The following is a 57,671-nucleotide window of genomic DNA, read 5'->3' as shown; positions in this document are numbered from 1 at the left end:
TGGTGGATTTCTCAAACGACGAGGAGTTCAACGTGAATGCCGCCGGTCTGGTGAGAACAGCGCGCAAATTGGCGGATGGGCATGTTTATATACCGGAATCTGTGTGGAGCAGCAGTTGAAAAGGCGAACCTCAAAAGGTATACTACGGTATACATAAAGAGGATGTTCCGATGGATGACTATTCTGAATGCCTTGGTATCGCGCGTCAGGAACTCAGGCTGGCGCATTCGGCTCTGCGGAGGGATATTGCGGACTACCCGACACCGATTGCCGGGTGTGATGAGCAATTCAACCATTTGCTGGATCAGCGCGAACGTGTTCGCAACGCGCTAGAAGCGCTCGACACACGTCATTTTGTGCCGACGCCAAGAAAACTGAGCACCGAGTAGGGTATAGAGAGTCGATGAAAGTTCACATTCTGGATGATTGGTTTGATACTCTGCAGGGCTTGCCCTGTTTTGATAAGCTATCTCTCCATGACGTGAAGGTCTGGACAGACCATGTCGAAGATACCAGCGAATTGGCTGAACGCTTGCAGGAGGCTGAGGCGCTGGTGTTGTTTCGCGAACGCACCAAGATCACCCGCGACTTAATTGAGAAACTCCCAAACCTGAAATTGATCAGTCAGCGCAGCGTGTATCCGCATGTTGATGTGAAGGCATGCTCGGATAACGGTGTGCTGCTATGTTCGAACATGCACGGCGGCACACCCTCATATGCCGCAGCTGAACTGACATGGGCGCTGATCATGGCCGGGATGCGCGATTTGCCTGCGCAGATGGCCTCGGTCAAAGCTGGGCGTTGGCAGGCCGGAGTTGGCAAGACCCTGAGGGGGCGGCAGCTGGGGCTCTATGGATATGGTCGCATCGCCCGTGCCGTTGCCGGCTATGCCGAGGCTTTCGGCATGAATGTGGTCTGGTGGTCCTCGGACGAAGGCCGGGCACGGGCGCAGGCAGACGGCGTGCAGGTCGCAGCAAGCCGCGAAGCGTTCTTTGCCAATAGTGATGTTGTGTCGGTCCATGTTCGTCTGAAGCCAAACACAAACGGCATCATCACAGCGTCGGATTTCTCGCAGATGCAACTGGGAGCGTTGTTTGTGAACACCTCCCGGGCCGGGCTAATCGCTCCGGGTGCTTTGTTGGACGCGTTGAACGCCGGTCGCCCGGGCAAGGCCGCAATTGATGTCTTTGATACCGAGCCGCTCAGCGACCCGAATGACCCTTTGCTATCGCACCCAAACCTTATTGCGACACCGCATATCGGCTTTGTGACCGAGGACGAATTCGACCTGCAATTCGCGGATATCTTCGATCAGGTGAACGCCTATGCTGACGGCGCTCCCATTCACATGATCAACCCCGAGGTTTGGACCAGCGCAGGATAAGATTGGCCGCTATGGGCGCGCCGATGATCACCAGCACGATCCTTGTGAGATGGTGGGTGATCACAAAGCCCAGATCCGCGCCCGAGACGATCGCCAGCACTGTCATCTCGGCCTGTCCGCCGGGGGCAAATGCCAAGAAAGCCTCGACCGGTTGGCCAAAGCCCAAAGTGGTGACAACGGCGGTGAAAGCGGCGGCAAGGATGGCAAGGACGATGACATAGGCGAAGCCTGCTGCAACCACCCGGCGGAGTTCGACCCACGTGACGCCCACGAACTTCACGCCGATCCCGCAACCGATAAAGAACTGCGCTGCAAGGATGGCCTCACGCGGTGGTCGGGTATGAATGAAATCCCCCAGAGATAGGGCTGCTGTCAGGATCATTGGGCCGAGAATAGATGCCCCGAACAGGCCGATCCGCTCACCGCCTTTCCAGCCTATAAGGGCGGCCAGCACCATCAACGCCAGTTCATGTATTGGGAGGTCGCGCGCAGGCTCTCCGATCGGATTGGTGAGTTGGGCATCGTAAAACACCGTTAGAAACAGCGGGGCCAGAGTAACGATAATCAGTACGCGCGTACCGTGGATCAGCGAAAGTGTACGCGGGTTGGCGCCTGCTTCGGCTCCAAAGATGATCATGTCCTGCAATCCGCCCGGCATGGCGGCGTAAAATGCGGTCGTGGTGTCAAACCCCCAGATCCTGCGAAAGAAGGGCACGCCCACCAGTGCGATCAGCAGGATGAAGAACGGGACCAGTGCAATAGATGCGGCCATTTTCGGCAGCTCGGCGAAAAGGGCAGGGGTAATCGAAGCCCCAACTGCAACGCCGAGTATGGTGCGCGCTGCAACCGAGACCTGACCAAAACCTTCCATAGGGGCATGCGCCAGGGCAGCGATCAGACACGCGCTCATCGGGCCGAAAAGAAAGGGCAGCGGCAGGTTCAACGACCAAAATACTCCGGTGCCCAGTAGTGCAAGGACCAGTGTTACGGCCCACTTTGTCAGGAGAGAAGGTGTTTTGTTTTGGGCGGGCAAGGCGCGGCTTCCGACAATATTGACTCGCTATGTATCCAAATGTATACAACTGGACGCAAGAAGACAAGTGAGCGTTCGATGACCATTCAAGACGACCCATTACAGCCTGGTCCACAAGGCAATTCAGCGTATCAACGCCTGCTGGACGAGATTCGGGATGGCACACTTTTGCCTGGCGAACGCCTGCGCGAGATTGAGTTGTCGGAACGACTAGGCGTCAGCCGTACTCCCGTGCGCGAGGCTATCCGGCAGTTGGAGGCCGACGGGCTAGTCACTCATGTGCCACGACAGGGCGCAACCGTACGCAGCCTCGATTACGCCGAAGTAATGGAGCTCTATGAAATGCGCGCGGTGCTCGAGGGAACTGCAGCCCGTTTAGCAGCACGTGCTGCATCGGATGTCGAATTGGACGAGTTGGGCGTTTTGAATGATCGCTTGGCTGAGGCTGGCACCGGTTCGGAAGCGGCTCGGATCAACCGGATTTTCCACGCCACACTTTTGGACGCAGCAAAGAACCGGTTTCTTGCCAAGTCTATGCTGTCTTTGCAAAAAGCGCTGTTGATCCTTGGGCCATCGCAATTGCTGGACGGTGATCGGGCCGAGACAGCAGTGGCAGAGCATAAGCGCGTCATGGCTGCCTTAAAGGCCCGCGATGGCGCAGCGGCTGAAACAGAAATGCGTGCGCATATTCAGGCCGCACAACGGATGCGTATTCGGGCGTTGCAAGAGCGCGACCGGACAACCGACGAAAATCAATAGGTAGACAGGATATGGCCACCCAAAAGGAAGCTTATGATATCGCTGTGATCGGCGGCGGGAATGCTGCCCTCTGCGCGGCGATGACTGCTGCCGAGGCAGGCGCCCGTGTTCTGATCCTCGAGACGGCACCAAAACCCTATCGTGGGGGAAACTCACGCCATACGCGCAATTTTCGTTGTATGCATGGCGCTCCTCTGGGCCCGCTGATCGAAGAATACAGTGAAGATGAGTATCTTGAAGATCTGCTCAAGGTCACTGGCGGCAAAACCGACGAACATCTTGCTCGCCTCGCGATCCGAACCTCCGAAGAATGTCTGCCGTGGATGGAAGAACATGGCGTGCGGTTCCAACCCTCTCTGTCCGGGACATTGTCACTGGCGCGGACCAACGCCTTTTTTATGGGGGGCGGGAAGTCTCTGGTAAACGCCTATTACCGAACCGCTACTGGTTTGGGTGTCGATGTTCTGTACGAAGCTGCTGTCACGCATCTGGAGTTGAATGGTGATCGGATCGAGTGGGTCGATTACACCTATGAGGGCCAGTCGCATCGCATCACGCCCAAAGCGGTCATCGTTGCCTCGGGTGGGTTTCAGGCCGACACCGATTGGCTGACCCGTGCATGGGGTGAGCCTGCAAAGAACTTCCTGATCCGGGGCACACCCTATAACCGAGGCGTGGTTCTGTCCGATCTGTTGGATCAAGGTGTCGACAGCGTCGGCGATCCGACCCAGTGCCACGCCGTCGCCATTGACGGGCGCGCGCCGAAGTTTGACGGCGGTATCGTCACCCGCCTGGACTGCGTGCCGTTTTCAATTGTCGTGAACAAGAATGCCGAGCGGTTTTATGACGAGGGCGAAGACGTTTGGCCCAAGCGCTATGCGATCTGGGGGCGTCTTGTTGCGGCCCAGCCGGATCAAGTTGGCTATGTGATCATCGATGCGAAGTCGCTGAACCTGTTTATGCCCTCGGTCTTTCCACCGCTAAAGGCGGACACCTTGGAAGAACTGGCCGGAATGATGGATCTGCCTGCCGACAAGTTGAAAGCAACCGTTGCTGAATTCAACGAAGCATGCGGTGATACCAGTGGGTTTCATCCGACTGAGTTGGACGGGGTCACGACCTCGGGTCTGACGCCGCCCAAGACGAACTGGGCGCGTCCGATCACCGAGCCGCCCTTTTATGGCTACTCGCTGCGCACCGGCGTGACCTTCACCTATCTGGGTCTGAAGGTCGACGACACAGCGCAGTGCTCGACGTCCAGCGGCAAGATCAAAAACCTTTGGGCCGCTGGCGAAACCATGGCCGGGTCGATCTTGGGGCAAGGTTACTTGGCCGGGTTCGGCATGACTATCGGAACCGTTTTTGGACGCATCGCAGGACGTGAGGCCGCCGCTTATGCAAACTGAACTAATTCAAGAAGCCCGCCGTCAGGCCGAGATTTGCAATGCCTGCCGGTATTGCGAGGGCTACTGCTCAGTCTTTCCATCCCTGCATGCGGAACGCGCGTTTTCCGACGGAGACATAACGCAACTCGCCAACCTCTGCCACAACTGCCGAGGCTGCTACTATGCCTGTCAGTACACAGCTCCGCACGAGTTTGACCTGAACCTGCCGAAAGCTCTGGCCGAAGTGCGGCGGGACAGCTGGGAAAGCTTCGCCTGGCCGCAGCCTCTGGCGCGCCGGTTTCACACTCACGGCGGGGCTATTGCCTTGGCACTGGTAATTGGATTTGCCCTGTTGTTCTGGGCAATTCGCGCCATTGGATCAAGCGGAGGAGAGGGGTTCTATGCTGTCCTGTCCCACAATGCGATGGTCGCAATCTTTGCGCCGGCATTCCTGTTGCCGCTCTTCAGCGTGGCGATCAGCCTAAGGCGCTATTGGGCGGAAGTTGGCGGCAAACCACTCCAAATGTCTGACTTGATGGCTGCCTTCAAGCGTGCCGGCAAGATGCAGGATCTGGCTGCCGGGCATGGTGAGGGATGTAACTTTGAAGATGAAGATCGGTTCAGCCAGGGGCGCCGTCACATTCACCACGCTATCATGTATGGTTTCCTGCTGTGCTTTGCGTCGACCTCGGTGGCGACAGTTATGCACTACGGGTTCGGGTTGCACGCGCCTTACGGGTTCTGGTCCCTGCCAAAACTCTTCGGCGTTTCCGGAGGTATCCTGCTGACTGTGGGATGCGGAGCTATGGTTTTGCTCAAGCAAAAATCTGATCGAGAGCTTGGCGATCCGTCTGCTTGGGGTGGTGACATCGGTTTCATCCTGCTGCTCGGTTTTGTCGGCCTGAGCGGACTGGTCCTTTACGCCCTTGGTTCATCTGCTCTGATGCCCGCGTTACTTGCCATCCACCTTGGATCGGTTCTGACGTTCTTCCTGCTAATGCCCTACACCAAGATGGCTCATGGCTTCTATCGGCTTGCGGCTTTGATCAGAGACGCGCAGCGGAAGAGAGAGATGTCAGTTGGTGCCCAGTGAACAACCAATTCCAAAGGAGTAGAAGAAGTCGAACTTGAAGCGTATTTTGATGCCAATCTAAGCGTTGCTCCACTACTGAGAGTGGCGGTCAACGTCCGGGAATGGGGCGTTTGCTGAGATTGACAGCATCGGCATGAAATGCAGCTTTTTCCGCAGAACGCATTTCCAACTGTCGTAGATTTTCGCATTGCAGCGAACGGCAGGTTCGACGAGCCGTATCGCAGCATCGTTTGCCGACGGTCAATGACTGGTATGGGCCGTGACCAACACAACCACTCTAACTCGAGCAAAATTTGTAGGTGCTCCAATAGAGGAGGTAAGATGGCTCAAACGCAGGTAATTTGTTTGGCGTGATCGCAATTGTCGGTCTTCAGTTCATTCGAAGACGCGGAAATCCGCCGCCCGAATGTCGCAAATTCTAACAAGATGTACGCTCTGACCGACAGTCTCACGCCTCCAAACTTGGTTTCTTCCGCAGATCATCAAGGTTCTAGACCAATCTGAAGGAGGAGACCCATATGCCTGGGAATGAAGATAACATACGGCAGCCCGGCTTACTGCTGGCGCTCGCGCCAATAGTGTTGACCCTGTGTGTGCTTGGGTTGCAACTATTCTATTTCGGTGACTTTACCCCGCACATCCCGTTGTCATTCGGGATCGCGATAACCGGCATCGTTGGCCTCATGTTGGGTCGCAAATGGCCCAGTATCGAAGAGGGCGTGTTCCACGTTATCAATATCTCACTGCCTTCCGTTTCGATTCTGATCACAGTGGGAATGATCATCGGCGTTTGGATCGCAAGCGGAACTGTGCCAACGCTGATCTACTATGGTCTAAAGATTTTGTCGCCTGAGCTTTTCCTTGCCGCAGGAATGGTCCTTTGCTCAATTGTCTCTGTTTCACTGGGCACTTCGTGGGGAACGACGGGCACTGTCGGTTTGGCGCTGATGGGGATCGGTGCGGGATTTGGTATTCCAATGTATTGGACAGCGGGGGCGGTCGTCTCCGGAGCATTCTTTGGAGACAAGATCTCACCTCTATCGGACACGACGAACTTGGCACCAGCCGTAACAGGAACCAATTTGTTCGATCACATTCGGAACATGCTTCCAACCACTGTTCCTTCGATGCTGATTGCACTTGTGATTTACTTTGTCGTTGGCTTAACTTTGATCGACACGTCCCAGGTATCGTTTGACCGCGTTCATGCAATCACGACCGCACTGGATGACGCGTTCTGGATTTCGCCGATCATGCTGTTTCCAGCAGTTCTGGTCATCGTGCTGGCGGTCATGAAACAACCTCCGATCCCGTCACTGTTTGCAGGCGCCGTTGCGGGCGGCATCATGGCTATCTTCTGTCAGGGGGCTGGACTGCATGAGACGTTCACCTTTGCCAATAGCGGCTATTCGATCGATACTGGGGTTCCGGAGATCGATCCCCTGCTGAACCGCGGAGGCATTCAGTCGATGATGTGGACGATTTCACTGGTGCTGCTTGCTCTGGGGTTTGGTGGAGCGCTTGAACGCGTCGGTTGCCTTCAGGCGATCATCAAAGTTGTCATCTCGAAGGTGAAAACGTTTGCCGGCATTCAAACCTCGGCCATCCTGACCTCTGTCGCGACCAACACCGTTGCAGGTGACCCTTATCTGTCAATTGCACTTCCTGGACGGATGTATGCACCGGTCTATCGCGCGATGGGCTATTCCCCATTGAACCTGTCCCGGGCGGTCGAGGAAGGCGGAACGCTGGTGTCCCCTCTAATCCCGTGGAATGCAGGTGGCGCGTTTGTCATCACGGCGCTTGGTTTGGGTATCGCAGACGGCAACTTCGAAAACCTGCTGTATATTCCGCTTGCATTCGCTTGCTGGCTGTCACCGGTCATCGGTATCTTCTATGCCATGACAGGGCTTTTTTCGCCTAAAGCAAGCGAAGAAGAAGTCCGCTCCTGGGAGGAAAGCGGAGAACCTGTTGCACAGATGAGTGCCTAATCCTTCTGCACCAACACCAAATGAGGTGTTGGTGCCCTTCATCCGCCTTGGTCGATACTTGGAGGAGAGCGTATGGACCCGAGAAACTTTGTCCCAAAGGGCGCGGCCAGCTATCGCATAAACTATGATGGGTCGGCCAAGGAAATCTATTTTCTGCTGCTGCCAAAGCTGACCATGCTGGCTTTTAGCGCCGCCGTGGAACCTCTGAGGATCGCTAATCAGGTTACAAACAAAGAACTGTATAAATGGTTTCTGATTACTGAAGATGGAAATCCGGTCTCTTGTTCGAATGGTGTTGGAATTACGCCGGATTTTGCGTTGCACAATCTACCGCGATCTTCGCGGCTGTTTGTTTGCTCGGGAATTGAACCGGCAGAAAGTACGAACCCAAACGTCCTGTCGTGGATCCGCCGCCAAAGAACCTTTGGGTGTAATCTGGGTGGTATTTGCACAGGGGCTTTCGCCCTTGCCAGGGCAGGAGTTCTGTTAGGCAAAAGGTTCACATTGCATTGGGAAAACCATCCTGCTTTCATCGAACATTTTGATGACTTAGAGCCATCTTCAAACCTGTATGAGATCGACAATGAGCTTATGACATGTGGCGGCGGAAATGCCGCAACCGACATGATGTTGGACATGATCGAATCCGATTTCGGAAATGAACTGGCGGTCATCGTTTCGGACATGTGCATTCACTTTCGGTCCAACAATAGTAAAACGCTACAGAAATCAGCCTTTTCGGTCGCTTTGGGTAGTCGCAACCAGTACCTGATCAACGCCATGCAGATCATGCAAGAAAACCTGGAAGAGCCGTTAGATATCTCTGAAATAGCCGAAGCCGTGCAGGTATCTCGTCGCCAGTTAGAGCGTCTCTTCCAAAAGTATGTCGAAACTTCGCCTGTCCAGTTTTATATAGAGCTGCGCGTTTCGAGGGCCTACGCCTTGCTCAGCGAAACCGAGATGGCGGTCGCGGAAATCGCGGCAGCCACAGGCTTTAGCAGCGCGACGCAACTTACAGCACGATTCAAGAAACGCTACGGCGAAGCGCCCACTTCATTCAGAAGAGGGTGGTCTAAAAGACGTGAATAATTTGCGTCTTAACAGGCATAATCTGAACAATGCCGCGATGAAGATCGCACAAGATAAAACCGCGTCGGATGCGGCCTGGGAGGTGGGGTATCAAGGCTCTTCTCAATTCAGTCGCGAGTTCTAGCGGATGTACGGCCAGTCGCCTCGGCAATGGAGTCGAGCGAAGCAGGTGCCCAAACGATTGAATAAAGGAGTACACGGCACTCGATGCTTGTAGCGAGTGTCCGAAAAGTGCGCCGCGCCTGCAGCATTCTGGATTATGGTTAATTGGCTGTTATGAGCGGATGTTGCAGATTAGTTAAATCGCTGGCACATGCAGTTACTCTTCTTGACCGATTCACTTAATGTTGGGGGTCGGAAACTGCGGCGACTTTCAGAGATGTTGAGGACAGCGGTGGTGCTTTCTAATGACAAAGCACCTTACAGGACTAGACACAAATTATAACCGAATCAGACTGGCATCCGCGAAACGATACTTTTGTTTTGCAGGTCCTTTTCGATTGGTTCTCTTTAGAGAATTTGAGCCGTGTTCAAGAGGTCGCTGAAGGTTCATCCAAGTCCAACACTGCTGGGTCGATCATACGCTTGGCAGCACTCATTTCGACCGACTTCCGCATGGCCTTGCTTCGCCGCAGCAAGCGCCGGAAACTTGCTTCGTCAAGCATAAGCAAAGTCGAGGGCGCCAACGCTCGCGCGTTTACCCGACGGGGTCGTTTCATTAGCATGGCCAATTGCCCAAACATTTCGCCACGACCTAACCGTGTGGTATGTCTGCCGAACTCCACTTCGACTGCTCCAGAAGCGATGAAAAACACACTCCGGGTCAATTCATCTTTGGAAAGGATCGTGTCACCCGCGTTGGCGTAGTGGGTACGCAGCGCTCTACTGAGTTTTCGCAGTGAAGCTTTGTCGAGATCAGAGAATAGTGGAAACTGCCTGACCAGATCCCGCCCCTTCAGGGCAATGTCCAGTACAGGACGCCCTTCGGATAAAGCACGTCGTGCCGCCACTTCCTGCATCAACACTGAATAGAGCTCTTCGCCTACCAGGCCATCCTCGCGCATGACCGCGTATTCTCGCTCCTCCAGTCGCAATGCTGTCCTTCGGATGAACCGCCGCTCCAGCTTTTCCGCATAACCTGGATATTGGAGCCGTAATCCTTCAAGCGCTGTCTCAACCGCCTCGGATCGGCGCTCCAACAGGTCGTCTAGCAACTCCGCAACCCGGCGACCGTGGATCCGGCGTATGCGACCACGGACAAACCCATCGAGATCTCGAAGGATCAGACGTTGCATGAGCAGTCTTTCGAACCTGTCCGCTGTTATACGAGTGAGCGGAAACGAGATTCGTAGGCGGTTGCGCAGGAAAACGGCGATCCGAAAATACTTGCTATAGACGACAGATCGATTGGACGCGCGCTGATAGCCGATCCGACCACCGGTCCTTGCGCCTTCAATGAGCCGATCAGCATCGGACAGAATTTTTTCGCTGAGAACGGATGACATGGTACGCTCTCGCATTCGGGCCAATACTGAATCCCGCTCTGCACCAGCCAACGCAATAAGGCCAAGCGTGATCCGGTCGCGATCCAAGATCTCCTCGCTGTCCTCGGCGGCCTTTACAGCCTCGTCGAGGCGTTCGCTAAACTGTTTGGCTTCGTTTCTTACAATTTGGTGGGTCAGGTCGTAATTTTCTGCGGTGCGCGATATATCCTCGCGGACTGATTGCAAGGCGACCGCGACCACCTGGCGCGACAATGCCGTATCAAGCGGAGTGAGTTCGTCGAGCCCTAGCTTTGTGATCACCGTTCGCAAGGTTGTCCCTTGGACAATCAGTGTAAACAGCGTAAAGCCAGTGGCCAAAATACCGACCAGACGCTTGGTTTCGAGCGGTACTTGAGTGCTTTCAGTGACTGCTAGTGCCAATGCCAGAGTCACGGCGCCCCGCAGCCCACCCCAAAGCATTGCGGAGCGATAGGGGCGTTCCACAAATGGCGACAGACCGATTGTCGTGAGCAAGGGCAACAAGCCGAACAGAACCGCCGCCCGCGCCAGTGTTGCTGCAAGAACCACCACTGCCAACAGGCCAAAGTCAGACGGCTGCACCCCTTCCAAAAGTCGCGGTATCAACAATGCTGCAAGAATAAAGATCAGCGCTCCGGCCCAGTGCGCCAGGAGATCCCATACTTCTTGCAGATTTGTCCAAGCGAATGGGGACAAACGACCGGGGCCGGTGAGGTTGAGCGTTAGTCCTGTGACCACCACTGCGATAACACCCGAAGCCCCGACGCTTTGTTCCGCAACGATATAGGCGAGGTAGGGCAGCGCGACAGAAATTGAAATTTGCGCCTTCTCCCAACGGTCTACGAAAGCCATTATCCAAACCGCCATACGCGCCATAAGCCAACCAGTGAGTGCGCCACCGGCGATCAACAGCGGAAACTGCCCCACGGCTTCACTTAGTGATGGATCAGGTCTGCCGAGCATCACAAAGCTCATGAATAGCCCGAAAAGAGCAATCGCGGCAGCATCGTTCAGGAGGCTTTCACCCTCGATTATTCGCGACAACCTGCGTGGTGCGGAGATTGACCTAAAAATGCTGACAACCGCCGAGGGATCAGTTGTCGAAACGATAGCTCCAATCAACAGGCAGGCGACCAGCGGTAAAGCACTTACCCAACTGAGCGCATAGCCAATTGAGAGAGTAGCCACAATCACCGCGACAACGGCCATCATCAGGATGGGCATCCAGTCATCCAGCATCCTGCGCAGGTTCATGCCAAGTGTCGCCTGGAAGAGCAACGTTGGCAGGAAAACATAGAGGAAGACGTCTGACCGGATCGGCAAATCAATAATCGCCTGCGCTCCCGGGTTCAACGCATCCGTCAAGTCAGTATTGAGAAAGAACGTTGCGCCAAGTCCGATCACTATCCCCAGGACCGCTAGGATAACGCTGTAAGGCAGGCGCATACGTGCAGCCAATGGCTCCGCCACGCCGATTACAACAAAAAAAGAAGTGATGATGGTCGTAATGACGACAATGTCCATTACTACGTATTACCTGAGAACTCGAACTAATGAAATCTACTCTTAAACCCTGATCTACCATGTAGATTCGATTTGTGTACTCACACTTGGCAAGAGTTTGCAGTTGTATTGAATGTCAGGACCGAAGGGCCGCAGTGCCACATCAGCGCAGCTAGTGAACGGCTGGAAAGGGCCGATCCCGCATAAGCAATGTTCAAAAATCCATCGCTCGATCGAATGCAATTTTGCAGTGGATCAGAGTTGTATCGAAGACTGGAACCGAAACGTTGTCAGTATTGAGCAGCATACCCACTTCCGTGCATCCAAGGATCAGAGAGTCCGCTCCGGCTGTTACAACGCGTGAAGCGATCTCGACATAGGTGTTGCGGCTGGCCTCGGTCGTGATATCTTTGCAAAGCTCGTCATAGATGATCCGGTGCGTCTCAGCGCGGTCATCATCGTTTGGAACAAGCGGTTCCAACCCAGCCGCTCTTAGACGATCTGTGTAAAACTCCTGCTCCATAGTGAACGCTGTGGCCATTAGCCCAGGGCGTTGAAGTCCGGCAGCCTGTATTGCTTTGGCGGTGGCGTCAGCAATATGGATCAAGGGAATGCCGACACTTTCCATCATCTGATCGGCCAGCTTGCGCATGGTGTTTGTGGCCAGGATCAAAAGGTCCGCACCACCCCGCTCCAGCGCCTTAGCTTCGCGGTTTAGGATGTTTCTGGCGGCGTCCCACGCACCCTTGACCTGTAGCACTTCGATCTCTGCAAAGTCTAAAGACCTAATCAACAACTGTGGCGAATAGCCTTTTTCGTGGGGTCGCCATCTATCTCGCCGAGATAGTCCAGATCGTAATCCCGTGCGATGCATACTAGCTCGCGTGCAATACCCTGCATCACAACAGGCTCTTCCGTTTTGGCTTCGGCAAAACCCGGAAGCGTTCGCCAGACTGTATAGTCCGTGGTCTCAACTCCGTAAAATTTGTCGAATCCGTGATTCGTTGGATAGCGCCCCTCGGTCCAGTCAAGGTTCCACTTGCCGTACATAGCTGTGTTGTAGCCTACGACCTTCAGCATCTCTGCAATTGTGATTTCCCACTGAGTCAGACCGTAATCGCCACCCCCAACTGGGACGGTATGGTTGACCGTAACGTCCTGTCATGGGCACTGCGCAGGACGGTGTGCACTCGCTTCCCACGATGAAGTTCGTGAGTCGAAATCCTTCCGCAGCGAGGGCGTCCATCTCGGGGGTCGCCGCGACACGGATTATGCCGCCTCCTTGAGCCCAGGTTCGCCCCAGCCAAAATTATCTTGAAATATGAATATGATGTTGGGCCTATCTTGAGCTGAAACGACCGAGGCAAATAAAAAGGGATAAGGACATTAGGAATGTTCGCGACAACTTCTTTACTGCAAGGCCTCCGATCAAGGTCTCGGTTTCAAGACTGGCGAGCCAAGTCACCAGTCGTCAAGAACGTGCACTCGTAGGGGTGCTTTTTACCGCGTCTGAGCGTCAAAGTTATGGGCGAAGCTGCGGCCCGGGACTAGTCGAGCCTCACCTGGGATTTCTTAAGCTCACATAAGAAAAACCTTTGTTTTCCTTGACGAACAGCCGGGTCAGATGTTGCCATAGACTAGAATTCAGCTCGGCTGGGAGGTTCAAATGAAGTTTTTTCTTAAGACATCGACAGCAATAGTTTCCATAGCGTTCATAGCAAGCTCTTCAAATGCTGAAGACGCCGCACAAGGCGGGCAAGTTGGAGAGATGACCATATCAGTTGATGATATGCGTGAACCAGCGCCTACTGATTTTTCGCCATATGCAGGTCGAGATTTTCCTACGCGCCCGCTTTGGGGTGACACTCACCTGCACACGTCAAACTCGCTCGATGCGCGCGGATTTGGCGTAATTCTGAGCCCGGACGATGCCTATAGGTTTGCACGTGGTGACGAAGTCACAACATCGCATGGCCTCCGTGTGAAGCTGTCGCGTCCCCTCGACTGGCTTGTCGTATCTGATCATTCAGATGCCATGGGTGCCATGAATGAGATCGTGGCGGGGAACTCTACACTGATGCGTGACCCAACGCTTCGAGACTGGAACGAACGCCTCAACGCCGGTGGGGACGTTGCTCTGGGTGCAACCATGGAAGTTATTGAAACCTTTGCAGGCATCACCGGGGATGCTCTGCCGGAGGCTGTTTCAGATCGCAGGTTTGTACAATCAATATGGGATGAGTTCACGCAAACTGCGGATCATCACAACGCCCCTGGCACATTCACTGCGTTCATTGGATACGAATGGACGTCCACCGAAGCTGGCAACAACCTCCACCGCAATGTGATCTACCGGGATGATGCCATTCGCGCTCGGCAAATGCTGCCCTTCACAACCGCAGAAACCTTTAATCCGGAACGTTTGTGGGACTGGATGGAAACATATGAACAGGAGACTGGCGGCCGTGTACTGGCCCTTGCCCACAACGGCAACGTCTCTAACGGCCTGATGTTTCCGGTCGAGACAAACCCTGAAACGGGTGAGCCTTTGACAGAAGATTACGCGGAGCGGCGTGCCAAGTGGGAGCCGATGTATGAGATCACCCAAATCAAAGGTGACGGAGAAACGCATCCGTTTTTAAGCCCAAACGATGAGTTCGCAGACTATGAGACTTGGGATAAATCCAACCTCGGACCAACTCCTAAAGAAGACTGGATGCTCCAGTACGAGTATGCCCGAGAGGCTCTGAAGAACGGGCTGAAGCTTGAGGTTCAACTAGGCACAAATCCATACAAATTCGGAGTGGTAGGTTCGACAGACAGCCATACTGCTTTGGCAACGGCGGAAGAAGACAACTTCTTTGGCAAACACTCTGGCGTCGAACCGGAGCCCGGTCGTTGGCAGCACGTCGTTGGTGAGTTCGATACGACAAGAATTCTTGGATGGGAAATGGCAGCGTCTGGTTACGCCGCAGTCTGGGCAGAAGATAACACACGCGAAGCAATATTCGACGCAATGGAACGGAAGGAAGTCTATGGGACGACCGGCAGTCGCATTGCAGTTCGCTTCTTTGGTGGCTGGGACTTTACCGATGCTGATGCTAGGTCTCGTTTGCCCGCCGAAATAGGATATGAAAAAGGCGTTCCGATGGGAGGGGACCTCGCAGATGCAACAGAAGGCGCGGACGCCCCAACATTCTTGGTTGCTGCGCTGAAAGATCCGTTTTCCGGCAATCTCGACCGTGTTCAGATTGTGAAAGGTTGGTTAAATGCCAATGGCGAAGCTGAAGAGCGGGTCTATGACGTGGCTTGGTCGGGAGACCGAAAACTTGATGCGGACGGCAAGCTGCCAGCGGTGGGGAACACCGTGGATGTTGCAACGGGCACGTTTACCAATTCGATCGGTTCTCCAGAGCTGATCAGCGTTTGGACGGATCCTGAATTTGATCCGTCAGTCAGGGCTTTCTACTACGCACGTGTCCTAGAGATTCCCACTCCGAGGTGGACAATTTACGACGCCGTTCGGTTTGGAGACGAGGTGCCTGCCGAGGTGCCTACGTCTACGCAGGAACGTGCTTACACCTCGCCAATTTGGTATACTCCCAAAGGCTGAAATGTGACTAATCCTTGCGTCGTTGCTGTAAAAGCCCGGTAGCTCTTGTCGCTGCAACATCGGGCTAGTCGGTTTGTGCGAACGTCCACCTAGGGCTCTTTTATGCAATGGATAGTGGAGCGGTGGACCGGGCTTTCGCTGCGGTTCGGGGCTTTCAGACCATGCGCCAAGCGTGCTATCGGATCGACGGCGGGTGATCTGATCTAACGACCTGTTTCACTTCAGCACATTGCGGAGTTAGCTTCCAATACTATCAAAATTGAAAGGAACTGCCCTATGTCCCTGTTCTCAAAACTCTTCGGTGGCGCTGAAAAGACCGAACCGGAGCCGGTCTCGTACAAAGGGTTCGAGATATTCCCCGACCTGATGGCCGAGGGTGGCAAATACCGCCTGTTGGCCCGTATCGAAAAGATTATCGACGGAGATCGCAAGACCCACACGGTGATCCGGGCGGATGTTTTCGAAAGTCGGGACCAGGCCGAAAGCTTCAGCATCGCCAAGGCGAAGCAGGTTATAGACGAGCAGGGAGAACGCCTTTTCGGCTCAGGGAATTGGTAACTTGAAGACGGTTCTGTTACCATCTTTTGACCCTTAACCTTCGTAGCGTTAGCGCCTGTGTGGCGACCCGCTAGATCCAGTTGAAGGTTGGATCATGATTTCTTTTGCAGGCGCGCAGTATCGGAAGGACGGGATACTGTTCGCAGTGACCTTTTATGTTCGATAGGGTGTCTTCCAGCGCGACCTGGCAGAAATAATGTGCGAACGCGGCGTTGTAGCGGATCACACGAAGCAAACGCTGGGGTTCTCAGCACTCGCTTCAGCCGTCGCGACACTTGAAGGGGTCGAGGTCACAAACCTGATCCGCAAAGGTCAGCTCAAGCCCGAAATCTGTCTTTTCCAACAAATTGCTGAACTGGCTGCATAAGATAATAGAGATCGCCCAAACAGTTTGGCGCGTCCAAAACTTTGCAACAAAACCGTTTAACAATGATGTTGTTGGCGATCCCCGCGAGGTGCTCTGCCTATGCAATCATTCCCGCGGCAACCAAAGCTGCAACCTTAGCCGTTACCGCTCTATCCGTCAGACTGCGAATTTATGCAATGACCTCTTTGAAAACGCGGTCCGACTTGGCGATTAGGCTTGGATTGGTGGTCATTCAATCCAATAATCCGAAGCCTGTCGGGTCTTTGTTATCGTTTACTTCTGCGGTGTCCTCGAAGAATTTCATCAGGTGCCCTTATCGCGTATTGGGGTGACTTGGATTGTACCTGAAGCTGTCCAGAGGCCCTGCCTCAAGGGCTTGTTGAAGCCAGTGCACAGGTTCAGAACGCGTAGCGCATCCCGAATTCGGTGTAGTTTTGACTCAATGTAAGATCGGCTTTCCGGCTATCACGGATGACACGTTCTGCGTTGGGCAGATCGTTGGTTTTCGCGCGTTGTAGCGCGGTTTCCGGGTCAAATCCGTGCTTAATCCAGCGCTGCTGCAATCTGCTTTCAAGTTCTTCCAATGTGGGGCTGACAAAAACCGTTGCGGCGAAAACATCCTCCAACGTCCTCCACGGGTCGCTTTTCATCAAAAGGTAATTCCCTTCCACAACCACGATCGGAGTTTCTGGGTGAACCGCAATTGCATTGGCGATGGCCAGGTCCATTTGGCGGTCGAACATGGGATGAAAGGATTCATGTCGCGCAGATTGCAGCGCCCCAATTGCCGTGCAAAACCCAACAGCGTCGAAAGTTTCCGGTGCACCCTTTTTTGCCCGCAAGCCTCGGGTTTCCAAAACGCGATTGTCCAGATGGTAGCCATCCATGGGTACGAGCGTGGCCGAAGGAACCGTCGAGCTCTGTTGCGCGTTCAGCGATTGCACAACGGCTTCCGCTAAGGTCGACTTTCCGGATGCAGGGGGGCCAGCGATTGCAACAATCGTCCGAACCCCAGCCTGCCTCCGGGAGGAGATCAGATCGCAAACGTGCTTTGCATCCTGCTCGATCACGCTGCGTCCTCTTTTGGAGGTTCCTTGGCGCCGGTCATGAAGGCCACGGCGTCGGACATCGTATAGTCCTTGGGGTCGATCGTGCAGAGCCTTTTACCGAGCCGGTGTACATGGATGCGATCGGCGACTTCGAAGACATGCGGCATGTTGTGGCTGATCAGGATGATCGGAATGCCACGCGCCCTTACGTCCTGGATCAGCTCAAGCACCTTGCGGCTTTCCTTCACACCCAAAGCGGCCGTCGGTTCGTCCATGATGATGAATTTGGTCGCAAAGGCAGCTGCGCGCGCAACGGCCACACCTTGGCGTTGGCCTCCGGACAACGTCTCGACCGCCTGATTGATTGACTGCACGGTCATCAGCCCAAGCTCTGTCAGTTTTTCGCGGGCGAACTTCTCCATCGCAGACCGATCTAACTGACGCATGTATTTGCCCATGAATCCCTGTTTGCGGATCTCGCGTCCCATGAACATGTTGTCCGCAATCGACAGGGCAGGGGACATGGCAAGCTGCTGATAGACGATCTCGATCCCCATGTTCCGGGCGTCGATCGGCGAGGTGAAGTTGACCTTTTTGCCTTCGATCAGGATCTCGCCTTCGTCCGGGATCGTGGCTCCGCAGATCGCCTTGACGATGGACGACTTGCCTGCGCCGTTGTCACCGATCACTGCAAGTATTTCCCCCTGGCGCAGTTCAAAATCGGAATGGTCGATGGCGGTAACGTGGCCATAGCGCTTCACGATCCCGCGGCCTTGGACGACTGGCGTTGTGTCTGACATTAGCCCGATACCTTTCTGATCCACTGGTCGACTGCGACCGCTGCGATGATGAGAAGTCCGATAAGTAGGAAGGTCCACTGTGCGTCCGCGCCCAGAAGCCTGAGCCCCAGAGTAAAGACGCCGACGATGAGAGCCCCGAACAGGGACCCCAGAATGGAGCCACGCCCGCCGAACAGTGAGATACCGCCAATCACGACCGCAGTGATGCTTTCGATATTGGCCAATTGACCGGATGTAGGTGAAACCGACCCGATGCGCCCGATCAGGGCCCAGCCTGCAAAGGCACAGATCAATCCGGACAACATATAAACCGACATCAGCGTTCTGTGGACGTTCACACCGGATAGTTCGGCGGCTTCGGGATCATCCCCCACCGCATAGACATGACGGCCCCAGGCCGTGTGCTTAAGCGCGTAGGCCAGCACGAAAATCAGAACGAGCATGAATATAACACCAACCGTAAAGGTCGCGCCACCGACGCTGAATTTTGTGCCAAAGAATTGCAGGAACGGGGCGTTGGCCTCGATATCCTGACTGCGAATTGTTTCGTTTGCGGAATACAGGAAGTTTGTCGCGAGAACGATCTGCCACATGCCGAGCGTGACAATAAAGGGCGGCAGCTTTACGCGACTGACCAGCCATCCATTGAGAGCCCCGATCAGGGTCCCCATGGCCAGCCCGCACATCACGGCTATGGGCACGGGGATGCCGTAGCGGAACGTGAACTGACCCATAATGACGGAAGAAAACACCATAATCGCACCGACGCTTAGGTCGATGCCGGCGGTCAGAATGACAAGGCTTTGTGCCGCGGCCACGATGCCGACGATCTGCACCTGCTGCAGGATCAGCGTCATCGCAAAGGGTGAGAAGAACTTTGAGCCCAGCAGAAGGCCGAAAATTACGATCGCGCCAACCAGAACGATCAAGGGCACAAAGGATGGATTGACGTGGAGAAGATGCTGCAACTTCCCCAGAACACCACGCCGGTGATCTTCAAACTCCGCAACGGTTTCTGACGCGTTGGCGGCGGTTTCGAATTCCTGGGCGTTTTGGTTTGCTTCAGACATATCTCCCCCTTTTCGTGGCTGGCATCGCGTCCACGAAATCAGTGTACAGGAAGTTTCGGTTTGCTGGTGAAAGGATTGATGAGGCGCTGCTGCGCGCCTCACCTAAATGAGCTGTCTTTAGCCCCAGCAGAGATCCAGGCCTTCTGCAACCGACAGCGACTCCACCCCATCAACCGGCTGGTCGGTGATGAGCGCTACGCCTGTGTCATAGAAGTCTTTGCCGGGTGTGTTTTCGGGCTTCACGCCCTCTTCAGCCCATTTCTTTACGGCCTCAACACCAAGCGAGGCCATCAACAGCGGGTACTGCTGGCTTGTCGCACCGATCACACCGGCTTCGACGTTTTGGACACCGGGGCATCCGCCGTCGACCGAAACGATCAGAACGTCGTTTTCGCGCCCGATGGATTTCAACGCCTCATATGCGCCCGCAGCGGCCGGTTCGTTGATTGTGTGAACAACGTTGATGGATGGATCCTTGGCCAGAAGGTTTTCCATCGCGCGGCGGCCACCTTCTTCGTTGCCGTCGGTCACGTCACTGCCGACCAGACGCGCATCGGTTTCGTCACCGATGACATTCGGATCCGCCAGGTCCACGCCGAACCCGTCGAGGAAACCCTGATTGCGCAGAACGTCCACTGTCGGCTGACTGACGTTGAGATCCAGCGTCGCGATCTTGGCATCTGCTGCAGCGTCGCCCATTTTAGCCTTTGCCCATTGACCGATCAGCAGACCGGCTTTGTAGTTGTCCGTCGCGAATGTCGCGTCCGCCGAGTCAATCGGGCTAAGCGGCGTATCCAGCGCAATGACCAGAACGCCGGCATCCCGCGCCTGTTTGACCGCAGGAACGATCGAGCTGGTGTCGGATGCCGTCAGCAGAATGCCTTTTGCGCCATCGAGAATGCAGGTCTCAATGGCCTGGACCTGAGTTTCATGGTCGCCATCGACCTTGCCGGCAAACGCCTTGAGCGTCATGCCCAGCTCTTCTGCCTTAGCGGTCGCACCTTCCTTCATCTTGACAAAGAAGGGGTTGGTATCGGTCTTGGTGATCAGGCAAACGGTTTCTCCAGCCGCCTGTGCGGATGCTGCAGCCAAAGTCAGCGCTGTGGCGGATGCGGCAATCTTAAATAGATTTCTCATTTAGTCTCCTCCCAGAAAATTGTTGTGGCCCCGCGCGAATTAGCGACAAGGCGCGCCTCCATCCTCCAATGAAGGTCATGCTCAAGAAACCGTGATTCTAGCCGCCGTGTCAATAAATAAATAAAGTTTATTTATTAATTTGGCTGCGCATCTTTTCATAAGAAAACAAGGCGTTTATGTTTAGGGTAATGGAAAGAGAGGCGCTGAAAATACTAACCGGCGGGGTAAGCCAGAGCGGTGTTCGTGATCACAACGAACGCCTGATTCTGACGGTTTTACAACGGCATGGACCTGCCGCCGGGGCCGATGTCGCGCGGCTGACGGGCCTGTCCCCGCAGACCGTGTCGATCATTTTGCGTAAGCTCGCAAAGGACGAGATTCTCAAACGTGGGACACCTTTGAAGGGAAAAGTTGGGAAACCTTCGATCCCCATGGAACTCAATCCCGAAGGCATCCTGTCGGTGGGAATGAAAATCGGTCGCCGCAGTGCCGATCTTCTTTTGATCGATTTCACCGGCAAGCCACGCCAACAGCTCTCAACGACTTATGACTACCCGCTTCCCGAAGCTGTGTTCGGGTTTTTGGAGGAAGGACTGCAAGACCTTCTGGCCAATGAACCCCAGAAGCTCCGCGACCGGGTATGCGGGATCGGGATCGGTACACCGTTCGAGCTGTGGAAATGGCACGACCTGTCTGGGCTTGCGGCTCAGAAATTCAAATCCTGGAGAAACGTGAATTTTTTTTCCGAAGTGGCCAAGTTCAGCGACCTGCCGGTATTTGTGGTCAATGACGCGACTGCCGCGTGTCACGCCGAACACCTCTATGGCCGCGGGGCCGAGTACCGAGACTACTTTTACTTCTTCATCGGCTCAATGATTGGCGGAGGCGTTGCCTTGAATGGCACCGTATTTGAGGGCAACCAAGGCAATGCCGGTGCCTTGGGCGCCATGCGGACAACGGGTCCTTTGGGTGAGAGCCAGCAACTGATCGACACTGCATCGCTGTTTCTGCTCGAGGATAGGCTGATCGAAGCGGGTATTGATCCGGTAATCTTGTGGAAAAAGCCACAGGATTGGAGCAGCATTTCTCGCTATGTCGAACCCTGGATCGGCACCACGGCACAGGAACTGGCCAAGGCTGCGCTGTCTATTTGCGCGGTCATCGACTTTGAAGCGATTTTCATCGACGGCGCATTCCCACCTGAAATACGGGAAGAGCTGGTCTCACGGGTTCGTCGTTATCTAGCCAACCAAGACAAACGCGGTTTGATTCCTCCGGTTGTCGAAGCTGCAGCTGTTGGAGAAAACGCCCGCGGTATTGGAGCGGCAAGCAGCCCAATTTTCCGTCAGTTTCTATTGAACACCAATGCTGGGCTTTCTGGGATGTAGCCATCCTCAAACAGGCACGCTCTAGCCGCACCAATGCGACTTGTCCCAACGCTACTACAAAGCCCTTACGCGTGTTCTTTAAGTGTTCTGACGCAATTCAAATAACGTCCAAAAAATAGCCAAGTTGCACTTTTTTTAACTTTTTTGTTGCCGAAACCGGTTTCGGAGCGAACAAATAGCTTCAATGACCGCGAATCTTTCATATCCACCGCGTGACCAGTCAAGTAACGCAACCGTCACGGGCCGGGTGAAACTGGACGAATTGGCAGCGCATCTGGGCTTGTCCAAAAGCACGGTTTCGCGCGCGCTTAACGGGTATCCAGATATATCGTCGGCGACTCGCGCGAGGGTTGAAAAAGCGGCTCGGGTGTTGGGATATCGGCCGCTCAGCCATGCGCAGGCGATCCGTACCGGGCAAGTTCGTGCGATAGCTATGGTTATCAACAGCGAGGAGCCGGATCAGCACAATCCCTTCTTGCAGGATTTTCTGGCCGGAGCCTGCGCAGCGGCAAGCAGCCTGGACTGGACCATGACCATTTCCACGGCGACCTCCGAAAAAGATACATTGAAGGTACTGAGCCGTCTTTACGAGGAACGGAAGGCCGATGGATTCATTCTACCGCGGACAGCGGTGAAGGATGCCCGTATTGGCCTGCTGCGCAGTCTTGGGGTACCTCATATTCTGTATGGGCGCACCGGCTATGGACAACCGAACAACTGGGACGAGACTTCGTGGTTCGACATTGCCGGGGAAAGCGCGATGCGTAGCGCCGTTTTGCGACTGAGCGATTTGGGACATACACGCATAGGCTTTGTCGGCAGCGATCCAAAGTTCAACTATGCGCATCTACGCCGTGACGGATATGCCGAAGGTTTGCACGCTGCTGGTCTGCCCTTGGATCCGGATCTGATCCAGGAAGGGGCGCGCACGCGTGAAGATGGTGCGGCTCAGGGACGGGTGCTGATGGCCTTGGATCAACCTCCAACGGCGATTGTCTTTGCGACCGATCTGGCCGCGCTTGGATTCTGCGCGGATGCACAGGATCAGGGGTTCGAGATCGGGCGCGACATATCAGTGATTGGCTATGACGGCATTCCTGAATGCCGCTACGCGCGCCCTGCACTGACCACATTTTCAGTCGACTCACGCGCGGCCGGTGAACGGCTGGCGACCTTGCTGATCCAGCAAATCCGTGGCGAAGCGGCTGCAGACTTGCGAGAGCTGGCCGAGGCCACCCTGATCGGAGGTGACTCGGACGGGCCACCAAACCTGACGTCACACGAATTGGCGCAGAAACTAAACCATCTGACGTGAACATAACCGGGGAGGACACCGATGAAACTAACACCCAAAGCTGCGAAGCTGATGCTTGGCTCGTCACTTGCGCTGGCGCTGACAGCGCTATCCGTTCAGGCCGACACGATCCGTTTTTGGACCACCGAGGAGCAACCTGAACGTCTGGCCAAACAGCAAGAGATGGCGGACCAGTTTAAAGCCGAAACCGGTACCACGGTTGAGGTGATCCCGGTCACCGAGAGCGATTTGGGCACGCGCGCGACGGCCGCATTTGCTGCGGGCGACCTGCCGGATGTTGTCTATCACACGCTGCAATACGCCTTGCCTTGGGCCGAGGCTGGTATTCTGGACACCGAAGCTGCGACCGAAGTGATAGAAGAACTGGGTGCTGACACTTTTGCCCCCGGTGCCTTGGCGATGGCTGCGTTCAACGACGAAACCGCCTCGGTGCCAGTCGATGGCTGGACCCAGATGGTGGTCTACCGAAAGGACCTGTTCGAAGAGGCCGGTTTGGAGGCCCCCGACAGCTTTGCCGATATTCAGGCAGCGCTTGAGACTCTGCATAACCCGCCGGAAATGTACGGTTTTGTCTCGGCAACCAAGGTCGACGAGAACTTCATGAGCCAGGTGCTGGAGCATGTGTTCCTAGCCAATGGAGTGTCGCCTGTGGGTCCCGATGGGTTCCAGCCGCTGGACGAAGCCAAGACCACCGAGGTTCTGGATTTCTACAAAGCAATCTCCAAGGCGTCACCTCCGGGTGAGCTTTTCTGGAAGCAATCCCGCGAGCTGTATTTTGATGGCAAGGCTGCAATGATCATCTGGTCGCCTTTCATCCTGGACGAGCTGGCAGGTCTGCGTGACAGCGCTCCGCCGACCATCAATGACGATCCGACCTCGCGCGATCTGGCCAGCAAGACTGGCATCGTGACCAAACTGTCCGGTCCGTCGAATCCAGATGGCGCGGCCTGGGGTGACGTGCGGTACTTCGGTATCACCAACGATGCCGATACCGATGCAGCGATGGAGTTCGTGAAATTCGCCATGGACGACGGTTACACCCAAACGCTGGCAATCGCGCCTGAGGGCAAGTTCCCGGTCCGTCGTGGGAATGCCGACAACCCGACCGCGTTCTCGGAGGCCTGGGCAGAGCTGCCTGTTGGTGTCGACCGCAAAGCGCCCCTGGGTGAGCTGTACGAACAATCCATGATCGACGAGATCGTTGGCGGTCTGGATGTGGCGCAGCGCTGGGGCGTGGCCGAAGGCCAACTGGCGCTGGCATCGAAGATGATCAACAGCCAGGCCATAAACCGCGTCGTTCGCCAGTATATTGACGACGAGATCGACGCGGCCGCAGCCATTGCGGCGATGAACGAAGAGTTGGCCAAGGTTCAGTAACCACCCGGCACCTGCAGCGGCGTGTGCGCCGCTGCCCCTAAACCCTTCGAGGTAACCCATGACTTCGGCCTCCCCACCGACAGGAACCGGGGCGTTAGCCAAACGCGAGGCGCGTCTGGCCTGGACGCTGCTGGCTCCGACCATCATCAGTGTGTCGCTGGTTGTGATCCTGCCTTTGCTGGCGATCTTCTGGATCAGCTTCAAGCCCTTCACCCTGTCTGACCTGCGCCCGCCTGCTCCGGTCGTGCGTGAAAGCCTGCGCGGATCGGGTGATGATCTGCGGATCGAATACCGCCTACGCAACTCTAGTCAGGATATTGCGATCGATGGCGTGACAGTCCGGGATGTCCTACCCGACGGCGTCACGCCAATTGGCGACGTTGCAGCCCCCTGCGCGCTGAACGGGCAAGAGCTGTTTTGCGACTTTGGTAAGTTGGATGGCGGCCAACGCGAGCGCATTCGCGTTCCCGTTGCGGTCGATGGCGAACCGGACGCCTTCGAAGATCTGGTTGAAGGGTCTGAACCAACAGTCACCGGCAGCGGCCCTAGTGTCCTGACAAATTTCGAGTTCAGCCTGGAGAACTTCGCCCGTGTGTTTGACGGCGACGAGTTTTGGGGCGTGCTTTGGGTCACCCTGTTCTACACTGTCTTCGGCACCATCGGCGCGCTGGTTATGGGCCTGTTCGCCGCCTTGCTGCTTAACAAAAGCTTCCAGGGGCAGGGCTTTATCCGTGGCCTGTACCTGTTCCCCTACGTGGCCCCCGTCATCGCCGTGGCCTTTACCTGGGTCACGCTGTTTGATCCGTTCTCAGGCTCGGCTAATGCGCTGCTGGTGCAGATGGGGCTGAGCAGCGAGCCGATCAACTTCTTCGGGGAACGCCCACTGGCGTTGATCATGGTCACCGTGTTCGAAATCTGGCGTTACTTCCCGCTGTCCTTCCTGTTCATTCTGGCGCGGATGCAGTCCATCGACTCCAGCATGTACGAAGCGGCGGATATGGATGGGGCCTCACCGTTCCAGAAGTTCTGGCTGCTGAGCATCCCGCAATTGCTGGGCATCCTGTCGGTCCTGTTCCTTCTGCGCTTCATTTGGACGTTCAACAAGTTCGACGACATCTTCCTGCTTACCGGAGGCAACGCGGGCACCCGCACCCTGACTGTGAACGTTTATGAACAGGCCTTTGCGGTATCGAACATTGGGGCAGGCGCGGCCGTGGCCGTGGTCATCCTGATGTGCCTGATCGCCTTCAGCTTTGTCTTCTTCAAATTCATCAGCCGTGAGGAGGGTCTGTGATGCGCCAAGGGTATATCACTGGCCCGATCCTGGGCGCGCTGTGGCTGGTGGTGGTCGCCACCACCATTGCGGTCACCATGTCCTTCGCCACGGGCGCGGCCTTCCGTCCGCAGGTTCTGCTGAGCCTGATCTGGGGCGCGTTGGCTGGTCTGGTATATGTCCGCTTTCCCGCTCGTCATGCCTCGGCGCGTCTAGGAGTGTCGGCCCTTTTGGGTCTGACTTGCCTGACAGGCTTTGGCCCGGTTCTGATCGGCTCGGACACAACTCTGCTGGCGTTATCGGCCACCGTGGTTTCGATTGCAGTGGTCATGCATCTGTCGATGGCTGAAATCCTGAAAGAGCTGCCCTTTGGCGAACTGACCCGTCACGAGTTCGAAGACGCCGTGATCAGGTTCTGTACCGGTTTCGGTTATATCTTCTTTACGGCCATCGTGGTCATCCCCTTCTACGTGATGGTGATGACCAGCCTGAAATCGCAGCAGGCGCTGTTGCAGAACCCGCTGGATTTCTCGTTGGATCTGGATCAGGGCTGGGCGCTGTTCCGCAGCTATACGGAACTGTTCCGCGACTTCAATTTTGGCTCGTACCTGTGGACGTCCTTCTACGTCTCGGTGCTGACGGTCTTCATCACACTGGCCTTCAGCATTCCGGGGGCCTATGCAGTCGCGCGCTTCCGGTTCAAAGGGCAAAAGGCCTTCTCGCGCTCGATCCTGCTGATCTACATGGTGCCGATGATCGTTCTGGCGCTGCCGATCTATATCGCGTTCTCGCTGACCGGCCTGCGCAACTCGATCCTAGGCATCGTCATGATCTACCCGGTCACCACGATCCCGGTCGCGCTGTATATGCTGCAGGGGTATTTCCGTGGTCTCCCGACCGAGGTCGAAGAGGCCGGCTTGATGGATGGTCTCTCGCGCTTGGCGGTGATCTGGAAGATCACCCTGCCGCTCAGCCTGCCGGCTCTGGCTTCGGTGTCGCTCTATGTCTTCATGATCGCCTGGAACGAATTCCTTCTGGCTTTCATGCTGCTGGACGATCCCTCGAAATTCACTCTAACCCGAGGCGTCACAATGCTGAACTCTTCGGAAATCCCTCGCCAACACCTCATGGCTGGCGCGGTGATTGCCACTGTTCCAATCATGGCCCTGTTCCTGGGGCTTGAACGTTTCATGACCAAAGGCCTGACGGCTGGCTCGGTCAAAGGATGACAGAAATGAACCACTTTACTTCGCCGACAGAGTCAGCACGCAATATCCTGATCGCTAATGATCGGGGTGGCTATACGATCCCGACCAGCGGGCTCTATCCCTACCAATGGAACTGGGACAGCGCGATCGCAGCCCTGGGTTTTGCCGAGTTCGATATCGACCGTGCCTGGACTGAGCTTGATACGCTGTTCTCAGGCCAGTGGGAGGACGGCATGGTCCCCCACATCCTGTTCCACAAAACAGATCCAGGCTATTTCCCTGGGCCGGATGTCTGGGGCGGCATCGGGCCGATTGCCTCCTCTGGCGTAACCCAGCCACCGCTGGCGGCTACCATGGCCCGGCGGGTATGGGAGAAAGACCGCGCGGCTGGTGAAGCTCGCCTCCGCGCCCTGTTCCCGGCTATGCTGGCCTGGCATCGTTGGTTCATGACATGGCGTCTCGATGACCACGGCGCGGTCTGCACCACTCACCCTTGGGAGGCTGGGCGTGACAATGCACCGGACTGGGACGACGCAATGGCGAGTATTGATGCCTCAGACGTGGGCGAATACCAGCGTCGCGACACGAGCCACGTGAACAGCGCCGACCGGCCCACCAAATACGACTATGACCGCTACATCAAACTTGTCCAGATTGGGCGTGAAGCGGGCTGGGATCAGCAGCAATTGCTAGAGAAGAACCCATTCCGCGTCGCCGATCCGACGATGAGTTTCACAACTCTACGCGCCACCCGCGATCTGCTGGCGATAAGTGAGGAGTTGGGGATCAGTGCCGAAGGCCTCGGTGAAGACGTAGACCGGCTCGAGGCGGGCGCAAAGTCACTGTGGAACGAGGCTTTGGGCACCTTTGATTCCCGAAATGCGCATACGGGCAAATGGGCCGAAAGCGTTTCAAATGCAAGCTATCTGTGTTGGTATGCAGGCATTGAATCCCAGCAAATGCTGGACCGATTGAAAACTGTTTTGACCACGGTTCCGCACCCGATCCCTAGCTATGATCATAAATCTCCCAAATTTGACGAACGCCGATATTGGCGTGGGCCAACATGGGCATTCATGAACATGCTGACGGGGTTCGGTCTGAAGGATATGGGCCACGGGGTTGAGGCCGAAGCACTGCGCCTGAAAACCGGTCGTCTGATCGCAGGCCACGGATTTGCCGAATATTACGACCCGATTACCGGCAGTCCCGCTGGGGGCAACTCATTCACATGGACCGCTGCCGTCTGGCTGCATTGGGCAGGGAGGAACTGATGGGCAGCATAGAGCTCAATTCCGTCGAAAAATGGTTCGGCGAAGTGCAAGTGATCAAAGGCATCGACCTAAAGATCGAAGAGGGTGAGTTCGTCGTCTTCGTTGGCCCGTCGGGCTGTGGTAAATCGACCCTGTTGCGGATGATCGGTGGGCTCGAGGACATCTCGCGCGGGTCACTTTTGATCAATGGGGATGACGTCACCGACAATCCGCCCTCCAAGCGTGGGCTGACCATGGTGTTCCAGTCCTATGCGCTTTATCCTCACTTGACGGTGGCCGAAAATATGGGGTTCTCGCTGAAAGTGGCGGGCGTATCCAAGGGCGAGATTGCTGAACGCGTGGGTAAAGCTGCCGAGGTACTCAAGCTGGAACCCTATTTGGAACGCAAACCTAAAGACCTGTCCGGCGGTCAGCGTCAGCGCGTGGCGATCGGTCGGTCTATTGTGCGTGACCCCACCGCATTCCTGTTCGATGAACCGCTATCCAACCTGGACGCCGCTCTTAGGGTCGAGATGCGGTATGAGATTGCCAAGCTTCACCAGAGCCTGAACCGCACCATGATCTATGTGACTCATGATCAGGTCGAAGCGATGACACTGGCCGATCGCATTGTGGTGCTGGAATTCGGTAAGATCGCGCAGGTCGGTACTCCACGCGAATTATACGAACGCCCCGCCAACCTGTTCGTGGCGCAGTTCATCGGCAGTCCGAAAATGAACGTCATTCCCTGCACCGTGTCTGGCGATCAGTTTCAGCTGGAAAACGGTGGAGGCGGCCCGTTTGATCGGACTGGTACCGCCACGATGCTGGGCATCCGTCCGGAACATATCAGTGTGGTCGAACCTGGCTCGGGTCACAGCGACGGCAAGGTAGAGGTGGTCGAGTATCTTGGCGCAGATATGTTCATCATCGTCGATTGCGGGTTTGAAGAGAAGGTGACGGTTCGCCTTGGCGGGGACACGCAGATCAAAGCCGGAAAGCAAATCGGCTTGTATTTTGCACCCGAGAAACTGCAATTTTTCGACGGGGCAGGGCAGACGATCAGCCCAGATGAACGGGTGTGACACTCTCGAGATGTTTGAGGATGCGTCGCAAACCTATGCGACGGCCAGAACCAGCGACTTAATGGACGCACCCATCCTTCGATCTCAGCAAATAACCGAAAACTAGCCGGCGTGGAGCTAGAGAATTGCCGCTTCCAGCAATGTTAGCGGCTCGATAGAGGTACATCCATTTGTCGCGAACTCAGCGTTGGTCGCTTCTTCAATTGCGCGCGCGCTGCGACCATCGGCGAATACTCAGCAATTCACCTGTTGAACGTGGCGTGTTCCATCCGCACGCCGCGTTCTCTTCGAGGTCACGACAAGGCACCGTGTACCGCAGATAGAACTACACGGCATGCAAAAAAGGTGAGATCAGACATGTTTACTGATCTCGCTATTGAGACGTGATCCACCCCCACCAGCAGAAACAAATGGGCACCGACCCTGATACGCAGCTACCCTGGGGTTCTTCTACTCAGCAATAATCTTAGCACCAGAGCCTGTGGGCGCACCAAGAAGGTGTTGACGAATCCTCATATCCAGTTTGGTGCTTTTTAAATCGACGATTCCGCTTTTCGAAAACAGCTCTCGGACTGAGCGGTAGTTTTCAGCTTTTTTCCATACAACAGGAGAAGAGGTTGGCGTTCGGCCGGACGACGAAGCGAGATAAGACATCGAGCCGAACAATAGCTTTGACTTGTCGCGATGGGGTTTGTTCAGAATGTACAGGCTGACAGGTGCGTCTGGACCGCGTTCGGAATCGACGAAAAAGACTTGCCCCGCGCGGAAGGCGGCTTTGCCATCAATTGTGTCCAGCGCCGCGCGGATGACTTTCCTTCGCTCAGTGCTTCGACAACACGGCTGTAAACCGTCCCGTTTAGCGCGAGCTTTGTGCCGATCACACGTCAGAGGCGTAGTTCCTGGGCATCAGGCCGACGATAGCGATCAGCGTTCGGGCGAGCTAGGCGGGGCGGTCCACGCCATTGAGTTTGTAGGTTTCGTTCATTGAGGCGAGGAATGCCCAATTTTGAACTCCGGTCTTGTGTCTAGCGAACAACGCGTTTGTCCTGATCAGGGCTATTAAACGGATTGTCCATTTGACGCTGTTGAAATCCAGTTTCAATAAATCATCGTGGAGGAAGACGATCAGTCCGTCCAAGTGTTTGGGAGTTTGGCTCAGAGCCCCACCGACGGGAAACTTGGCGGAGGCGCGGGCGCGTCGTTTGTGCGGCCGTGACATACGAGTCCAACCGACTGTGCGCTCAAATCACTCTAGCGAAACCCACAAGACTTTTGCGTCTTCTTTGCTCGTCGAGATGCAACCGTGACCCATTCCGCTATCGTAATACAGGGAATCCCCGGCCTTCATGGTCAACGGGCGGTAGTGTTCCGAAATAAAGGTTAACTCACCGCTGATCACGTACATAAACTCTTCACCCGAATGTCTGATCCAGTTCTCGAATTCAGACACATCACGGGCTTTGATCGTCGCGATGTAAGGCAGCATTCGCTTGCTGGTTAGTTCAGGGCAGAGCAACTCGTGCAGATATGTTGGGGTGTCCTTCATCTCGCCCTGGCCTTTTGGAGTGTAATCGCGGCGGCCCGAAATACCGCTTTGACCTGATTGCAGGAACAGTTGCGGGGTGCTCATTTCCAGCGCTTGGGTCAGCCTGCGTACAATATCGAAGCTGGGTCGCGTCTGGTTGTTTTCGATCTTGGAAAGTGTTGAGCGACCGATTCCCGCCGCCCGACCGGCTTCCTCCAACGTCCACCCTTTTGCACGGCGCGCATCCCGGATTGAGCGCCCCAAAGCAGCGCCTTCGTCCTGTTCTTCCGGCCCGACGGCGTCGTTCAGGCTGTCATCGACCATAGAAATCTCCCTGATTTTCCGCAGGTTACCGATTTCCCCATCCTTACACAACTTCACAAGTACGAGATATATGTTGCCTTGAGTATCCGATTTCCACTATAGGAAACAAAATTTCGTACTTGGGATTCGAGTATGGAGGAGGGAACCTTGTTTACAAAATCGCTCAAAGATTCAGATCCGGTTATTGCTGCTTCAATTGTACGTGAAGGCAAGCGCCAAGCAGAACAGATCGAGCTTATCGCGTCCGAGAATATCGTCTCGCAGGCTGTGATCGACGCGCAGGGTTCTGTGCTCACTAACAAGTACGCTGAGGGCTATCCCGGTCGCCGCTACTACGGCGGTTGCGAATATGTGGATGAGGTTGAGGTTGAAGCGATCGAACGATTGAAGACGTTGTTTGGCTGTGAGTTTGCCAACGTTCAGCCGCACTCTGGCGCGCAGGCAAACGGTGCTGTTAAACTTGCACTGCTCAGCCCAGGTGACACGATCCTTGGTATGTCGCTTGATGCGGGTGGTCATCTGACGCACGGCGCCAAACCTGCGCAGTCGGGAAAGTGGTTTCACCCGGTTCAGTACGGCCTGACGGACGAGGGGCTGATCGATTATGACCAAGTCGAAGCGCTGGCCAAGACTGAAAAGCCAAAGCTCATTATCGCAGGCGCATCGGCCTATTCGCAAAAGATCGATTTCGCTCGGTTCCGTAAGATCGCGGATGAGGTCGGTGCCTGGCTGCTGGCCGATATGGCGCATATCGCGGGTCTGGTTGCGACCGGGCTGCACCCCTCGCCAATTGGTCACGCGCATGTGGTCACCTCGACGACCCACAAGACCCTGCGCGGTCCGCGCGGCGGGATTATTTTGACGAATGACGAGGCGTTGGCGAAAAAGATCAACTCTGCTGTGTTCCCCGGGCTTCAGGGCGGCCCCTTGATGCATGTAATCGCCGGTAAGGCCGTCGCATTTGGCGAGGCCTTGAAGCCAGAGTTCAAGGAGTACATGCAGCGTGTCGTCGACAGCGCCAATGCTTTGGCAAACGTCATGATGGCGCGTGGTTGTGATATCGTTTCGGGCGGCACAGAAAACCACCTTATGCTGGTTGATCTGCGACCACTTGGTGTTACCGGCAAAGATGCAGAAGCCGCGCTCGAGCGTGCCGGGTTCACATGCAACAAGAACAGCGTTCCGGGTGATCCGGAAAAACCGACGATCACGAGCGGTATCCGGCTGGGAACGGCCGCTGGATGTAGCCGCGGGTTTGGTCCTGATGAGTTCACTCAGATCGGCCACTTGATCGGCGATGTTCTCGATGCGCTGCGTGAGTCCTCTGAACGCGATGCAACCATCGAAGCCGAGACCCGCGCAAAAGTCCGCGCCCTCTGCGCCAACTATCCAATCTACTGAAAGAACACCCAATGAGCATTTACGATCTCATCGTCATCGGGGGCGGCCCCGGCGGTTATGTTGCTGCGATCCGCGCGGCTCAACTGGGTATGAAAGTGGCTTGCGTGGAAGGACGCGGCGCGCTGGGCGGAGCCTGTCTGAATGTGGGGTGCATACCCTCCAAAGCGTTGCTGACCTCCTCGGCCAAATATGCCGAGCTTGCACATCTCTCTTCCCATGGCATTGCCGTCGAGGGGGCCAGCATCGACGTGCCGTCAATGATGGGGCGCAAGGACAAGATCGTTGGCGATCTGACCAAGGGCATCGGTTTTCTATTCAAGAAGAACGGCGTTGAGCTGATCGAAGGCTGGGCCCGCATTCCGGCGGACGGGCAAGTGCAGGTTGGCGATGATATCTATGAGGCCAAGAATATCCTGATCGCCACGGGGTCTGAGCCGACGCCGCTGAACGGTATCGAGATTGATGAGAAGGATGTTCTCAGCTCAACCGGTGCCTTGGCGCTGGACACGGTGCCTGATCATCTGGTTGTCGTCGGGGCAGGGGTGATCGGGCTAGAGCTGGGTCAGGTTTGGGCACGTCTTGGGGCCAAGGTCACAGTGGTTGAGTATCTGGACCGCGTTCTGCCCGGTATTGACGGTGAGATTGCGAAACTGGCGCAGCGCGCACTCAGCAAATGCGGCCTGAAGTTCCAGTTGGGACGCGCGCTGAAGGCCATTGAAAAGTCCGAAACCGGATTGACGCTTACTCTGGACCGGGTCGGCAAAGACAAGGAAGAGGTGATCGAAGCCGACAAGGTTCTGATCGCCGTCGGACGCCGGCCCGTCACGCGCGGGTTGGGGCTGGAAGAATTGGGGATAGCTCTTGACCCGCGCGGCTTTGTTCAAGTTGACAACAGTTTCCGCACATCGGTTCCCGGCATCTATGCGATCGGGGACTGTGTCCCCGGTCCGATGCTGGCCCACAAGGCCGAGGAAGACGGCGTTGCCTGCGTCGAAAAGTTGGCTGGGCAGGGCGGCCATGTCGACTACAACACCGTGCCAGGTGTCGTTTATACCGACCCTGAGGTTGCCTCGGTCGGTGTGACCGAAGAGGCGCTGAAGGAGGCCGGTGCCGAATACGCGGTCGGCAAATTTGCGTTCATGGCCAACTCGCGCGCGCGGTCGACCGGAGAAACCGACGGCGCAGTCAAGGTGTTGGCCGACCCGAACGGCAAAATACTAGGCGCGCATATTTGCGGTGCCCATGGCGGTGATCTGATCGCGGAACTCGTTCTGGCGATGACCAAAGGTGCCACCGTAGCCGAGGTCGCCTCCACCTGTCATGCACATCCGGCTATGGGCGAGGCGGTCAAAGAAGCCTGCCTCGACGCTCTGGGCCGCGCGATCCACGCGTAGGAAGGAGCCGCCAGATGACCATCCAGCTTCGCCCCCGCCACCCCGAAAAGGCCAAGAAGGCAGACAGTGTCATTCCCCGCAAGCCCAAGTGGATTCGCAAGAAAAAGGGCGACAGCACCGAGTATTATGAAACCCGTCGCTTGATGCGCGAGCATAACCTGGCGACGGTTTGCGAAGAGGCCGCCTGTCCCAATATCGGCGAGTGCTGGTCCAAGCGCCACGCCACCATGATGATCATGGGCGAGGTTTGCACGCGTGGCTGTTCCTTCTGCAACGTGGCCACCGGTCGACCGGATGCATTGGATGTGTTCGAACCGGGCCGTGTCGCGGCGGCCGTCAAGAAGCTGGGGCTTCGTCATGTGGTGATCACATCAGTCGATCGCGATGATTTGGAAGACGGCGGGGCCGAACACATCGCGCAGACTATCCGAGCAGTGCGTCACCAAAACCCTGAAACCACCGTCGAAGTTCTAACTCCGGACTTTTTGGGAAAAGGGACTGCCGAAACTCTGGTATTTGAAGCAGCGCCGGACGTTTTCAACCACAATCTGGAAACTGTGGCGCACCTTTATCCAACGGTTCGTCCCGGCGCGCGGTACTATACGTCTTTGCGCCTGTTGGACGATGCCAAGCGCGCAAACCCTGAGATCTTCACCAAATCCGGCCTGATGGTCGGCCTTGGCGAAAGCCTCAGTGACGTGCGCCAAGTGATGGATGACCTGCGCGCTGCAAATGTCGATTTCCTGACAGTCGGGCAATACCTGCAACCGACCCCGAAACATCACCCGATCGACCGGTTCTGGTCACCGGAAGAGTTCGCCCAGCTGGAGCAGATCGCGCGTTCCAAGGGCTTTCTGCACGTGTCAGCCACTCCGCTGACCCGTTCGTCGTTCCACGCGGACGAAGACTTTGCCGCCCTCAAGCAAGCTCGCCAGCGGGCAATTGCTGCCGGGGCATAACCAGACGCACTAGGGAGGAATACCATGGAAGCGTTAAATTCAATCGTAGGGGCCATCAATGGCGTCGTGTGGGGGCCGCTGATGCTGGTTCTCATCCTTGGCGTCGGCTTCTTCCTGCAGGTCGGGCTGAAATTCATGCCGATCCTGCGCATTGGCACGGGCTTCAGCCTGTTGTTCAAAGGCCGGGAAGGTCAGGGCGAAGGGCAGATCAGCCCGTTCAACGCGCTGATGACCTCGCTGTCGGCAACCATCGGTACGGGTAACATCGCCGGTGTGGCCACTGCTGTCTTCCTGGGCGGTCCGGGCGCCTTGTTCTGGATGTGGATGACCGCCCTGGTGGGCATGGCCACCAAATATGCCGAAGCTGTCTGCGCGGTGAAGTATCGCGAAAAAGACGAGTTGGGGAACTATGTCGGCGGCCCGATGTACTACATCAAGAACGGTCTCGGCGCAAAATGGGCGTGGCTGGGTGTAGCATTCGCCCTGTTTGGCGCGATCGCCGCCTTCGGCATCGGCAACGGCGTGCAGGCCAACGGTGTGGCACAAGTTCTTGAAGCGAACTTCGGCCTGAATACCTCGGTCACCGGCGTTGTTCTGATGGTGCTGACCGCAGCTGTTATCCTAGGCGGTATCACTCGCATCGGTGCGGTTGCTGGCAAACTGGTTCCGTTCATGGCTGTTGCTTATATCATCGCGGGTCTGCTGGTTCTGCTGATCAACATCGGCAACATCGGACAGGCGCTGTCGCTCGTCTTCACCTACGCGTTCACTCCGTCCGCCGCAGAAGGTGGTTTCGCGGGTGCTGCCGTTTGGGCTGCCATCCGCTTTGGTGTGGCACGTGGTGTGTTCTCGAACGAAGCCGGTCTGGGTTCGGCTCCGATTGCACACGCCGCAGCCGAGACCAAAGGTCCGGTTAACCAAGGCCTGATCGCGATGCTGGGTACGTTCATCGACACAATCATCGTCTGCTCGATCACCGGTCTGGCAATCATCGCCTCGGGTGCGTGGACATCGGGTGAATCCGGTGCGGCTCTGACCAGCCACGCGTTCGAACTGTCGCTGCCGGGTATCGGTGGGTATCTGATCGCCATCGCTCTGTCGATCTTCGCCTTCACCACTATCCTTGGCTGGTCCTTCTATGGTGAGAAATGCGTTGAGTTCCTGCTGGGTGTGAAATCCCTGATGCCCTACCGCGTCCTGTGGATCGTCATGATCTACTTCGGCGCAACTGCAGATCTGGGCTTTATCTGGCTGCTGGCAGACACGTTGAACGCCATGATGGCTATCCCGAACCTGATCGCCCTGGCCCTGTTGAGTCCGATCGTCTTCAAACTGACGAAAGAGTTCTTCGCCTCGGGCGGCCAGTCCGAAGAGCCGGAGGCAAAACCTGCCGAATAAGTTCGGCCCGACCAAAACGGGGGGCCAATCTGGCCCCCCGCCATTGAAACAGAATTCCATATCTCGAGGAGAGACGTGATGGCCACGAAAATCCTGCTGCCCATTGATCATACCGACGACCGTTCCTGGAAACTGGCTCTGCCGGTCGCTTTGGAACAGGCGAAATTCTACGGTGCAGAGCTGCACGCGGTTGCCGTCATCCCCGAGATTATCCAACTTCCGAACCTGCCCGCGAACTATGGCGCTGGAGCAAAGGATCATGTCCGCAACGCGGTTCAGGCCATTCTGGACCACGGTGATGCCTCTGATGTTGCGATCCATATTGAAGAAGGCAGCGTTTACCGTGAAATCCTGAAACTCGCCTATAAAGAGGGGTTTGATCTGATCGTCATGGCCTCCACCAAGGGCGACTTCCCGAACTATGAAATTGGTCCGAACCTGGCCCGGGTGGTGCGGAATGCGCACTGCACAGTGACGGTCGTTCGCGACCAATCCCGCTGATTGAAAGGTTAGAAAAATGACTTCACCGAAGCGCACTCCTCTTTACGATTTGCACGTCGAGCTTGGCGGCAAGATGGTTGATTTTGCGGGCTGGGAGATGCCTGTTCAGTATCCGTTGGGGATCATGGGGGAGCATAAACAGTGCCGTGAGAAGGCGGCGGTGTTTGATGTGAGCCATATGGGGCAGGTGATCCTGCGCGGTGAGAATGTGGGCGAGAAGCTTGAGGCGCTTTGCCCGCAGGCCTATGCGACGCTGAAGGAAGGCAAGGCGCGGTACGGGTTCTTCACGAATGAAGACGGCGGGATCATGGATGACCTGATCGTGTCGAATGCGGGGGATCACTACTTTGTGGTGGTGAACGCGGCGCTGCGGCATCAGGACATCCCGCATATGCGCGAACGCCTCGAGGGCGTCGAGGTAACCGAGATATTCGACCGCGCGCTGGTGGCGGTGCAAGGCCCCGCAGCGGAGAACGTTGTGGGTGAGCTTTGCCCGGCCGCCCGCGATCTGAAGTTCATGGAAACCACCGTGGCGGATATCAACGGCGTTGAATGCCGTATCTCGCGCCTGGGCTATACCGGTGAGGACGGCTACGAGATCTCGATCCCCGAGGACAAGGCCATCGAGATCACCCGCGCCTTCCTTGCGCATGAGGATTGTGAAGCGGCCGGTCTGGGCGCGCGCGACAGCCTGCGGCTGGAGGCGGGCTGTGCCTCTATGGCAATGACATCGACCAGAGCACCTCGCCCATCGAAGCCTCGCTGAGCTGGGCGATCCAGAAGCGCCGCAAGGAAGAGGGCGGGTTCCCGGGGCCGAGCGCATCCAGAGAGAACTGGCCGAGGGCGCATCCCGCAAGCTGGTGGGCATCAAGCCCGAGGGCCGCGCGCCTGCGCGTCAGGGCGTTGAGATCCAGTGCACGGAAGGCAACACCATTGGCCAGATCACCTCGGGCGGGTTTGGCCCGACGGTCGGTGGCCCCGTTGCGATGGGCTATGTGTCCGCAGGCCATGGTGAGCCGGGCGAGACGGTCAATCTGATCATTCGGGGCAAGCCGCAACCGGCCGAGATCGTGGCGCTGCCCTTCGTCACCCAGAATTACAAGCGTTGAAGTCAGGAGAGAGACAAGATGGCAACCTATTATTCCGAAGAGCACGAGTGGATTGACGTGAACGGCGACACAGCCACTCTGGGCATCACCAAACATGCCGCCGAGCAGCTGGGCGATGTGGTCTTCGTGGAACAGCAGGAAGTGGGTGACGAGTTCGAGAAAGACGGCGAGATCGGTGTGATTGAATCCGTCAAAGCGGCCTCGGAACTCTATGCCCCGGTTGATGGCGAGATCGTCGAGGTCAACGAGGCGCTGGCCGACAATCCTGGCGCGCTGAACGAAGACCCCGAAGGTGAGGCATGGATCTACAAGATCAAGATCACCGACGCGTCGCAGCTGGAAGATCTGATGGATGAGGCCGGCTACAAGGACTTCATCGGCTGATCCAGACCGGAGCCCTGCACAGGGCTCCGCCCGTTCGGGCCGGACCGGCTCGTGATGATGTATCGGGGCCTGCGTGGTCTCCGCCCGACCTGACTTATTCATAGGAGCGCTGCAATGGCTTTCAAACTGACTGACTACGAAGCCTATGACTTTGCCAATCGCCGCCACATTGGTCCCAGTCCGACCGAGATGCGCGACATGCTCAAGGTGATCGGCTTCAAGACGCTGGACCAACTGATCGACGCCACCGTCCCGCCGGCGATCCGCCAGAAAGAGCCGCTGGACTGGGGTCCGGCGATGACCGAGCGCGATGCGCTGTTCTACATGAAAGAGGTGGCGAGCAAGAACAAGGTTCTGACCTCGCTGATCGGTCAGGGCTATTACGGCACCACCACGCCCGCGCCGATCCTGCGCAACATTCTGGAAAACCCGGCCTGGTACACCGCCTACACGCCTTATCAGCCCGAGATCAGCCAGGGCCGTCTTGAGGCGCTGTTGAACTTCCAGACCATGGTCAGCGACCTGACCGGGCTGGACGTGGCCAACGCCTCGCTGCTCGACGAAGCCACAGCGGCGGCCGAAGCCATGGCGATGGCCAAGCGCGGTGGCCGGTCCAAGGCCAACAACGCGGCCTTCTTTGTTGACAAGAACTGCCACCCGCAAACCATCGCGGTGATCAAAACCCGCGCTGAGCCTCTGGGCATCGACGTGCAAGTCGCCGATCCGGACACGCTGGATGCAGGTGCTGTCTTTGGCGCGATCTTCCAATACCCCGGCACCCACGGCCATGTGCGCGACTTCACCAAGGAAATCGCAGCGCTGCATGAGCACAAAGCCATCGCCATCGTCGCTGCCGACATCCTGTCGCTGGCCCTGCTGAAGTCACCGGGTGAGATGGGCGCGGATATTGCCATCGGCTCGACCCAGCGCTTTGGCGTGCCGATGGGCTATGGCGGCCCGCACGCCGCTTACATGGCGACCACCGACAAGCTGAAGCGGTCCATGCCGGGCCGGATCATCGGCGTCAGCATCGACAGCCGCGGCAACAAAGCGTATCGCCTCGCCCTGCAAACCCGCGAGCAACATATTCGCCGCGAGAAAGCGAACTCGAACGTCTGTACTGCGCAGGCGCTGCTGGCCGTCATTGCCTCGATGTATGCGGTCTATCACGGCCCCGATGGTATCAAGGCCATCGCGCAATCGGTACACCGCAAGACCTCGCGCCTGGCCGCCGGCCTGGAAGAGGCGGGCTTCTCGGTCGAACCCGAGGTGTTCTTCGACACCATCACCGTTGAGGTCGGCCACCTGCAGAAGACCGTCATGGAGGCCGCCGTGGCCCGGGGCGTCAACCTGCGCAAGATCGGCGACACCAAGGTTGGCATCAGCCTGGACGAACAGACTCGGCCCGAGACCATCGAAGCCGTCTGGGGGGCCTTTGGCATCGACAAGACAGACGACAGCTCGAACAAGCAGTACCGCCTGCCGGACTACGCGCTGCGCGAGACGCCCTATCTGACCCACGAGATATTCCACAAGAACCGGGCCGAGGCCGAGATGACCCGCTATATGCGCCGTCTGGCCGACCGCGACCTGGCGCTGGACCGGGCGATGATCCCGCTGGGCTCGTGCACCATGAAGCTGAACGCCACGATCGAGATGATCCCGGTCACCTGGCCCGAGTTCGGCAATCTGCACCCGTTCTGCCCCGAAGATCAGGCGCAGGGCTATCATGAGATGATTGCCGATCTGAACGACAAGCTGTGCCAGATCACCGGCTATGACGCGATCTCCCAGCAGCCCAACTCGGGCGCGCAGGGCGAGTACGCGGGCCTGCTGACCATCCGCAACTATCACTTCGCCCGCGGCGAAGGGCACCGCAATGTCTGCCTGATCCCAACCTCGGCGCACGGGACCAACCCGGCCTCGGCGCAGATGGTGGGCTGGCAGGTTGTCCCGGTGCAGGCGGATGAGAATGGCAACATTGATCTGAACGACTTCCGCGCCAAGGCGGAGAAGCACTCGGATCATCTGGCCGGTTGCATGATCACCTACCCCTCGACCCATGGCGTGTTCGAGACCACCGTGCAGGAGGTCTGCCAGATCACCCATGATCACGGCGGTCAGGTCTATATCGACGGCGCCAACATGAACGCCATGGTGGGTCTGTCGCGTCCCGGTGACATTGGCGGCGACGTCAGCCACCTGAACCTGCACAAGACCTTCTGCATCCCCCATGGCGGCGGCGGCCCCGGCATGGGTCCGATCGGCGTCAAGGCGCATCTGGAGGAACACCTGCCCGGCCACCCGGAATACGGCACTGCCGTGGGTCCGGTCTCGGCGGCACCCTTCGGCTCTCCGTCCATTCTGCCGGTCAGCTGGGCCTATGTGCTGCTGATGGGTGGCGCGGGTCTGACCCAGGCGACCAAAGTGGCGATCCTGAACGCCAACTACATCGCGGCGCGTCTGCAGGATGCCTATCCGATCCTCTATACTTCCGAGACCGGGCGTGTGGCGCATGAATGCATCCTCGACACGCGTCCGCTGGACGAGGCGGCGCATGTGACCGTGGATGACGTCGCCAAACGTCTGGTCGACAGCGGCTTCCACGCCCCGACCATGTCCTGGCCGGTGGCGGGCACCCTGATGGTGGAGCCCACCGAGTCCGAACCAAAGGACGAGCTGGACCGCTTCTGCGACGCCATGCTCTCGATCCGGGCCGAGGCGCAGGACATCATCGACGGCAAGATCGACGCGGAAAACAACCCGCTGAAAAACGCCCCCCACACGGTGCGCGATCTGGTCGGCGATTGGGACCGCCCCTACACCCGCGAACAGGCCTGCTTCCCTCCGGGCTCCATGGGCGTCGACAAATACTGGTCCCCCGTCAACCGCGTCGACAACGCATACGGAGACCGAAACCTCGTCTGCACATGCCCACCAATGGAAGCTTACGAAGAAGCCGCAGAGTAAAACTACAAACCCCGCCGCGAAATCGGCGGGGGTCATCGAAGGGAACAATGTTTCTCTCACCTGACCCAATCAAACCAGTTGGTGGTTCTGATGAAGCATTATGTCATACAAAATTGTCACGCAGGTGCAGCTCAAATCGCCAACGTGGCAAAAGAACGCCCTAATCACATCGAAGTCATTCTGCGCTGCCAAGAGGATAGGGCGTCAGCAGAATTGGTCGTGGAGTTTTTCCATGCGTTGAACACATTGATCGCTAAAAAAGCCTATGTGGTGACAGCACGTGTTGTTGCTACCGACAAAGTTGGTGGACCACTTGATTGGGCTGGGCGGACTGCGGTGTTCTGGGGCGACTTGGAGAGTGGATGGTGCCCGGCAGGAGACCAAAAGCTTTGGGTTTCGCAAGTGATGAATCTCTCGCCCAGAGTGATATTGGTCGGCGGCGCCGTGATGCTGCTGGCACAGATGGCAGGCTCTGAACCTAGGGCGGCTGCAGTGCACGCCGCTTTTGAAGCGGCTGCTTTTGAACAGGGAATTGCCAGCTGCGGGGCATCAACTTGCCTGGCGTCAGATGGTCGATTGCACAGCGCCAATACCCGCATCAGTGCTCTGGGATTACTTTCGGAGCTCGTTTCGGCTGACCACGGTCAACATATTGCTGATGCGCTACGCAGATATGTCGGATTGAGCGAACCCAGGAAGAAAACCGAGAGTCAAATTGCCAATCGGCTCATTGGCGAGGCCAAAGGGGACGAGTTGGTCATTCATACGCTGGCGACCATGCTGACGCATATCGAAGACCCGTTGAGCATTTCAGAACTTGCCGCGACAGTCGGTACATCTGTCCGGCAGCTTCAGAGAAGATATCTTGGCAAAACGAATGCGAGGCTTCTGGACACTTACAAAGAGTTGCGTTTGGAGCGGGTTGGGATCTTGCTAAAATACACGGACATGCCCTTCGCAGAAGTTGCCGCCGCGACTGGGTTTTCGTCTCGTTCCGCCATGTCCCGGAGCTTCTTCAAACATTGCAAATCCACTCCCGAAGAGAGCCGGAAGCGGCGGTATCTTGGATGTGAATAGAACAAGAAATCTCAATACGGCGCGTAGTTCCTGGATGTGCAAAAGTTCCTTATAGCGAATAGTCTGGCGTTCAAAACGAGGGCGTGGACGCCTGATTGGCTGCGCCAAAAGTAGCGCGAAGACCAAGTAACACGACATCTGTGATAGCCAAGGGCGTCCGCTGAACCTTTTTTAACTGCCGGGCACATCCGCGACTACTTAGGCGCGCGGGACTTGCTTAGCAGCGTGTCAGATGTTGACTGGCTGATTGGAGACCATGGCTAAGACGCTGACCAGCATCTGAGATGCGTCGAAAGAAAAAGGGATACGCGCCCGTTTCTAAGGTCGAAGGCTACGCACGGAGGCTGTCAAATATGACAAAGGTCACTACAAAGGGCGTAAACGGATCGAGTTCATGCTCGGTAGCCTCAAGGATTTGCGGCGTGTCGCAATCCGCTCCAACAGATGTTCCAAGATATTTCTGTCCGCCATAGCACTTGGTTGGGGTCACGCTTTGCGGTAGATGAATTCATTCTCAGGATTGGCCGACATGGCGTCCAAAACATCTTTGACCCGGCCGTGCAGAGGCGACTTTTTACAAACGGGATCTGTGGCTTCGGCATCCTGCGCAAGGGCCATAGCCTGACAACGACAGCCTCCGAAGTCGATCTCCTTGCGCTCGCAGCTTTGGCAGGGTTCGGGCAACCAATCGGTTCCCCGATAGGCGTTGAAGGCGCTGCTGTGGTGCCAGATGTCCGACAAGGGTTTATCGCGCACCGACTTGAATTCCAGGTGGGTGATCGTCTGCGCCGCATGGCAGGGCAGGACGGTGCCGTTGGGCGCGATGTTCAGGCCCGTGGATCCCCAACCGCCCATACAGGCTTTGGGATAGTCCGAGTAATAGTCGGGCGGCACGAAGTCGATGGCCAGAACACCGCGTAAATCCTTGCTGGCGCGGGCAACGGTGTCTTTCACGGTGTGGGTCTGTTCAAGTGTTGGCAGCAGTGCGGCGCGGTTCGGCAGCGCCCAGCCGTGAAATTGCACGCAGGCGACCTCGAGCCTTCGGGCACCCAGCTCAACGGCCATTTCGATTGTGCGATCCAGATAATCCAGGTTGTGGCGATGCATGACCGCATTCAGGGTCAGCGGGATGCCCCTGTCACCAATCTCCTTGGCGATGACCATCTTTCGGTCAAAGCCGCCGCGATAGCCGCCGATGCGATCGGCCAGAGCGGCGTTTGTGCCCTGCAAGGACAGTTGGATGTGGTCCAGCCCTGCCGCCTCGAGCCGGTCCAGCCGTTTGGGGGTCAGCCCGATGCCGGAGGTGATCAAGTTGGTGTAAAGCCCGATACGGGCGGCCTGCGCGGTCAGGTCTTCGAGATCGCGGCGCGAAGCGGGTTCGCCCCCCGACAAGTGCAGTTGCAAGACGCCCATGTCGAAGGCTTGCTGGAATACATCCACCCAGGTCTGGGTGTCCAGTTCTGTCTCTTTGCGTTCAAGCTCGACCGGGTTGCTGCAATAAGGGCAGCTGAGCGGGCAGCGGTGGGTGAGTTCGGCCAAAAGCGCGATGGGGGCTGGGGCGGTCATGACTGCACCAAAACGTAGAGGCGGCTGCGCAGGGCCTGCAGGAACCGTTGAACATCGGTTTCGACCTGATCGGTAGGGGCGCCGTAGGTGGTGGCAAGATCGGTGACGATCTGGCTGAGAGAGGTCTTACCATCGACTCGTGACAGGATGGCGACGCCGATATCATCCAGTTCGATCACCTTTTCCGGGGCCTGTAGGACCATGCGGACGCGCACTGTGTCGCGCTGAACCCGCACGCCGCGCGGCAGATAGGGGCGATCGGATTGCTGCAGCTCAAGCGTCATAACAGGCCTTCCCCCGGTTTCCACGCACCGGGCGGGATCAGGCCCGGTTCCACATATCCCGACCAAAGCGCATCCAGCTGCGCCCAAAGCACGTTGGTTTTGAAGATCAGCGCCTCGCAGGCCATATCTTCTTTTTCTTCTGTATCGGCATGGTCCAAAACCCAGTTCAGGCCGAATGCCACGTCCTTGGGGGCTTGGGTCAGGCGCTTTTGGAAATAGGAGAGGCTGTCGGAATTGGCGAAGTCATAGTGCTGCAGTAGACCCTCAATCCGCTGTTCATGGATTTTGGGGGCGAACAGCTCGGTCAGAGAGGACGCGACCGCCTGTAGCAGAGGCTTTTCACGCACGTAATGCACATAGGCGTCGACGGCGAATTGGGTCGCGGGCAAGATACCGCGGCCCGAGGCGACATAGTCGGGGTCCAGCCCCACTGCCTCGGCCAGTTTCAGCCAGCGCCGGATGCCGCCACCGTCGGTCACGCCGCCATCGTGGTCTTCGATGCGGGATCGCCACTCGCGCCGGATATCGGGATCAGTGCAGCGCGACATGAAGGCGGCATCCTTCATCGGAATCGCTGCCTGATAGGCCCAGCGATTGATCACCCAGGCGCGCACCTGATCGGGGGTGCATTCCCCGCTGTGCAGCCGGTGATGAAACGGGTGTTTGTCGTGATAACGCTCAGCCCCGATCTGACGCAGGCGGGCCTCAAGAGTGTCGCGGCTCATATCGTGATCTCCTGCCCGTCATAGGCGATGGTCCAGCCTGCGGTTTCCACAAAGGCGCGTTCCGGGCTTTTGGGTTGCAGAACAGGGTTGGTGTTGTTGATATGGATGAAGGTTTTCGCCGCGCGGATGTCTTGCAGTCGGGCGATCGACCCCTCGGGCCCGCTGATCGAGATATGGCCCATCCGCTGCCCGGTTTTCACTCCGGTTCCGGTGCGGATCATCTCATCATCGTCCCAAAGCGTACCGTCAAAGAACAGCTGGTCGGCATCCGCAAGCCGGGCCAACAGGTCATCGGTCACCTGCGCGCAGCCGGGGATGTAGTAGGCGGTCTTATCGGCGGTGGTCAGCCGGACACCTACGGTCTGTTCGCCTAGCAGATCAGTCTGGACACTGTCGCCTTCCATGAACAGAGGGACCTTGCCGGGCACCGCAAAAAGCTGCGCCTGCAGCCCCTCTTGCAGGGTGAATTCATCGCCCAGGGCAATCTGACGGCGGTCGACCTTCTCGTGGTTGACTGCGTCGAAAATCCGGTTCTGGGACAGCACATCCAGAATATCGCCCGTGGCAAACAGGGTGAACGGGGTCTGTTCCCGCAGGCTGAGCAGCCCGGCGATATGGTCGATATCCCCGTTGGTCAGCAGGACCGAGGCCACAGGCGTGTCGCGCAGCGCGCGGGGGTGCATTTTGGGATTGTCCAGCATCTGCTGGCGAATATCGGGCGAGGCGTTCAGGATGCTCCAATTCAGACCATCTGGGGACACCGCCAACGAGGATTGGCCGGACGGCGGGATCTTGCCCTTGCGGGCATCCTCGCAATTCCGGCAACCGCAGTTCCATTGTGGCAAACCGCCACCTGCAGAAGCCCCAAGAACCAGGAAATGCACTTTGGGCCTCCGCTGCGTTTACGTGATCAGAACAGGTCGGGCTCGTACTCGCGGCCTTCGTCCTCGGACGGAGAATACATGTTGATCTCCATGCCGCAGTTCACTTCTTTCAGCTTCGGTGTGCTCCAGGTCATAGTGTCCTCCCGATGAATGACTGGCGTTGGTAAAAACCTACTACCGACACGATTTTCGGAAAATGCTCCTTTGGTCGTAGGGATGAGGTGTAGTGTTGAGGGGCGGGGGCGGCTGCGTCAACCGCCTTGGGGTCGTAGAGGCGGGACTTAGGACTTTCGTCGAATGTCATGGGCGCAGGCGGAAATATAGTCTCACGCTCATGCGCGCGATCCTGTTACTTGTGTTTTTGCTTTTCAGCGGCCTGTCGGTTCAGGCAGAGCCTCTGCCGCGTGAGCAGATTGAAACCTACATTCGCGCCCCATTCTCGCTGGGAGAGGCGCTGAACGATGACGGGGTCTACAGCCTGCTGAACTCGGGCGGCAGTGAGGCCGGATATGTGTTTGAATCCGAACCCTTGGCCCCCTTGCCGGGGTTTTCGGGCGCGCCGATCAACATGCTGGTGGTGCTGGACCTTGAGGGGCGCTTTCTGGACGTCCAACTGATCGAACACAACGAGCCGATCTTTGTCTCGGGTCTGGGTGAGGCCCCGTTTCACAAGTTCTTTGAACAATATGGCGGGCTGTCGATTTCGGATTCGATCGTAGTGGGAACGCCCTATGGCGACGCGGCGGCGGGTTCACAGCTAGTTTATCTGGATGGCGTCACCAAGGCGACGGCCAGCGTGCGCATTGCCCACGAATCCGTCATGGGGGCCGCGCTGGCAGTGGCCCGCGAAAAAATGCAGGGGCTGGCCACCGCGCCGCCCGCCTTTCCAGACCCCGAGTATCAAGAGGACCTGACCTGGCAGGATCTTGTCGATCAGGGCATCGCCACGCGCAAGACCTACACCAACGCTCAGGTCGACGCCTTGTTCGCAGGCACCTTGTGGGCGGATGACGACCCCGAGGCGCAAGATTACCCGGATGAGCCGTACTTGGACATCTGGGTTGTCGATTTGGGGCCTACCTCCATCGCCCGCGCCGCGCTGGCCGAGGACAGTTTCGACGACCTCCAGAGCTTTCTTGAAATCTCGGACAATGATGAACCGATCCTGGTGATCGAAACCGCGCGCCACGGGTTGGTCAGCGAAGATTTCGTGCGCAATACCGCGCCAGACTGGCTGTCGGCAGAACAAGATGGCTTTCCTGTTGCCCTGCGCGATGCCGATCTGTTTGTGGAGCTGGCCGATGGTCTGCCCGATGGCACCGCTATGATCTTGCGCACGGACCGCAGGCTGGGATTTGACCCCTCGCGCGATTGGGTTCTGAAGGTGTTGGCCGTGCGGGAACACGGCATGTTCCAGCCCGAAACAGGCTCGGTCACGCTTGAGGTGCCGCATGTCACGCCCGAGCGGTTCTTTGCCCGTCCGGTTCAGATAACGCCGGTCCCGCCATGGCTGGAGGCGCTCCGCAACCGTCAGGCCGACATGATCGTTTTGGGGATTTTCCTTACAGGTCTCATCGCTGCGCTCACCTTTCGCATGAATGCACTGGCGGCCCAACCTTTGTTCATGCCCCTCCGCATGGGCGTGCTGGCCGTTGTCATCGGCTTTGTCGGATGGTGGGGGCAAGGGCAGCTGTCCATCGTCACCGTTCTTGGCACGCTCAGAGCAGCAGTCGAGGGCGGCAGTTTCGCATTCCTTCTGTATGACCCGTTTTCCTTGCTGATCTGGGCAGTATCCATAGCTGGTTTCATCGCATGGGGCCGAGGGCTGTTCTGCGGCTGGCTCTGCCCCTTCGGCGCGATGCAGGAGTTCGCGCATCACCTCGGCAAAGCCCTGCGCCTTCCGCAAATTGAGCCGTCCGACGCCTGGGACAGACGTCTGAAATGGTTGAAATATGTCATGCTTGCGGGCCTTGTGGGCGTTTTGTTCGTCGCTCCCGATCAAGTGGACAAAGCTGCCGAGGTCGAGCCCTTCAAAACCGCGGTCACCACCTTCTTTGTGCGAGAATGGTACTACGTGGCCTATGCGGCGGGTTGGCTGTTCCTTGGAATGGTGCTGTTCAAGGGATTTTGCCGCTATGTCTGCCCGCTTGGCGCTTTCATGGCGATCGGAGGGCTGTTGCGCGGACGCGATTGGATCGACCGGCGCGTGGAATGCGGCTCTCCCTGCCAATTGTGCAAGGTCAAATGCAAATACGGGGCCATCGCAAAGAGCGGGCGCATCCAATATGACGAGTGCTTTCAATGCCTTGACTGTGTGACGATCCATGACGATAGCACGAAATGCGTGCCTCTGATTGTCGCCGCTCGACGCCGAGCCAGAGAGGTCGCCGCCGAATGATAAACCGCCGCCGCTTCCTTGCCATCTCTGCCGCCGCGTTGGCGACCCCGGCTGCGGCCCAGCCCACAAAATGGCACGGCTATGCCTTGGGTGCCGAGGTCAGCCTAGCCTTTGACGCGCCTACGGACGTTGCCGAACCCGCCATAGCCCGCATCCGAGCCGAGCTAGAACGCTGCGAAGCATTGTTCAGCCTCTACCGCCAGAATTCCGACTTGTCTCGGTTGAACCGTTCTGGCCACCTGAAAGCACCCGCGCCCGAAATGCTGGCGCTTCTGCGCGCCTGCGATCGCGCCTACCGGCAGACCGACGGGCGTTTTGATCCGACCGTTCAGCCCTTGTGGCAGGCAGCGGCGCAGAATGGAGACCTCGATGCCGCGCGCAAAGCTATTGGATGGGACCGGGTTCGGATTTCGCCCGATTTTATCGCGCTGGATGCCGGCCAGGCACTGACGCTGAATGGAATTGCTCAGGGCTACGCCACGGATCTGGTCACAGAGGTGCTGCGTCAGGCGGGTTGGGGGAATGTACTCGTCAATATCGGTGAGTACTACGCCGCAGGGCGCAACTGGACCCTTGGCGTGTCCGACCCTCAACAGGGGATCGTGCAAACCCGGACTCTCAAAGATCAAGCGATTGCCACCTCCAGCCCAGGTGCGTTGCGACTGGGTGGCGGTCAGTTTCACGTCCTGAGTCCACAAAGCATGCAACCACCCCAATGGTCGACGGTCAGCGTTCAGGCTGCAGACGCCACATCGGCAGATGCATTGTCAACGGCGCTTTGCCACGCGGATGAGGGTGAGATTCAAACCATCCTGGATCGAACACCCAAGAGTACCACTGTAATTTGTGTTCACCAGAATGGGTCTGTCCGGACCTTGCATTCATAACAAAAGCCCCGGGGTTTTGCCCGGGGCTTTTGGGTTTGTTGTTTCTGTGTTTACGAGCAGTTTTGGACGGCGCGTTTTGTCATGACGCTGACGAGATGCGCGCGGTAGGTTTTGCTGCCATGCAGGTCGGCGATCATGTTCATCGGGTTGACGCTCAGCCCCATCAGTGCCTCGGCTCTGAAGGATTTGTTCAAGGCCTCTTCGGCCTCTGCCCACCGGAACACGCCGTCTTCGCTGGCGCCGGTCACGGCCACGCGGACACCATCCGCGAACCGCGACACGTAGACACCGACCAATGCAAACCGGGACGCGGGCTGCAGGAACTTCTGATAGCTCGCCGCCTGCGGCACAGGGAACCGGACCGAGGTGATGATCTCACCCTCATCCAGCGCGGTGGCAAACATGCCCTGAAAGAAGTCGTCCGCCGCGATCTGCCGCGCGTTGGTCACGATGGTCGCGCCTGAGCCCAGCACGCCCGCCGGATAACAGGCCGCCGGATCATTGTTGGCCACCGACCCGCCAATGGTGCCGCGATTGCGCACCGCCGGATCACCGATCTGACCCGCCAAGGCCGCCAGCGCCGGATACGACCCCGCCGCTTCACGCGCCACCGTGGCATGGGGCGTCGCCCCGCCAATGACGACCGAGCCGTCATCCTCGACACAGACACCTTGCATCTCGGCAATCCCACCCATGCTGACCAGCACCGATGGCGCCGCCAGGCGCTGCTTCAGCGTCGGGATCAGCGTCTGCCCCCCCGCCCAATGGCTGCGCATCCTCGGCCCCCAACGCGGCAACCGCGTCGGCAATGCTCGAGGGCTTCTCAAACTCGAAACTGTACATTCCGCTTTTCCTTTCCGAAGAGCGCAGATCCGCTCTTCATCTGGCTAAAAATACCTCGGGGGTCCGGGGGCTGGCCCCCGGTCCACCCTCTCAACTCAGCTGTTCATCGCCGCCCAAACGCGCGACGGGCTTACTGGCATGTCGATGTGATCCACCGCCTTGCCGCCCGAATTCATCGCATCCAGAACCGCATTGACCACAGCCGGCGGAGAGCCAATCGCCCCGGCCTCACCACAGCCCTTCACACCCAGCGGGTTATGCGTACAGGGCGTCTGGCTGGAATGATCGACGCCGTAGAAGGGCACATCATCGGCGCGCGGCATGGCGTAATCCATGAAGGACGCGCTCAGCAGCTGGCCATTCTCGTCATAGGCGCAGTTCTCAAGCAGAGCCTGGCCGATACCCTGGCCAATACCGCCATGCACCTGACCATCCACGATCATCGGATTGACTATGTTGCCAAAGTCATCCGCCGCGGTGAAGGCCTCGATGCTGACCTGACCAGTCTCGGGGTCCAGCTCGACCTCGCATGCATAAGCGCCCGAGGGGAAGGTGAAGTTGGCCGGGTCGTAGAACGCGGTCTCCTCCAGCCCCGGTTCCACCTCCAGCGGGAAGTTATGCGGCACATAGGCTGTCAGGGTCACGTCGCCCCAGGCCACCGACTTGTCGGTGCCCGCGACGCTGAACTGACCGTCCTTCAGCTCAATATCGGCCTCAGACGCCTCCAGCAGGTGGGCGGCAATCTTCTTGGCCTTGTCGATCACCTTCTCAGTGGCCTTCACCATGGCCGAGCCACAGACCGCCAGCGAGCGCGAGCCATAGGTGCCCATGCCGAACGGGATCTTCGAAGTGTCGCCATGCACGATCTCGACCATCGATTCATCAATGCCGATCATGTCGGCCACAACCTGCGGGAAGGCAGTCTCATGCCCCTGCCCGTGGCTGTGCGCGCCTACCATGACGCTGATCGAGCCGGTGGCATTCACCCGCACGGTCGCCGCGTCATAGAGACCCGCCCGGGCCCCCAGCATGCCAACGATGTTCGAAGGCGCAATGCCGCAGGCTTCGATATAGCAGTTGATGCCCAGTCCCCGCAGCTTGCCCTTTGCCTCGCTTGCCGCACGGCGTGCGGCAAAACCTGCCAGATCGGCTGCGGCCTCAAGCTTGTCCATAGTCCCGTTGTAATCCCCGGTGTCATAGGTCAGCGCCACCGGCGTGTCATAGGGGAACTGGGTGATGAAGTTCTGACGGCGCAGGGCAATCGGATCGACCCCCAGCTCGCGCGCGGCCTTGTCCACCACGCGTTCCAACTGGAACGTCGCCTCGGGCCGGCCCGCGCCGCGATAGGCATCCACCGGCACCGTATTGGTAAACATCGCCTTCACGTTCACCTGAATGACCGGCGTCTTATAATTGCCTGCCATCAGTGTGCCGTGCAGCCATGTGGGCACGGAACTGGAGAAGGTCGACAGATACGCCCCAAGGTTCGCATAGGTGTTGGTCCGCAACCCGATGAAGTTGTTGTCTGCATCCAGCGCCAGTTCGATTTTGCTGACATGATCCCGACCATGGGCGTCCGACATGAACGCCTCGGACCGGCTGGAGGTCCACTTCACAGGCCGGTTGCAGGCCTTGGCGGCGAAGGTACAGAACGCCTCTTCCGCATAGTGGAAAATCTTGGTGCCAAAGCCGCCCCCCACATCCGGGGCCACAACGCGGACCTTATGCTCGGGCAGGCCCAGCACAAAGGCGCACATCAGCAGGCGGATCACATGCGGGTTCTGCGAGGTGGTATAGAGCGTGTACTCATCCGTCCCGCGCTTGTACTCACCCACCGCCACGCGCGGTTCCATCGGGTTGGCAACCAGGCGGTTGTTCACCAGATCCAGCGTGGTCACATGGGCCGCATTGGCGAAGACCTCATTGACCTTGGCGTCATCCGCTTCACCCAGCTGCCAGTCATAGCAGATGTTGTTCTTCAGATCGTCATGGACCAGCGTCGCGCCCTCTTGGGCTGCGGCCTTCATGTCGATCACGGCGGGCAGTTCCTCGATGTCCACCTCGATCGCCTCGGCCGCATCGCGCGCCTGTTCCAGGCTGTCGGCCACAACGGCGGCAATGGGATCGCCCACATGGCGCACCTTGCCCTGGGCCAGAATGGGATGCGCAGGCTCCTGCATGGGTGCGCCGTGCTTGTCCGTCACCTCCCAGCCGCAGGGCATGCCGCCCACGCCTTCGAAATCCTTGCCGGTGAACACCTTGACCACGCCCGGCATGGCCTCGGCCGCCGAGGTATCAAGGCTGGTGATCCGGCCATGCGCGATATCCGAGCGCAGGAAATGAACATAGGCCTGTCCGGCCACGTTGATGTCGTCGGTATAATTGCCTGCTCCGGTCAGAAAGCGCACGTCCTCGCGCCGCTTGGAACTGGCTCCGATGCCACTGTCTTTGGGCATTGCTTGTTCTCCTCCCTCGGGCCGCTTATTCGGCGGCGATGCTGCTGACGTCCTGGCCCGAAGCGGCCATGATCGCCTTGACGATGTTGTGATAGCCCGTGCAACGGCACAGGTTGCCTTCCAGATACTTGCGGATCTCGGCCTCGGTCGGGCGCGGATTGTCCTTCAGGAGCGCCGCCGCGCTCATCACCATGCCTGGCGTGCAGAAGCCGCATTGCAGCCCGTGATGATCCTGAAACGCCTGCTGGATCGCATTGAGCGTCCCATCCTCGGACGCCTGACCCTCAATAGTGCCGACCTCGGCCCCGTCGGCCTCAACCGCCAGCATGTTGCACGACTTGACGGCCTCGCCGTTCACATGCACCACACAGGCCCCACATTGCGCCGTATCACAGCCAACATGCGTCCCCGTCAAAGACAAATGATCCCGCAAAAAACCAGACAATAACGTCCGACCCTCAACATCACCGCTCACAGACATGCCATTCACAGTCAGCGATATTTTCATCACATTTTCCTCCCTTAAATCCGTAGCTCAACCGCCCAATACGCGCTTGAGCCAGCCTTTCTTTTCGGTTGCCTCTTCCGCTTGTTTTTCAGGTTCAGCTGCCGCTTCGCTGGCAGGGGCCTCTGGCTCGACCTCGACCGCGCTTTGGAAATTCTGAAAGAACTGATCCGCCATTTTCTTGGCGAAACCGTCCACGACGCGACCACCCAGTTGGGCCAGCTTGCCGCCCACGCGCGCGTCCACGTTGTAGGTCAGCAAGGTGCCTTCGGGGACATCGGACAGCGTGACATCTGCTGCGCCCTTGGCAAAACCGGCAGCGCCGCCCTTGCCTTCGCCCGACAGTTTCAGGCTTTCCCCGGACACCATGTCGGACAGGGTCACTTTCCCTTTGAACGTGGCTTTGACGGGGCCGACTTTCTGCACCACGGTGGCGTCGAATCCGTCTTCGGCGGTGCCGGTCATCTCCTGGCAGCCAGGGACGCATTCGCGCAGAACATCCGCCGACAGCAGGGCATTCCAGACCTCGGATCGTGGCGCGGCTATTGTGCGGCTGTCATGTAACTCCATGTCACTCCTCCAGAGTTTTTTCCAACCTAGGGCGTCGGGGCCGCAAAGCATATGCGACCTTGGGCGTAGTCAGCGAAGTTCGGGAGGGGTATGCGTCAGCCCGTAATCCTCGAAGATTTTGGCGATGCGGCCATCCTGAAGCGCTGCATAGATCGCGTCATCGACCGCATAGCTGAGGCCACGATAGGCAAAGTGCACGGCCACGCCGCTGGTCCAGGTGCTGACGGCAAAGCCGGGCAGCGGTGGGGTATGGATATCCAGATCCGGGGTCAGGCCAGCCTCAAGCTGGGCGCGCGGGCCCATTGCGGCCATCGTTTCGCCTGCGGCCAGAGCCTCCATCGCCTGATCTGCTGTCGGGAACCGGCTGACATTCTGCGACAGTTGCCCACCGGGAAAAGATGAAAGGTAGAAATCGGCAATCGAATCGTTTTCGACCGCGACGGTGTCAAAACGGAAATAGGCCGGAACCGGAGGGTCTTCGGGATAGGCATCGCGGCGAAAGGCGATGGCGATTTCCTCGTCATGATACTGGCCGGTGAACACCACCTGTTCCACCCGGCAGGCAAATTCGCTGTCATAGGGAATGTGCAGCATGACATTGGCCACGCGCCCGTTGATCAGCGGGCCCTTCCAAATCCAGTTGCGCAGATCGGCCTCTAGGTTTTCCCCCGCTGCAACCAGATTAAAGCGCGGCTCGACCCCCAGATCCTGGGCGATCAGCTTGCCGATTTCGATATCAACACCCTGTATCTTGCCGTCCTTCTCAAAGGACCAGGGTGCGAAATCCTCATAAGCGGCGAATTCGATATAGCCGCGCTCGACAATGGTATCGAGGTCCGCGCCCACGATATCACGGCTGGCATTCTGGGGTTTGGGTTGGGGCACATGGTCTTCACACCTGGCCAGAGCCGACCCGGCGGACAGGGCGGCGACCAACAGGGAGAAAATGAAATGGCGTCCGATCATGTGCCCCAGTCTGCCGTTCTATTGCGCGGCAGACAATCCGATAGTCAGCTGCTCCGCTGCTTGTGCGAAATCCGGGGCCTCGCCCGAGATCAGCACCGCGGCGCGCAGGGCCACCGAGTCGGCCACAGGCGCGCCAGAGCCGGTTTCGATTGTGCCCGCGATCTCAGTCAGTTCGGATTGCAGGGCGGCTGTGTCCCCATCCGCGCCCTCGGCCATGGCAGCCAGCTCGTCGCGGATTTCCTTCAACCGGTCCGAATGATCATCCAACGCGCCGTCGTCAGGGCGGGTCTCGATATAGGTGCGAATGGCCCAGGCGGCCTTTTGGCCCAACAAATCACCAAAGGCGGGCATCTTGGTGATACCATTCTGGGTATAGCCCTCGCGGAAGCGTTCAATATACCATTCGTCGCCGTATTCTTCGGCCTCGAGGTAGCGCAGGTCGGGGGCCAGGCCGCCCGATACGACGCCCAGGCCGTGGCAGCGCGCGCAGTTCTGGTTGTAGCCGGAATCGCCGATTTCGATTGCAGCCTGCCAGACCTCTTCGCCCTGATCGCGATAGGGGTTCTCGATCAGCCATTCCTCGCTCACGTCGGGAAGGGCATCCGTATTTACTGGCTGGGGCGCGACATCTCCATGTGCCAGCGCCATTCCCGCTGTCACCGTTGCCGCAAGCGCCGCGCTGTAAAAACCAAGACGCATCTCATCCTCCTATTGAAGCTTTCCCCGGTCATAGCGCAGGCAAATACATCGCGACATTCGACCTTGGTTGCAGATGGGCAAAATCTGCGACTAAGGTCGAATGGCTTTCCCATTTTCGACCGGCTTTTACTTTTAGAGCCGGGGAGGAGGCGCAGAATGTTCAGGTTTTCTTTTGTTCTTGCAGCCTTGGCGCTGGCATCTGGCGCTGCGCAGGCCGAGGTTGCGATTTCAGTGACTTACCTGCAGCAAGAAGTTGAGCGTCCTCCGGTGCTGTCCAACCTTGATCCGATTCCTGAAGACCTGGGCATGGCGGGCGCCGAGCTAGGTCTGGCTGATAACCTGACAACAGCCAAGTTTCTGGGGCACAAATACGATCTGACAGTGACCACGGTGCCCGAGGGCGGGGACTGGGCCCAAGCCGCGCGGCAGGCTTTGGCCAATAGTCCCTTCGTCATTCTGGACGCGCCTGCGCAAGCGCAGCTTGAGGTCGCCAATCTGCCCGAAGCAGCGGGTGCGGTGCTGTTTAACGCCTCGGCTCCTGATCTGTCGCTGCGCGAGTCCGAGTGCCGTGCCAACCTGTTGCACACCTTGCCATCGGACGTGATGCGCACCGACGCTCTGGCGCAGTTCCTGGTCAAACGCCGGTGGGAAGATATCGTCCTGATCGCTGGAGAGCATCCGGGGGATCAGGCCTTTGCCGAGGCGTTGAAGCGGTCTCTGCAAAAGTTCCGTTTGGAGCTGCAAGCGGAAAAGATATGGGTTTTCGATGCCGATCTGCGGCGCAACGCTGCGCAGGAAGTGCCACTGTTTACGCAGGACTTCGGCGACTATGACGTGCTGCTTGTCGCTGATGAGCTGGACGATTTCGGCCGCTACATCCCTTTCAACACATGGGAACCGCGCCCCGTTGCCGGGTCAGAGGGCTTGCAGCCCGTCACTTGGTCGCGCGTGGTCGAACAATGGGGCGCCGTGCAGATGCAGAACCGTTTTGCCGATCAGGCAGGGCGGGCGATGCGCCCCAAGGATTACGCCGCATGGGCGGCCTACCGGGCCTTGGGCGAGGCGGTGACGCGTACTCAATCAGATGATCCGGCGGTTCTGCGCGACTATATCCTGTCGGATGATTTCGAACTGGCCGGATTCAAAGGCCGCGCGATGAATTTCCGAGCCTGGAACGGCCAGTTGCGGCAGCCCATCCCTTTGGTCACGGATCGCGCCGTTGTGGCGATGGCCCCGCTCGAGGGGTTTCTGCATCAACGTACCGAACTGGACACGCTGGGCATTGATGAGGCCGAAAGCCAGTGTCAGTCATTTAAGGAGTAACAGCGATGAGACTAGCAGCACTTCTGGCAGCGACCGCGCTCTGCGCTCCGGCCACTGCGGATGAGATCTGGATCAGCAACGAAAAGGACGACACGCTCAGCGTGATTGACATCGAAACGCTTGAGGTGATCCGCACCATTGAGACCGGAGAACGCCCGCGCGGGATTACGTTCTCCAAGGACTACTCGGTTCTCTATATCTGCGCGTCGGATAGTGACTCGGTTCAGGTAATGGACCCCGAAACGGGCGAGATTCTCCATGACCTGCCCTCGGGCGAGGACCCCGAGCAGTTTGTACTGCACCCAAATGACAAGCATCTCTACATCGCCAACGAGGATGACGCGATCACCACGGTGGTGGATACGGAATCGCGCACGGTGATTGCGCAGATCGACGTGGGGATCGAACCCGAAGGGATGGCCGTGTCGCCCGATGGCAAGATCGCCATCACCACCTCCGAGACCACCAATATGGCTCATTGGATCGACACGGAAACGCAAGAGCTGTTCGCCAATACTCTGGTCGATTCCCGCCCGCGCCATGCCGAATTTCTGAAGGACGGGACCGAGCTGTGGGTCAGCTCGGAAATCGGCGGCACCATCACCGTTTTCGACGTGGAAACCCAGACCGAAAAGGCCAAGATCGAGTTCGAGGTCGAAGGCGTCCACCCCGACCGGGTGCAACCCGTGGGGTTTGAGTTGTCCAACGGGGATGAGACCGCCTTTGTCGCGCTGGGGCCTTCGAACCATGTGGCGGCCGTGAATGCCGAAACCTATGAGGTTGAAGAATACATCCTCGTGGGTCGCCGCGTTTGGCACATGGATTTCAACGCTGACAAGTCGCTTTTGTTCACTACCAACGGCGTGTCCGGTGATGTGACCGTGATCGATGTGGCCAAGCGTGAACCGATCAAGACGATCAAGGTTGGGCGTTTCCCCTGGGGTGCGGCCTTCCGTCCGACCAACTGACAAGATTGAGGAGACCTAAGAGATGAAGCGAATGATATGCGTGGCCGCGATGATGGCTATGGCTTTGCCCGCTGCGGCTTTGGCCGACGATGATGATGACGACGGCTTTGGTCTGGCTGGAATTCTGTCGGCCAAGAACAAGGAAGACCTGCCTCCGATCACGCTCTCTGCTGGTGTGCCCTTGGCAGAGGCCCCATGGGAGCTGAATTCTGGCACCTACTATGAGTTCGAAATTCAAGGCGACGGCAGTCAGGAACTGGCTTTGGTCGGGCCAGAGTTCTTCCGTGCGATCTGGGTGGATG

50 protein-coding genes and 3 pseudogenes (2 of these 53 only partly in view) are annotated in these 57,671 nt (G+C 57.6%); 32 read left to right on the top strand and 21 right to left on the bottom strand.

All coding sequences use genetic code 11. The annotated features are described in order from the left end of the window. The 3 genes in view from ACR3FB_RS20795 to ACR3FB_RS20785 are tightly spaced (at most 51 nt apart) and all read left to right on the top strand, a layout consistent with a single transcriptional unit that may run on beyond the window. Nucleotides 1-119: the 3' end of a 4-oxalomesaconate tautomerase gene (locus ACR3FB_RS20795; RefSeq protein ID WP_480566854.1), read on the top strand. The gene continues 970 nt to the left of window position 1, outside the view; only the last 119 of its 1,089 coding nucleotides appear in the window; its start codon lies beyond the left edge, outside the window; the stop codon is at nt 117-119. A 51-nt stretch (nt 120-170) separates the two neighbouring features. Beyond that, nucleotides 171-389 carry a hypothetical protein gene (locus ACR3FB_RS20790; protein WP_480566852.1) on the top strand — a complete coding sequence of 73 codons (219 nt, stop codon included), beginning with the start codon at nt 171-173 and terminating at the stop codon, nt 387-389. Between the two features lie 14 nt (nt 390-403). Further along, nucleotides 404-1,384 (top strand): D-2-hydroxyacid dehydrogenase family protein, encoded by a 981-nt coding sequence (locus ACR3FB_RS20785; RefSeq protein ID WP_480566851.1) that lies wholly within the window; start codon nt 404-406, stop codon nt 1,382-1,384. Here the strand turns inward: ACR3FB_RS20785 and ACR3FB_RS20780 are convergent. Continuing rightward, nucleotides 1,353-2,417 carry an AbrB family transcriptional regulator gene (locus tag ACR3FB_RS20780; RefSeq protein WP_480566849.1) on the bottom strand — a complete coding sequence of 355 codons (1,065 nt, stop codon included), beginning with the start codon at nt 2,415-2,417 and terminating at the stop codon, nt 1,353-1,355. The two genes, ACR3FB_RS20785 and ACR3FB_RS20780, sit on opposite strands and share 32 nt — an antisense overlap. 78 nt (nt 2,418-2,495) lie before the next feature. On the opposite strand from ACR3FB_RS20780, the gene ACR3FB_RS20775 reads away from it, so the two are divergent. The 5 genes from ACR3FB_RS20775 (at nt 2,496) to ACR3FB_RS20755 (ending at nt 8,734) form a co-directional block, all read left to right on the top strand. Beyond that, entirely contained in the window at nt 2,496-3,176 is a 681-nt protein-coding gene (locus ACR3FB_RS20775; protein WP_170472158.1) for a GntR family transcriptional regulator, read from the top strand. Nucleotides 3,177-3,187: 11 nt separating this feature from the next. Continuing rightward, entirely contained in the window at nt 3,188-4,582 is a 1,395-nt protein-coding gene (gene tcuA / locus ACR3FB_RS20770; RefSeq protein WP_480566848.1) for an FAD-dependent tricarballylate dehydrogenase TcuA, read from the top strand. Then, nucleotides 4,572-5,654 (top strand): tricarballylate utilization 4Fe-4S protein TcuB, encoded by a 1,083-nt coding sequence (gene tcuB / locus ACR3FB_RS20765; RefSeq protein WP_480566847.1) that lies wholly within the window; start codon nt 4,572-4,574, stop codon nt 5,652-5,654. Before tcuA ends, tcuB begins: the two co-directional genes overlap by 11 nt. 518 nt (nt 5,655-6,172) lie before the next feature. Next, complete coding sequence (nhaC, locus tag ACR3FB_RS20760) at nt 6,173-7,645, top strand: Na+/H+ antiporter NhaC (protein WP_480566846.1); 1,473 nt, start codon at nt 6,173-6,175, stop codon at nt 7,643-7,645. A gap of 72 nt (nt 7,646-7,717) precedes the next feature. Continuing rightward, entirely contained in the window at nt 7,718-8,734 is a 1,017-nt protein-coding gene (locus ACR3FB_RS20755) for a GlxA family transcriptional regulator (RefSeq protein ID WP_480566845.1), read from the top strand. A 530-nt stretch (nt 8,735-9,264) separates the two neighbouring features. Here the strand turns inward: ACR3FB_RS20755 and ACR3FB_RS20750 are convergent. The 3 genes from ACR3FB_RS20750 to ACR3FB_RS20740 form a co-directional block, all read right to left on the bottom strand. After that, on the bottom strand, nt 9,265-11,781 hold the full coding sequence (locus tag ACR3FB_RS20750) for a cation:proton antiporter (protein WP_480566843.1): 2,517 nt from the start codon (nt 11,779-11,781) through the stop codon (nt 9,265-9,267). A gap of 193 nt (nt 11,782-11,974) precedes the next feature. Next, entirely contained in the window at nt 11,975-12,520 is a 546-nt protein-coding gene (locus ACR3FB_RS20745; protein ID WP_480566841.1) for an aspartate/glutamate racemase family protein, read from the bottom strand. A 29-nt stretch (nt 12,521-12,549) separates the two neighbouring features. Then, nucleotides 12,550-12,870, bottom strand: coding sequence for a sulfatase-like hydrolase/transferase (locus ACR3FB_RS20740; RefSeq protein WP_480566905.1), 321 nt, complete (start codon nt 12,868-12,870; stop codon nt 12,550-12,552). Between the two features lie 556 nt (nt 12,871-13,426). Here ACR3FB_RS20740 and ACR3FB_RS20735 point away from each other — a divergent pair. Together ACR3FB_RS20735 and ACR3FB_RS20730 are read left to right on the top strand one after the other, a co-directional pair. Next, nucleotides 13,427-15,373, top strand: a complete 1,947-nt coding sequence (locus ACR3FB_RS20735; RefSeq protein ID WP_480566840.1) for a DUF3604 domain-containing protein — start codon at nt 13,427-13,429, stop codon at nt 15,371-15,373. A gap of 276 nt (nt 15,374-15,649) precedes the next feature. Beyond that, nucleotides 15,650-15,931, top strand: coding sequence for an HlyU family transcriptional regulator (locus ACR3FB_RS20730; RefSeq protein ID WP_170380651.1), 282 nt, complete (start codon nt 15,650-15,652; stop codon nt 15,929-15,931). 765 nt (nt 15,932-16,696) lie between these two features. On the opposite strand, the gene ACR3FB_RS20725 is transcribed toward ACR3FB_RS20730, so the two are convergent. The 4 genes from ACR3FB_RS20725 to ACR3FB_RS20710 all read right to left on the bottom strand — a co-directional run bounded on the left by ACR3FB_RS20725 (nt 16,697) and on the right by ACR3FB_RS20710 (nt 20,354). Then, nucleotides 16,697-17,242 carry a nucleoside/nucleotide kinase family protein gene (locus ACR3FB_RS20725; RefSeq protein ID WP_480566839.1) on the bottom strand — a complete coding sequence of 182 codons (546 nt, stop codon included), beginning with the start codon at nt 17,240-17,242 and terminating at the stop codon, nt 16,697-16,699. A gap of 122 nt (nt 17,243-17,364) precedes the next feature. Further along, complete coding sequence (locus ACR3FB_RS20720; RefSeq protein WP_480566837.1) at nt 17,365-18,147, bottom strand: ATP-binding cassette domain-containing protein; 783 nt, start codon at nt 18,145-18,147, stop codon at nt 17,365-17,367. After that, complete coding sequence (locus ACR3FB_RS20715) at nt 18,147-19,217, bottom strand: ABC transporter permease (RefSeq protein ID WP_170380653.1); 1,071 nt, start codon at nt 19,215-19,217, stop codon at nt 18,147-18,149. The genes ACR3FB_RS20720 and ACR3FB_RS20715 overlap by 1 nt, the downstream gene beginning before the upstream one ends. A gap of 117 nt (nt 19,218-19,334) precedes the next feature. Further along, on the bottom strand, nt 19,335-20,354 hold the full coding sequence (locus ACR3FB_RS20710; protein ID WP_170380654.1) for a sugar ABC transporter substrate-binding protein: 1,020 nt from the start codon (nt 20,352-20,354) through the stop codon (nt 19,335-19,337). Nucleotides 20,355-20,542: 188 nt separating this feature from the next. Here ACR3FB_RS20710 and ACR3FB_RS20705 point away from each other — a divergent pair, with 188 nt between their 5' ends. From ACR3FB_RS20705 to ACR3FB_RS20675, 7 genes are all read left to right on the top strand, one after another. After that, on the top strand, nt 20,543-21,742 hold the full coding sequence (locus ACR3FB_RS20705) for an ROK family transcriptional regulator (protein ID WP_170768184.1): 1,200 nt from the start codon (nt 20,543-20,545) through the stop codon (nt 21,740-21,742). Between the two features lie 184 nt (nt 21,743-21,926). Next, nucleotides 21,927-23,057, top strand: coding sequence for a LacI family DNA-binding transcriptional regulator (locus ACR3FB_RS20700; protein ID WP_480566835.1), 1,131 nt, complete (start codon nt 21,927-21,929; stop codon nt 23,055-23,057). Nucleotides 23,058-23,078: 21 nt separating this feature from the next. Next, entirely contained in the window at nt 23,079-24,434 is a 1,356-nt protein-coding gene (locus ACR3FB_RS20695; protein WP_480566834.1) for an ABC transporter substrate-binding protein, read from the top strand. A 58-nt stretch (nt 24,435-24,492) separates the two neighbouring features. Further along, nucleotides 24,493-25,728, top strand: a complete 1,236-nt coding sequence (locus ACR3FB_RS20690) for a carbohydrate ABC transporter permease (RefSeq protein WP_480566833.1) — start codon at nt 24,493-24,495, stop codon at nt 25,726-25,728. Further along, nucleotides 25,728-26,936, top strand: a complete 1,209-nt coding sequence (locus tag ACR3FB_RS20685; protein WP_480566832.1) for a carbohydrate ABC transporter permease — start codon at nt 25,728-25,730, stop codon at nt 26,934-26,936. The genes ACR3FB_RS20690 and ACR3FB_RS20685 overlap by 1 nt, the downstream gene beginning before the upstream one ends. Before the next feature lie 5 nt (nt 26,937-26,941). Further along, nucleotides 26,942-28,189, top strand: coding sequence for an MGH1-like glycoside hydrolase domain-containing protein (locus tag ACR3FB_RS20680; RefSeq protein WP_480566831.1), 1,248 nt, complete (start codon nt 26,942-26,944; stop codon nt 28,187-28,189). Beyond that, nucleotides 28,189-29,253, top strand: a complete 1,065-nt coding sequence (locus tag ACR3FB_RS20675) for an ABC transporter ATP-binding protein (RefSeq protein ID WP_480566830.1) — start codon at nt 28,189-28,191, stop codon at nt 29,251-29,253. Before ACR3FB_RS20680 ends, ACR3FB_RS20675 begins: the two co-directional genes overlap by 1 nt. A gap of 940 nt (nt 29,254-30,193) precedes the next feature. Here the strand turns inward: ACR3FB_RS20675 and ACR3FB_RS20670 are convergent. After that, entirely contained in the window at nt 30,194-30,472 is a 279-nt protein-coding gene (locus ACR3FB_RS20670) for an IS66 family transposase (RefSeq protein WP_170637782.1), read from the bottom strand. 27 nt (nt 30,473-30,499) lie between these two features. Next, the gene (locus ACR3FB_RS20665; RefSeq protein WP_170637784.1) at nt 30,500-31,102 is read right to left on the bottom strand and encodes an XRE family transcriptional regulator; all 603 of its coding nucleotides are present in this window, start codon (nt 31,100-31,102) and stop codon (nt 30,500-30,502) included. A 132-nt stretch (nt 31,103-31,234) separates the two neighbouring features. Here ACR3FB_RS20665 and glyA point away from each other — a divergent pair, with 132 nt between their 5' ends. The 10 genes and pseudogenes from glyA to ACR3FB_RS20615 all read left to right on the top strand — a co-directional run. Continuing rightward, a complete protein-coding gene (glyA, locus tag ACR3FB_RS20660; protein ID WP_480566829.1) occupies nt 31,235-32,503 on the top strand; it encodes a serine hydroxymethyltransferase in 1,269 nt (422 codons plus the stop codon). An 11-nt stretch (nt 32,504-32,514) separates the two neighbouring features. After that, complete coding sequence (lpdA, locus tag ACR3FB_RS20655; RefSeq protein WP_480566828.1) at nt 32,515-33,897, top strand: dihydrolipoyl dehydrogenase; 1,383 nt, start codon at nt 32,515-32,517, stop codon at nt 33,895-33,897. A 14-nt stretch (nt 33,898-33,911) separates the two neighbouring features. Then, the gene (gene lipA, locus ACR3FB_RS20650; RefSeq protein ID WP_480566827.1) at nt 33,912-34,856 is read left to right on the top strand and encodes a lipoyl synthase; all 945 of its coding nucleotides are present in this window, start codon (nt 33,912-33,914) and stop codon (nt 34,854-34,856) included. Nucleotides 34,857-34,880: 24 nt separating this feature from the next. Next, a complete protein-coding gene (locus ACR3FB_RS20645) occupies nt 34,881-36,254 on the top strand; it encodes an alanine/glycine:cation symporter family protein (RefSeq protein ID WP_170661310.1) in 1,374 nt (457 codons plus the stop codon). A 78-nt stretch (nt 36,255-36,332) separates the two neighbouring features. Further along, on the top strand, nt 36,333-36,755 hold the full coding sequence (locus tag ACR3FB_RS20640; RefSeq protein WP_170637793.1) for a universal stress protein: 423 nt from the start codon (nt 36,333-36,335) through the stop codon (nt 36,753-36,755). A 16-nt stretch (nt 36,756-36,771) separates the two neighbouring features. Beyond that, nucleotides 36,772-37,864 (top strand): annotated as a pseudogene (gene gcvT / locus ACR3FB_RS20635) (glycine cleavage system aminomethyltransferase GcvT). An 18-nt stretch (nt 37,865-37,882) separates the two neighbouring features. Beyond that, nucleotides 37,883-38,248 (top strand): glycine cleavage system protein GcvH, encoded by a 366-nt coding sequence (gene gcvH, locus ACR3FB_RS20630; RefSeq protein WP_170381008.1) that lies wholly within the window; start codon nt 37,883-37,885, stop codon nt 38,246-38,248. 114 nt (nt 38,249-38,362) lie between these two features. Next, nucleotides 38,363-41,218: an aminomethyl-transferring glycine dehydrogenase gene (gene gcvP, locus ACR3FB_RS20625; protein WP_480563288.1), complete on the top strand. Its 2,856-nt coding sequence runs from the start codon at nt 38,363-38,365 to the stop codon at nt 41,216-41,218. A gap of 90 nt (nt 41,219-41,308) precedes the next feature. Continuing rightward, the gene (locus ACR3FB_RS20620; protein WP_480566826.1) at nt 41,309-42,295 is read left to right on the top strand and encodes a helix-turn-helix domain-containing protein; all 987 of its coding nucleotides are present in this window, start codon (nt 41,309-41,311) and stop codon (nt 42,293-42,295) included. Nucleotides 42,296-42,368: 73 nt separating this feature from the next. Beyond that, a pseudogene (locus ACR3FB_RS20615) lies at nt 42,369-42,797 on the top strand (transposase family protein); the annotation flags it as partial. Here the strand turns inward: ACR3FB_RS20615 and pqqE are convergent. Genes pqqE through pqqA form a run of 5 tightly spaced genes read right to left on the bottom strand, consistent with a single transcriptional unit; the run spans nt 42,782 to nt 45,888 of the window. Then, entirely contained in the window at nt 42,782-43,861 is a 1,080-nt protein-coding gene (gene pqqE, locus ACR3FB_RS20610; protein WP_170668500.1) for a pyrroloquinoline quinone biosynthesis protein PqqE, read from the bottom strand. The pseudogene ACR3FB_RS20615 and the gene pqqE overlap by 16 nt on opposite strands. Then, a complete protein-coding gene (pqqD, locus tag ACR3FB_RS20605) occupies nt 43,858-44,145 on the bottom strand; it encodes a pyrroloquinoline quinone biosynthesis peptide chaperone PqqD (protein ID WP_480566824.1) in 288 nt (95 codons plus the stop codon). Before pqqD ends, pqqE begins: the two co-directional genes overlap by 4 nt. After that, the gene (gene pqqC / locus ACR3FB_RS20600) at nt 44,142-44,870 is read right to left on the bottom strand and encodes a pyrroloquinoline-quinone synthase PqqC (RefSeq protein WP_480566823.1); all 729 of its coding nucleotides are present in this window, start codon (nt 44,868-44,870) and stop codon (nt 44,142-44,144) included. Before pqqC ends, pqqD begins: the two co-directional genes overlap by 4 nt. Further along, nucleotides 44,867-45,754, bottom strand: coding sequence for a pyrroloquinoline quinone biosynthesis protein PqqB (pqqB, locus tag ACR3FB_RS20595; RefSeq protein WP_480566822.1), 888 nt, complete (start codon nt 45,752-45,754; stop codon nt 44,867-44,869). The genes pqqC and pqqB overlap by 4 nt, the downstream gene beginning before the upstream one ends. Before the next feature lie 26 nt (nt 45,755-45,780). Further along, nucleotides 45,781-45,888, bottom strand: coding sequence for a pyrroloquinoline quinone precursor peptide PqqA (gene pqqA / locus ACR3FB_RS20590; protein WP_152460716.1), 108 nt, complete (start codon nt 45,886-45,888; stop codon nt 45,781-45,783). 200 nt (nt 45,889-46,088) lie between these two features. Here pqqA and ACR3FB_RS20585 point away from each other — a divergent pair, with 200 nt between their 5' ends. Together ACR3FB_RS20585 and ACR3FB_RS20580 are read left to right on the top strand one after the other, a co-directional pair. Continuing rightward, nucleotides 46,089-48,152, top strand: coding sequence for a 4Fe-4S binding protein (locus tag ACR3FB_RS20585; protein WP_480566820.1), 2,064 nt, complete (start codon nt 46,089-46,091; stop codon nt 48,150-48,152). After that, nucleotides 48,149-49,039, top strand: a complete 891-nt coding sequence (locus ACR3FB_RS20580) for an FAD:protein FMN transferase (protein ID WP_480566819.1) — start codon at nt 48,149-48,151, stop codon at nt 49,037-49,039. The genes ACR3FB_RS20585 and ACR3FB_RS20580 overlap by 4 nt, the downstream gene beginning before the upstream one ends. A 50-nt stretch (nt 49,040-49,089) precedes the next feature. On the opposite strand, the pseudogene ACR3FB_RS20575 reads toward ACR3FB_RS20580, so the two are convergent. The 6 genes and pseudogenes from ACR3FB_RS20575 to pedF form a co-directional block, all read right to left on the bottom strand. Then, nucleotides 49,090-49,882 (bottom strand): annotated as a pseudogene (locus tag ACR3FB_RS20575) (FAD binding domain-containing protein). A gap of 95 nt (nt 49,883-49,977) precedes the next feature. After that, the gene (locus tag ACR3FB_RS20570; protein ID WP_480565532.1) at nt 49,978-52,338 is read right to left on the bottom strand and encodes a xanthine dehydrogenase family protein molybdopterin-binding subunit; all 2,361 of its coding nucleotides are present in this window, start codon (nt 52,336-52,338) and stop codon (nt 49,978-49,980) included. Nucleotides 52,339-52,363: 25 nt separating this feature from the next. Continuing rightward, a complete protein-coding gene (locus ACR3FB_RS20565; protein ID WP_480566818.1) occupies nt 52,364-52,846 on the bottom strand; it encodes a (2Fe-2S)-binding protein in 483 nt (160 codons plus the stop codon). Nucleotides 52,847-52,873: 27 nt separating this feature from the next. Further along, on the bottom strand, nt 52,874-53,413 hold the full coding sequence (locus ACR3FB_RS20560; RefSeq protein ID WP_480566800.1) for an SRPBCC family protein: 540 nt from the start codon (nt 53,411-53,413) through the stop codon (nt 52,874-52,876). A 69-nt stretch (nt 53,414-53,482) separates the two neighbouring features. Then, nucleotides 53,483-54,379, bottom strand: a complete 897-nt coding sequence (locus ACR3FB_RS20555; protein ID WP_170666748.1) for a substrate-binding periplasmic protein — start codon at nt 54,377-54,379, stop codon at nt 53,483-53,485. A gap of 18 nt (nt 54,380-54,397) precedes the next feature. Then, on the bottom strand, nt 54,398-55,078 hold the full coding sequence (pedF, locus tag ACR3FB_RS20550) for a cytochrome c-550 PedF (RefSeq protein WP_170549083.1): 681 nt from the start codon (nt 55,076-55,078) through the stop codon (nt 54,398-54,400). 156 nt (nt 55,079-55,234) lie between these two features. Here pedF and ACR3FB_RS20545 point away from each other — a divergent pair, with 156 nt between their 5' ends. The 3 genes in view from ACR3FB_RS20545 to ACR3FB_RS20535 are tightly spaced (at most 22 nt apart) and all read left to right on the top strand, a layout consistent with a single transcriptional unit that may run on beyond the window. Continuing rightward, on the top strand, nt 55,235-56,401 hold the full coding sequence (locus ACR3FB_RS20545; protein WP_480566799.1) for an ABC transporter substrate-binding protein: 1,167 nt from the start codon (nt 55,235-55,237) through the stop codon (nt 56,399-56,401). 5 nt (nt 56,402-56,406) lie between these two features. Further along, nucleotides 56,407-57,369, top strand: a complete 963-nt coding sequence (locus ACR3FB_RS20540; RefSeq protein WP_480566798.1) for a YVTN family beta-propeller repeat protein — start codon at nt 56,407-56,409, stop codon at nt 57,367-57,369. A gap of 22 nt (nt 57,370-57,391) precedes the next feature. Then, nucleotides 57,392-57,671: the 5' portion of a cupredoxin domain-containing protein gene (locus tag ACR3FB_RS20535; protein ID WP_480566797.1), read on the top strand. It continues 170 nt past the right edge of the window; only the first 280 of its 450 coding nucleotides appear in the window; the start codon lies at nt 57,392-57,394; its stop codon lies beyond the right edge, outside the window.

It is taken from the genome of Ruegeria sp. AO1, from assembly GCF_056535985.1.
Note: the sequence above shows the minus strand (reverse complement) of the source record. Positions and strands in the feature narration are given on the sequence as shown.

Excerpts from the sequence above, each read along its gene's own strand:
- ACR3FB_RS20790 (WP_480566852.1), top strand. The coding sequence starts at position 171 with ATGGATGACTATTCTGAATGCCTTGGTATCGCGCGTCAGGAACTCAGG.
- ACR3FB_RS20785 (WP_480566851.1), top strand. The coding sequence starts at position 404 with ATGAAAGTTCACATTCTGGATGATTGGTTTGATACTCTGCAGGGCTTG.
- ACR3FB_RS20775 (WP_170472158.1), top strand. The coding sequence starts at position 2,496 with ATGACCATTCAAGACGACCCATTACAGCCTGGTCCACAAGGCAATTCA.
- tcuA (WP_480566848.1), top strand. The coding sequence starts at position 3,188 with ATGGCCACCCAAAAGGAAGCTTATGATATCGCTGTGATCGGCGGCGGG.
- tcuB (WP_480566847.1), top strand. The coding sequence starts at position 4,572 with ATGCAAACTGAACTAATTCAAGAAGCCCGCCGTCAGGCCGAGATTTGC.
- nhaC (WP_480566846.1), top strand. The coding sequence starts at position 6,173 with ATGCCTGGGAATGAAGATAACATACGGCAGCCCGGCTTACTGCTGGCG.
- ACR3FB_RS20755 (WP_480566845.1), top strand. The coding sequence starts at position 7,718 with ATGGACCCGAGAAACTTTGTCCCAAAGGGCGCGGCCAGCTATCGCATA.
- ACR3FB_RS20750 (WP_480566843.1), bottom strand. The coding sequence starts at position 11,781 with ATGGACATTGTCGTCATTACGACCATCATCACTTCTTTTTTTGTTGTA.
- ACR3FB_RS20735 (WP_480566840.1), top strand. The coding sequence starts at position 13,427 with ATGAAGTTTTTTCTTAAGACATCGACAGCAATAGTTTCCATAGCGTTC.
- ACR3FB_RS20730 (WP_170380651.1), top strand. The coding sequence starts at position 15,650 with ATGTCCCTGTTCTCAAAACTCTTCGGTGGCGCTGAAAAGACCGAACCG.
- ACR3FB_RS20720 (WP_480566837.1), bottom strand. The coding sequence starts at position 18,147 with ATGTCAGACACAACGCCAGTCGTCCAAGGCCGCGGGATCGTGAAGCGC.
- ACR3FB_RS20715 (WP_170380653.1), bottom strand. The coding sequence starts at position 19,217 with ATGTCTGAAGCAAACCAAAACGCCCAGGAATTCGAAACCGCCGCCAAC.
- ACR3FB_RS20710 (WP_170380654.1), bottom strand. The coding sequence starts at position 20,354 with ATGAGAAATCTATTTAAGATTGCCGCATCCGCCACAGCGCTGACTTTG.
- ACR3FB_RS20705 (WP_170768184.1), top strand. The coding sequence starts at position 20,543 with ATGGAAAGAGAGGCGCTGAAAATACTAACCGGCGGGGTAAGCCAGAGC.
- ACR3FB_RS20700 (WP_480566835.1), top strand. The coding sequence starts at position 21,927 with ATGACCGCGAATCTTTCATATCCACCGCGTGACCAGTCAAGTAACGCA.
- ACR3FB_RS20695 (WP_480566834.1), top strand. The coding sequence starts at position 23,079 with ATGAAACTAACACCCAAAGCTGCGAAGCTGATGCTTGGCTCGTCACTT.
- ACR3FB_RS20690 (WP_480566833.1), top strand. The coding sequence starts at position 24,493 with ATGACTTCGGCCTCCCCACCGACAGGAACCGGGGCGTTAGCCAAACGC.
- ACR3FB_RS20685 (WP_480566832.1), top strand. The coding sequence starts at position 25,728 with ATGCGCCAAGGGTATATCACTGGCCCGATCCTGGGCGCGCTGTGGCTG.
- ACR3FB_RS20680 (WP_480566831.1), top strand. The coding sequence starts at position 26,942 with ATGAACCACTTTACTTCGCCGACAGAGTCAGCACGCAATATCCTGATC.
- ACR3FB_RS20675 (WP_480566830.1), top strand. The coding sequence starts at position 28,189 with ATGGGCAGCATAGAGCTCAATTCCGTCGAAAAATGGTTCGGCGAAGTG.
- ACR3FB_RS20670 (WP_170637782.1), bottom strand. The coding sequence starts at position 30,472 with ATGTCACGGCCGCACAAACGACGCGCCCGCGCCTCCGCCAAGTTTCCC.
- ACR3FB_RS20665 (WP_170637784.1), bottom strand. The coding sequence starts at position 31,102 with ATGGTCGATGACAGCCTGAACGACGCCGTCGGGCCGGAAGAACAGGAC.
- glyA (WP_480566829.1), top strand. The coding sequence starts at position 31,235 with ATGGAGGAGGGAACCTTGTTTACAAAATCGCTCAAAGATTCAGATCCG.
- lpdA (WP_480566828.1), top strand. The coding sequence starts at position 32,515 with ATGAGCATTTACGATCTCATCGTCATCGGGGGCGGCCCCGGCGGTTAT.
- lipA (WP_480566827.1), top strand. The coding sequence starts at position 33,912 with ATGACCATCCAGCTTCGCCCCCGCCACCCCGAAAAGGCCAAGAAGGCA.
- ACR3FB_RS20645 (WP_170661310.1), top strand. The coding sequence starts at position 34,881 with ATGGAAGCGTTAAATTCAATCGTAGGGGCCATCAATGGCGTCGTGTGG.
- ACR3FB_RS20640 (WP_170637793.1), top strand. The coding sequence starts at position 36,333 with ATGGCCACGAAAATCCTGCTGCCCATTGATCATACCGACGACCGTTCC.
- gcvH (WP_170381008.1), top strand. The coding sequence starts at position 37,883 with ATGGCAACCTATTATTCCGAAGAGCACGAGTGGATTGACGTGAACGGC.
- gcvP (WP_480563288.1), top strand. The coding sequence starts at position 38,363 with ATGGCTTTCAAACTGACTGACTACGAAGCCTATGACTTTGCCAATCGC.
- ACR3FB_RS20620 (WP_480566826.1), top strand. The coding sequence starts at position 41,309 with ATGAAGCATTATGTCATACAAAATTGTCACGCAGGTGCAGCTCAAATC.
- pqqE (WP_170668500.1), bottom strand. The coding sequence starts at position 43,861 with ATGACCGCCCCAGCCCCCATCGCGCTTTTGGCCGAACTCACCCACCGC.
- pqqD (WP_480566824.1), bottom strand. The coding sequence starts at position 44,145 with ATGACGCTTGAGCTGCAGCAATCCGATCGCCCCTATCTGCCGCGCGGC.
- pqqC (WP_480566823.1), bottom strand. The coding sequence starts at position 44,870 with ATGAGCCGCGACACTCTTGAGGCCCGCCTGCGTCAGATCGGGGCTGAG.
- pqqA (WP_152460716.1), bottom strand. The coding sequence starts at position 45,888 with ATGACCTGGAGCACACCGAAGCTGAAAGAAGTGAACTGCGGCATGGAG.
- ACR3FB_RS20585 (WP_480566820.1), top strand. The coding sequence starts at position 46,089 with ATGCGCGCGATCCTGTTACTTGTGTTTTTGCTTTTCAGCGGCCTGTCG.
- ACR3FB_RS20580 (WP_480566819.1), top strand. The coding sequence starts at position 48,149 with ATGATAAACCGCCGCCGCTTCCTTGCCATCTCTGCCGCCGCGTTGGCG.
- ACR3FB_RS20570 (WP_480565532.1), bottom strand. The coding sequence starts at position 52,338 with ATGCCCAAAGACAGTGGCATCGGAGCCAGTTCCAAGCGGCGCGAGGAC.
- ACR3FB_RS20565 (WP_480566818.1), bottom strand. The coding sequence starts at position 52,846 with ATGAAAATATCGCTGACTGTGAATGGCATGTCTGTGAGCGGTGATGTT.
- ACR3FB_RS20560 (WP_480566800.1), bottom strand. The coding sequence starts at position 53,413 with ATGGAGTTACATGACAGCCGCACAATAGCCGCGCCACGATCCGAGGTC.
- ACR3FB_RS20555 (WP_170666748.1), bottom strand. The coding sequence starts at position 54,379 with ATGATCGGACGCCATTTCATTTTCTCCCTGTTGGTCGCCGCCCTGTCC.
- pedF (WP_170549083.1), bottom strand. The coding sequence starts at position 55,078 with ATGCGTCTTGGTTTTTACAGCGCGGCGCTTGCGGCAACGGTGACAGCG.
- ACR3FB_RS20545 (WP_480566799.1), top strand. The coding sequence starts at position 55,235 with ATGTTCAGGTTTTCTTTTGTTCTTGCAGCCTTGGCGCTGGCATCTGGC.
- ACR3FB_RS20540 (WP_480566798.1), top strand. The coding sequence starts at position 56,407 with ATGAGACTAGCAGCACTTCTGGCAGCGACCGCGCTCTGCGCTCCGGCC.